At 69.1% G+C, this 50,111-nt stretch carries 39 protein-coding genes and 1 pseudogene (1 of these 40 only partly in view); 25 read left to right on the top strand and 15 right to left on the bottom strand.

The genetic code is table 11. The features are described 5' to 3' along the window. Positions 1 to 1,465, bottom strand: a 1,465-nt coding sequence (locus tag AUL32_RS06565; protein WP_156421346.1) for a sensor histidine kinase, incomplete at its 3' end; no start/stop codon positions are given. After that, positions 1,462 to 2,136, bottom strand: coding sequence for a response regulator transcription factor (locus AUL32_RS06560; RefSeq protein WP_062112867.1), 675 nt, complete (start codon positions 2,134 to 2,136; stop codon positions 1,462 to 1,464). The genes AUL32_RS06560 and AUL32_RS06565, both read right to left, overlap by 4 nt. Positions 2,137 to 2,292: 156 nt before the next feature. Here AUL32_RS06560 and AUL32_RS25065 point away from each other — a divergent pair, with 156 nt between their 5' ends. From AUL32_RS25065 to AUL32_RS06545, 3 genes are all read left to right on the top strand, one after another. Continuing rightward, complete coding sequence (locus tag AUL32_RS25065) at positions 2,293 to 3,195, top strand: hypothetical protein (RefSeq protein ID WP_062112864.1); 903 nt, start codon at positions 2,293 to 2,295, stop codon at positions 3,193 to 3,195. Between the two features lie 314 nt (positions 3,196 to 3,509). Continuing rightward, complete coding sequence (locus AUL32_RS06550; RefSeq protein ID WP_061977279.1) at positions 3,510 to 3,905, top strand: diacylglycerol kinase; 396 nt, start codon at positions 3,510 to 3,512, stop codon at positions 3,903 to 3,905. A gap of 169 nt (positions 3,906 to 4,074) precedes the next feature. Further along, a complete protein-coding gene (locus tag AUL32_RS06545) occupies positions 4,075 to 4,833 on the top strand; it encodes a hypothetical protein (RefSeq protein ID WP_062112862.1) in 759 nt (252 codons plus the stop codon). A 197-nt stretch (positions 4,834 to 5,030) separates the two neighbouring features. Here the strand turns inward: AUL32_RS06545 and AUL32_RS06540 are convergent, their stop codons facing one another. Together AUL32_RS06540 and AUL32_RS06535 are read right to left on the bottom strand one after the other, a co-directional pair. Further along, a complete protein-coding gene (locus AUL32_RS06540; protein ID WP_062112860.1) occupies positions 5,031 to 6,275 on the bottom strand; it encodes an ATP-binding protein in 1,245 nt (414 codons plus the stop codon). A gap of 4 nt (positions 6,276 to 6,279) precedes the next feature. Next, positions 6,280 to 7,008, bottom strand: coding sequence for a response regulator (locus tag AUL32_RS06535; RefSeq protein WP_062112857.1), 729 nt, complete (start codon positions 7,006 to 7,008; stop codon positions 6,280 to 6,282). A gap of 365 nt (positions 7,009 to 7,373) precedes the next feature. Between AUL32_RS06535 and AUL32_RS06530 the strand changes: the two genes are divergently transcribed. Then, positions 7,374 to 7,973 carry a Spy/CpxP family protein refolding chaperone gene (locus AUL32_RS06530; protein ID WP_062112854.1) on the top strand — a complete coding sequence of 200 codons (600 nt, stop codon included), beginning with the start codon at positions 7,374 to 7,376 and terminating at the stop codon, positions 7,971 to 7,973. Between the two features lie 169 nt (positions 7,974 to 8,142). Beyond that, positions 8,143 to 9,294: a glycosyltransferase gene (locus AUL32_RS06525; RefSeq protein WP_062112851.1), complete on the top strand. Its 1,152-nt coding sequence runs from the start codon at positions 8,143 to 8,145 to the stop codon at positions 9,292 to 9,294. Between the two features lie 45 nt (positions 9,295 to 9,339). Here AUL32_RS06525 and AUL32_RS06520 read toward each other — a convergent pair whose 3' ends face one another. Both AUL32_RS06520 and AUL32_RS06515 read right to left on the bottom strand, forming a co-directional pair. After that, positions 9,340 to 10,203, bottom strand: coding sequence for a glycosyltransferase family 2 protein (locus AUL32_RS06520; RefSeq protein WP_062112848.1), 864 nt, complete (start codon positions 10,201 to 10,203; stop codon positions 9,340 to 9,342). After that, positions 10,185 to 12,263 (bottom strand): HAD-IIB family hydrolase, encoded by a 2,079-nt coding sequence (locus AUL32_RS06515; protein WP_062112846.1) that lies wholly within the window; start codon positions 12,261 to 12,263, stop codon positions 10,185 to 10,187. The genes AUL32_RS06520 and AUL32_RS06515 overlap by 19 nt, the downstream gene beginning before the upstream one ends. Before the next feature lie 69 nt (positions 12,264 to 12,332). Here AUL32_RS06515 and AUL32_RS06510 point away from each other — a divergent pair, with 69 nt between their 5' ends. Both AUL32_RS06510 and AUL32_RS06505 read left to right on the top strand, forming a co-directional pair. After that, positions 12,333 to 13,373, top strand: a complete 1,041-nt coding sequence (locus tag AUL32_RS06510; protein WP_062112843.1) for a glycosyltransferase family 4 protein — start codon at positions 12,333 to 12,335, stop codon at positions 13,371 to 13,373. Further along, on the top strand, positions 13,373 to 14,557 hold the full coding sequence (locus AUL32_RS06505) for a glycosyltransferase family 4 protein (RefSeq protein ID WP_062112841.1): 1,185 nt from the start codon (positions 13,373 to 13,375) through the stop codon (positions 14,555 to 14,557). The genes AUL32_RS06510 and AUL32_RS06505 overlap by 1 nt, the downstream gene beginning before the upstream one ends. Before the next feature lie 122 nt (positions 14,558 to 14,679). Here AUL32_RS06505 and AUL32_RS06500 read toward each other — a convergent pair whose 3' ends face one another. Beyond that, a complete protein-coding gene (locus AUL32_RS06500) occupies positions 14,680 to 15,597 on the bottom strand; it encodes a hypothetical protein (RefSeq protein WP_156421345.1) in 918 nt (305 codons plus the stop codon). A 225-nt stretch (positions 15,598 to 15,822) separates the two neighbouring features. On the opposite strand from AUL32_RS06500, the gene AUL32_RS06495 reads away from it, so the two are divergent. Next, entirely contained in the window at positions 15,823 to 16,914 is a 1,092-nt protein-coding gene (locus tag AUL32_RS06495; protein ID WP_062112835.1) for an acyl-CoA dehydrogenase family protein, read from the top strand. Further along, positions 16,911 to 18,236, top strand: coding sequence for a PIG-L family deacetylase (locus tag AUL32_RS06490; RefSeq protein WP_062112832.1), 1,326 nt, complete (start codon positions 16,911 to 16,913; stop codon positions 18,234 to 18,236). Before AUL32_RS06495 ends, AUL32_RS06490 begins: the two co-directional genes overlap by 4 nt. Here AUL32_RS06490 and AUL32_RS06485 read toward each other — a convergent pair. Further along, entirely contained in the window at positions 18,157 to 19,341 is a 1,185-nt protein-coding gene (locus AUL32_RS06485; protein WP_062112830.1) for a glycosyltransferase, read from the bottom strand. The two genes, AUL32_RS06490 and AUL32_RS06485, sit on opposite strands and share 80 nt — an antisense overlap. Before the next feature lie 5 nt (positions 19,342 to 19,346). Then, positions 19,347 to 20,930: an aldehyde dehydrogenase (NADP(+)) gene (locus AUL32_RS06480; RefSeq protein WP_062112827.1), complete on the bottom strand. Its 1,584-nt coding sequence runs from the start codon at positions 20,928 to 20,930 to the stop codon at positions 19,347 to 19,349. A gap of 215 nt (positions 20,931 to 21,145) precedes the next feature. On the opposite strand from AUL32_RS06480, the gene AUL32_RS06475 reads away from it, so the two are divergent. The 10 genes from AUL32_RS06475 to uvsE all read left to right on the top strand — a co-directional run bounded on the left by AUL32_RS06475 (position 21,146) and on the right by uvsE (position 30,753). Next, positions 21,146 to 22,618, top strand: a complete 1,473-nt coding sequence (locus AUL32_RS06475; protein ID WP_202814381.1) for a sensor histidine kinase — start codon at positions 21,146 to 21,148, stop codon at positions 22,616 to 22,618. Positions 22,619 to 22,644: 26 nt separating this feature from the next. Next, positions 22,645 to 23,070: a response regulator gene (locus AUL32_RS06470; protein ID WP_061977908.1), complete on the top strand. Its 426-nt coding sequence runs from the start codon at positions 22,645 to 22,647 to the stop codon at positions 23,068 to 23,070. Between the two features lie 4 nt (positions 23,071 to 23,074). Continuing rightward, positions 23,075 to 24,196, top strand: coding sequence for a sensor histidine kinase (locus AUL32_RS06465; protein WP_062112824.1), 1,122 nt, complete (start codon positions 23,075 to 23,077; stop codon positions 24,194 to 24,196). A 130-nt stretch (positions 24,197 to 24,326) separates the two neighbouring features. After that, a complete protein-coding gene (locus tag AUL32_RS06460) occupies positions 24,327 to 24,770 on the top strand; it encodes a MarR family winged helix-turn-helix transcriptional regulator (protein ID WP_061977311.1) in 444 nt (147 codons plus the stop codon). A gap of 184 nt (positions 24,771 to 24,954) precedes the next feature. Then, positions 24,955 to 26,427: a mannitol dehydrogenase family protein gene (locus AUL32_RS06455; protein ID WP_062112821.1), complete on the top strand. Its 1,473-nt coding sequence runs from the start codon at positions 24,955 to 24,957 to the stop codon at positions 26,425 to 26,427. 376 nt (positions 26,428 to 26,803) lie between these two features. Next, a complete protein-coding gene (locus AUL32_RS06450) occupies positions 26,804 to 27,130 on the top strand; it encodes a BLUF domain-containing protein (RefSeq protein WP_061977315.1) in 327 nt (108 codons plus the stop codon). 99 nt (positions 27,131 to 27,229) lie between these two features. After that, positions 27,230 to 28,198, top strand: a complete 969-nt coding sequence (locus AUL32_RS06445; RefSeq protein ID WP_062112819.1) for an ROK family protein — start codon at positions 27,230 to 27,232, stop codon at positions 28,196 to 28,198. Positions 28,199 to 28,396: 198 nt separating this feature from the next. Beyond that, complete coding sequence (locus tag AUL32_RS25060) at positions 28,397 to 28,552, top strand: hypothetical protein (protein WP_156421126.1); 156 nt, start codon at positions 28,397 to 28,399, stop codon at positions 28,550 to 28,552. Between the two features lie 81 nt (positions 28,553 to 28,633). Next, positions 28,634 to 29,704 carry a DHH family phosphoesterase gene (locus AUL32_RS06440; protein WP_062112816.1) on the top strand — a complete coding sequence of 357 codons (1,071 nt, stop codon included), beginning with the start codon at positions 28,634 to 28,636 and terminating at the stop codon, positions 29,702 to 29,704. Then, the gene (gene uvsE, locus AUL32_RS06435) at positions 29,701 to 30,753 is read left to right on the top strand and encodes a UV DNA damage repair endonuclease UvsE (protein WP_062112814.1); all 1,053 of its coding nucleotides are present in this window, start codon (positions 29,701 to 29,703) and stop codon (positions 30,751 to 30,753) included. The genes AUL32_RS06440 and uvsE overlap by 4 nt, the downstream gene beginning before the upstream one ends. 4 nt (positions 30,754 to 30,757) lie before the next feature. On the opposite strand, the gene AUL32_RS06430 is transcribed toward uvsE, so the two are convergent. Next, positions 30,758 to 32,395 carry an alpha-amylase family protein gene (locus AUL32_RS06430; protein ID WP_062112811.1) on the bottom strand — a complete coding sequence of 546 codons (1,638 nt, stop codon included), beginning with the start codon at positions 32,393 to 32,395 and terminating at the stop codon, positions 30,758 to 30,760. A 258-nt stretch (positions 32,396 to 32,653) separates the two neighbouring features. Between AUL32_RS06430 and ytfQ the strand changes: the two genes are divergently transcribed. The 4 genes from ytfQ to yjfF all read left to right on the top strand — a co-directional run bounded on the left by ytfQ (position 32,654) and on the right by yjfF (position 37,371). Next, positions 32,654 to 33,619 (top strand): galactofuranose ABC transporter, galactofuranose-binding protein YtfQ, encoded by a 966-nt coding sequence (ytfQ, locus tag AUL32_RS06425; RefSeq protein ID WP_062112808.1) that lies wholly within the window; start codon positions 32,654 to 32,656, stop codon positions 33,617 to 33,619. 244 nt (positions 33,620 to 33,863) lie between these two features. Further along, complete coding sequence (locus tag AUL32_RS06420; protein WP_061977330.1) at positions 33,864 to 35,369, top strand: sugar ABC transporter ATP-binding protein; 1,506 nt, start codon at positions 33,864 to 33,866, stop codon at positions 35,367 to 35,369. After that, a complete protein-coding gene (locus AUL32_RS06415; RefSeq protein ID WP_062112805.1) occupies positions 35,366 to 36,412 on the top strand; it encodes an ABC transporter permease in 1,047 nt (348 codons plus the stop codon). The genes AUL32_RS06420 and AUL32_RS06415 overlap by 4 nt, the downstream gene beginning before the upstream one ends. Next, complete coding sequence (gene yjfF / locus AUL32_RS06410) at positions 36,409 to 37,371, top strand: galactofuranose ABC transporter, permease protein YjfF (RefSeq protein WP_062112802.1); 963 nt, start codon at positions 36,409 to 36,411, stop codon at positions 37,369 to 37,371. The genes AUL32_RS06415 and yjfF overlap by 4 nt, the downstream gene beginning before the upstream one ends. 199 nt (positions 37,372 to 37,570) lie before the next feature. Here yjfF and AUL32_RS06405 read toward each other — a convergent pair whose 3' ends face one another. The 3 genes from AUL32_RS06405 to AUL32_RS06395 all read right to left on the bottom strand — a co-directional run bounded on the left by AUL32_RS06405 (position 37,571) and on the right by AUL32_RS06395 (position 44,369). Next, positions 37,571 to 39,850 carry an NADP-dependent malic enzyme gene (locus tag AUL32_RS06405; RefSeq protein ID WP_062112799.1) on the bottom strand — a complete coding sequence of 760 codons (2,280 nt, stop codon included), beginning with the start codon at positions 39,848 to 39,850 and terminating at the stop codon, positions 37,571 to 37,573. Between the two features lie 86 nt (positions 39,851 to 39,936). Further along, positions 39,937 to 43,047, bottom strand: coding sequence for an efflux RND transporter permease subunit (locus tag AUL32_RS06400; RefSeq protein ID WP_062112795.1), 3,111 nt, complete (start codon positions 43,045 to 43,047; stop codon positions 39,937 to 39,939). Positions 43,048 to 43,049: 2 nt separating this feature from the next. Next, the gene (locus AUL32_RS06395; protein WP_062112792.1) at positions 43,050 to 44,369 is read right to left on the bottom strand and encodes an efflux RND transporter periplasmic adaptor subunit; all 1,320 of its coding nucleotides are present in this window, start codon (positions 44,367 to 44,369) and stop codon (positions 43,050 to 43,052) included. A 269-nt stretch (positions 44,370 to 44,638) separates the two neighbouring features. Between AUL32_RS06395 and AUL32_RS06390 the strand changes: the two genes are divergently transcribed. Then, on the top strand, positions 44,639 to 46,261 hold the full coding sequence (locus AUL32_RS06390) for a methyl-accepting chemotaxis protein (protein WP_062112789.1): 1,623 nt from the start codon (positions 44,639 to 44,641) through the stop codon (positions 46,259 to 46,261). A gap of 92 nt (positions 46,262 to 46,353) precedes the next feature. Next, positions 46,354 to 46,563 (top strand): annotated as a pseudogene (locus AUL32_RS26415) (NUDIX domain-containing protein); the annotation flags it as partial. A 263-nt stretch (positions 46,564 to 46,826) separates the two neighbouring features. On the opposite strand, the gene AUL32_RS06385 reads toward AUL32_RS26415, so the two are convergent. Together AUL32_RS06385 and metH are read right to left on the bottom strand one after the other, a co-directional pair. Next, the gene (locus tag AUL32_RS06385; RefSeq protein WP_062112786.1) at positions 46,827 to 47,465 is read right to left on the bottom strand and encodes a LysE family translocator; all 639 of its coding nucleotides are present in this window, start codon (positions 47,463 to 47,465) and stop codon (positions 46,827 to 46,829) included. 64 nt (positions 47,466 to 47,529) lie between these two features. Continuing rightward, on the bottom strand, positions 47,530 to 50,111 hold the 3' portion of the coding sequence (gene metH, locus AUL32_RS06380) for a methionine synthase (RefSeq protein ID WP_062112784.1). It continues 1,192 nt past the right edge of the window; 2,582 of the gene's 3,774 nt are visible here — the last part of the coding sequence; its start codon lies off the right edge, out of view; the stop codon is at positions 47,530 to 47,532.

The following is a 50,111-nucleotide window of genomic DNA, read 5'->3' as shown; positions in this document are numbered from 1 at the left end:
CTTCCAGACCGCCTTCTCCGGCCCGGCCGAGATCGAGTCGCCCGCCGTAAAGCTCGGCGATTTCGGCGGTGATCGGGATGCCGAACCCATGGCCCGGCTGGCTCTCATCCAGTCTCCGGCCGGGCTGGCGCACCGTGGCGATCTCGTCCGTCGACAGGCCGCGTCCATCATCGCAGATCCGAATCAGCACCTCCCGATCCGCAAGCGCGCCTTCCAGAACCACCAGCGAGCGGGCGTGGCGCAGCGCGTTGTCGAGGAGATTGCCGAGCATCTCGTCGAGATCCTCGCCATCCACGGCCGCGACCAGCCCCGCAGGCAGACGGGCCTCGATCCGCAGCCCGTCGCGATCGCGGAACTTTTCCAGCATGGCGGCGAGATCGCCGGCATGGCGCGTCACGTCCGCGTGCCGCCGGGCGCCCCCCAGCGCCGCCGTGCGAGCACGGCGCAGATGGTGGCGGATGCGCCGGTCCATCAGCTCCATCAGGCCCTGCATCTCGTCGCGCCGCTCGGGCGGCGAGATGCGCTCGGCCGCCGCGCTGAGCGTCGCCAGCGGCGTCTTCAGCCCGTGGGCGAGATTGGCGACATGCAGCCGCGCCTGGCGCAGATGCGCCGCGTCCTGCGCGATCAGGGCGTTGAGCTCGCCGACCAGCGCGCGAAGCTCGGCCGGCTGCGGCCCCTCGATCCGCTCGCGCCGCCCTTCGCGCACCGCTGCGAGCGAGGCCCGCAACCGCTCCAGCGGGTGCAGGCCGAAGCGGACCTGAACCAGGATCGCCGCGATCAGCAGAACGCCCAGAAGCGCCAGCGTGCCGGCGACCGCCAGCACGGCGTCGCGCAGCGGCGCGGTCAACGCGGCATGGGGGGCAGTGACGTCGATCCGCACCTCGCGCCCGTCCCGCTCGAAGCGGATCGAACGCACCAGAAGCGCCTCGCCCTCGCCCGTCTGCGCGCTGGCGAGGCGATGCGGCGGGCCGGGTTCTTCGTCGTCCGGCTCCGGCAGGTCGAGCGCCTCGCGCCGGAGCGAGCGGGACGCGGCCGCCTCGCGCCCGTCCACGGTGACGCGCCAGTACCAGCCGGTGTCCGGCCGGTCGAAGGGCGGGCGCTCCGGCCCCAGCCAGTCCAGGCGAAGCCCCGCTCGTCGGCCACCCGGCGCCCGGCCACCCGGCCCCTCCTCGCCGCGAGGCCCGACGTCCTCGCGTGGACCGTTCTCCTCGCGCGGGCCGTTCTCATCACCCAGGCCGGGCGGGCGCAGCGGCGGCCCATCATCCAGCGCGGAGCGCAAGGCCGAGAGCTGCAGGTCGAGCCGGCCGGCCACCTCGGCGCGCACCACGCCCTCCATCACATGGGCGAGCACGAGGCCGGTGAGCGGAATGGCCACCAGCACGAACAGCGCCGCCGAGGCGACGAGGCGCGCGCGCAGCGAGCCGCCGACCAGCGCCGCCATTCGATGGCGAAGCGGCGCCCTCACGCGCCGCCCGCCCCCTCGGCGGTCAGGCGATAGCCAAGGCCCCGCGAGGTTTCGATCATGCCATGGCCGATCTTGCGCCGAAGCCTCGCGATGATGACCTCGACCGAATTGCTGTCCACCTCCGCGTCACCCTCGTAGACGCGCTCGATCAGGTCGGCGCGCGGCACGACGATCTCCTTGCGTAGCATAAGGCAGGACAGGACGCGCCATTCCAGCGCGGTGAGCTTCAAGGGCAGCCCGTCCTTCTCGAACGTGCCGACCTGCGCGTCGAAGCCGATCGGCCCGCAGGTGATGCGCGCGTCGGCATGGCCGCGCGAGCGGCGAACCAGGGCGCGCAGCCGCATCACCAGTTCCTCGACACGAAAGGGTTTGACGAGATAGTCGTCGGCGCCCGCCTTGAAGCCCTGCACCTTGTCGCTCCATCCGTCGCGCGCGGTGAGAATGAGGACGGGCAGCGAGCGGTTGGCGTCGCGCCAGCCGCGCAGAACCTCGATGCCGCCGATATCGGGCAGGCCGAGATCGAGAACCGCCGCGTCGTAAAGCTCGGTGTCGCCGAGATGCAGCCCGTCCTCGCCATTGGCGGCCCGGTCCACGGCGAAATTCTCCGCCCGCAGCGCGCTGGCGATCTCGCCGGCCAGGGCCGCATCGTCCTCGACCAGAAGAACGCGCATGGGATCAGTCCTTTCGTGAGGGGCCTTATGGGCGAGCCCGACGCAGACCGCGCCTAGCCCCGCCGGCTGAACGGAAACTGAACCGCCCGGTTCAGCAGCGGTTTCACGCCCTCCTCTAGAAAGCCTCCATCCGCAACACGGAAAGAGGATTTTCCGATGCCAGCCCCCAAGCTTTCCCTCAAGCGCCGTCTCGCCCTCGCCGCCCTCGCCGCGCCGGTCCTGGCCGGCTCGGGCCTTGCCTTCGCCCAGGCGCCCGCCGCGCCCGCACCCGCCACTGCCACCGCCGCTCCCGTGAAGGTCAACGAATTGCGCGACATGAATGCCATCCGTCTCGAAGGCCGCGTCGCGGAACTCTTCGGCAACCGCTTTGTGCTGGAGGACGCCACCGGTCGCACGCTGGTCGAGACCGGCCCGCGCGGTGACCGCGGCGATCTGGTCAAGGTCGGCGACACGGTGAGCGTCGAAGGCGCCTTCCGGGGCGGCGAGGTCCATGCCGAAGGGATCAGCGTCGGCGGGGGCGAACGCATCGCCCTGGAGCGCCCGCGCCCCGATCGTGGCCCCGGTCGTGATGGTCCTGGCCGCGAAGGTCCGGGGCGTGATGGCCCCGGTCGCGAAGGACCGGGCGGCCCGGGCCGCGACGGCCCCCGCCCGCCGCACGAGGAGCGCGCCGGCCGCGAGGATCGCGGCGGCTGGTGGGATTCCTCGTCCGTGGACAAGGACGCCGCCGCCAAGGCTCTGACCGACGCCGGCTACAAGGACGTGACGCTTCAGGACGCCAAGCGCCACCATGCCGAGTTCACCGCGACCGACGCGAGCGGCCAGCGTTGGAGCGTGAAGGTGGACGAGGACAACGCGATCGCCGAGCGCGAGCCCTATGTGGCGACGCTGGACGAGGCCGGCGCCAAATCCGCCGTCGAACGGCTGGGCTACACCTATGTCGGCGGCTACGAGGCCCATCCGCGCCATGTCGAGACCGAGGCCAAGGACAAGAGCGGCCGCGACGTGACCGTGGAGTTGAACTTCGACGGCACGCTGCGCAAGGAACGCTTCGCCAGCTAAGCGGCCCCGCCCGCCTGATGAAAGATGCCGGCTCCCCTGGGGCCGGCATTGCTGTTTCCAAACGAAGGGCCGGGGCTCGCCCCTCCCAGCGGCAAGACTTGAACCCTTCCGCAACCCTGCGCTCGCTCTTTTCCGCAAGACGCGTCACATGGTCCGAAGTCGGACAAACAACCGCTTGGGCAACCCATTCGCCGCCTCACGTAAATTTTTAGGCTTGATGACGGATTCCGCTCCGGTCTACAGCCTTGGTTTCGCGCCTTCTCGGCCCCTCACGGGTCAGGGCGGTTTCCCTCAGCTTCGATCGGACTTCGCGCATGAGCCTCGATCTTTCGCTCAACCGACCGGCCGCGCACGAGAAGAAGCGTGGCGCGGGCCATCTCTTCGCCGCCGCGCGTTATTCTTTCGCCGGCTTTCGGCGCATTCTGAGCGAGACCGCGTTCCGTCACGAGCTGATGGCGGGCGGCGCGCTGCTCGCGCTCTTCGCCCTGGTCGGCGCCAGCCCGCTCGATTTCCTCGTGCAGATCGTCCTCATGCTGGTGCTGCTCGCCGGCGAAGCGCTGAACACGGCGATCGAGGTGATCGTGGACCGGGTGTCGCCGGAGATTTCCGACTTCGCCAAACAGGCCAAGGATCTCGGCTCCTTTGCCGTTTTCTGCCTTATTCTGGCCAATTGCGGCTATGCCGCCTCGGTCCTGCTGAGCGCGATCTGAGACATGTCGCACGTGTAAGGCGAGCGCGATCAGGCGCTTGCCTGCCTGCGGCAGGCCGGTGAACGGCCCGCAATCTTTCGGAAGTTTGGGCTACAAAACGTAACGAAGCGGCCTCACTGGTGTCGCCCAAACAGCGCACCTTGCCATCCGATCCACAGGGACATCGGACATGGCGACACAGGCCTCCCCCACCACCCCGTTTCTGCGCGCCCTGGCCCGGCGCTTCGCCGGCCAGATACTCCTGTCCGGCGCGGTGATGCTGACCCTCAACGCGGCGAGCCGTATCGATCTCGGCCTTGGCGACGTCGCCTGGCCGGGCATGGCCGACGAGGCCGGCATCGACGCGGCGCGGCGCGAGGCCGTGGTGCTACCCTCGTTCGATCTGGCGGGAACGATGGGAGAGGCGCGCGGAGCCGTGGCCGTAGCCGCAGTGGTTGAACCGCCCGCACCCGTGCCCGCCGCCGCGCCCGCGCCGGTTCGCGAAGCGCGCCTGCCGGTTCCCGCGCGGCTCTTCGCGGACAGTCAGCGCCAAAGCGTGGTGGCGGAGAACCTGCGCCTGCCCGTGTCGCTCGCGGCCCCGGCCAAGCGCGCCGAGCCGATCCGGACCGCCGCCTTCGAGCCGGCGCGGGCCGAGGGCGTTCTCCTGTTCGACCAATGCCGCCCGATCTGCGAGACGCAGGACCCGCTGGTGCGGCGCCGGCAGGCCGATCATAGCTCCGCCCCCGTCGTCTCCGGCCGCGCCCGCCTCGCGGCGTTGCAGCCGGCCCCGGCAGAGATCGTCGGCGAAGCGGAAATAGAAGGCCCCGTCGCCCAGGCGCTGCACCCGCCGCAAACGCCGGCCGCCGGACTCCTGTCGCGCTCGCTCTCCACCGCCCACGACACGACGCTCGCCGCCGCCGGCAGTCTGGCCCGCCTGGTCAGCTGGTAGAGGCCTTCAGGACATTCGGCTCATGGCCGCCGACGAAGGCGCCAGAAGGAAATGCGATGGAGCCGCAACCGGCCGTGGCGGCGGTCAGGGGACGAGTTCGCTTGGCGCGAACACGATCCGATCCGTGCCGTAGGCTGCGCGCTGGAAACCGCAGACCCCTCCGGCCAAACCCGAACACCGCGATCTCAAAAATCCGTTCAAGCCCCAGGTAGGTCCACCGTCTGGCGCAGTCCGCCACCGGCCCGGTTCTCGATGCGGATCGTGCCGCCGTGCCGCTCCAGGATCTCGCGGGCGATGGCAAGGCCGAGTCCGGCGCCGCCATGCGTCTTGCGCCGGCCGGCATCGACCCGGAAAAACGGCTCGAACACCTGCCCCAGCATGTCCTGCGGAATGCCGGGTCCATGATCCTCCACCAAGACGCGCAGCCCTTGGCCCTGCTCCTCCGCTTCGAGGCGCAGCGTCGCGCCGCCGCCATGGGTCGCGGCGTTTTCGGCCAGATTGCGCAGGGCGCGCTTCAGCGCCAGACGCTGGCCTGGCACCTCCCCTTCCACGCCCGGCTCCAGCCGGACGCGCCGTCCGATGGCCCCGAGCTCTTCCGCGATCTCGGCCAGAAGCGGGCGCAGGGCGACGGGCTCGCGCCCTTCCTCGGCCACCTCCTCGCGCACGAGGCGGATGGCGCTGTCGGCGATCTCGTCGAGCTCCGACAGATCCTTCAGCCAGCCCTGCCGCTCCTCCTCGGGCAGAAACTCGGCGCGAAGGCGCATCCGGGTCATCGGCGTGCGCAGGTCGTGGCCGGCGGCGGCCACAAGGCGCATCCGGCTTTCCGTGGCAAGGCGCAGGCGCTCCGACAAGCGGTTGAGCGCGCTCGCCGTCGCGCGGATTTCGGCCGGGCCGCCGGGCTCCAGCCGAGGCAGCGTGCCATCGGCGCGCACCGAGGCCGCCGCCTCCTCCAGAACGCGCAAGGGGCCGGTGATGCGGCGCGCGGCAAACAGCGCCACCGCCAGCGCGCCGAGCGTCACCAGCGAGAGATAGGCGACCAGCGGCCCCAGCGGAGAAGGCGGGCGGCCGAGCGTGCGAAGGCGCATCCACTGCCCGTCCGCCAGCGGCACGGCGATGTCGAACCGACCTTCGCCATGCGTGCCGATCACCACCTCTTCGCTCACGCCGTCCTCGCGAAGACGCAGGTTCAGCGCCTCGGTCTGCGGCCGCGCGATCTCGGTGAAATCGGGCTTCGGCCCCACCTCGATCCCGGCGGCGCGGGCGCGCTCGCCCGAGCCTTGCGCAAGGCGAAGCGCCAGTTCCACGCCTTGGGCGAAGACATCCTCGAAATCGGCCCGGCGCGGCCGCTCCACGATCTGGAAGGTCACCACCGTCGCCAGAACGACGACGCCGACGATGGCGGCGCCGAGGAGCAGCGCCAACCGGTTGCGCAGCGAAATCATGCCGTTACGCCTTGTCGACGCGGGCGGCGAACTGGTAGCCGCCATTGCGCACCGTCTTGAACAGGCGGAACACGCCGTTGTCGCCGATCTTCTTGCGCAGCCGGCTCATGGTCACGTCGATCGTCCGGTCGAACGGATCGCTCGTGGTGCGCCCGTGCAGAAGCTCCAGCAGCATGTCGCGCGACAGAACGCGGCCGGGCCGCTCCACGAAAATGAGAAGCAGGTCGAACTCGGCGCCCGTCAGCTCGATGTCCTGCCCACTCGCCTCGTCGCTCAGGCGGCGCGAGGACGGGTCGAGGCGGAAGCTCTCGAACCGGTAGCTCGGCGGCTCGGGCTCCGGGATCGCCTGCGCGGGCGCCGCACCGCCTCGGCGCAGCACGGCGCGAATGCGGGCCACCAATTCGCGCGGGTTGAAGGGCTTCACGAGATAGTCGTCGGCGCCCAGTTCCAGGCCGATGATGCGGTCCACATCCTCCTTCAGGGCGGTGAGAAGGATGATGGCGAGTTCGGGCGTCCGGTCCTTCACCTCACGGCAGATGTCGAGGCCCGAGCCGTCCGGCAGCATGACGTCGAGCACCATCAGGTCGAAGGTCTCGGCGGCAAGCTGCGCCTCGCAGTCCCGCCGATCGGCGGCGAGGCGGACGTCGAAGCCCTGTTCCTCCAGATAGCGGCCGAGCAGGCGCCGGATCTCGGCGTCGTCGTCCACCACCAGAATCCTGATCCCCAAGCTCATCGGCTCTTGCCTCGCGTCCGGCCCGCCCTGTCGCGGAAAACTTCGTCCTCGGAGCCTGTCTGGAAACTCGATTCGAGCGGTCCGACCATGTGGTTTTCGCAGGTTGGCGAGCCAAGATGTGCCGCGGGAGCATATCGAGACCTGCAAAGGCGCCGCAGCTGTCTCGCTCGCTCTTCGCCGACAAATTCCTAAAAACAGGCTTTCGCCTGTCGATAGCGCGGATCGCGCGGGGCGGAAGCCGTCTTTTTGTTGCGAAACTTTGCGGCGCCTTCGCCAAGATTCGCAACGCTTCGAAACCGCGCCGCCACGTTTCGTTCCGATCCAGGCGTTAGATCAGGCGCATCGACACTGAAGGAGGACAGACGATGCGACGCCGAATCGCCGCGCTCACCATGGGATCGCTCATGTCCCTCGCGCTTCTCCCCGCAGCGCGCGCTCAGGAGGCGAGCCCGCCCCCGCCGCCCAACCCCATGGCCGAAGCAGCCCCCGCGCCGGGCGAACGGCTCCCTCCCCCGCCCCGGGCCGGCGGCGGCGCGCTCTGGTTCGTGGCCGAGAAGCTCGCGGCCGCCGAGATCGCGCTCAGCATCACGCCGGAACAGCAGGCGCCCTGGCGCAGCTTCGCGCAGGCCGCGATCGCGCTGGCCGAGGCCGGCGGGCCCGGCCCGCGCGCCGGAGACGAGACGGGTGGTGTGGAGCGCTTCAAGCACATGCTGGAGGCGCAGACCCGGCGCGGCGAAGCGGCGGCCGAGTTGTCGCGCGCGATGGACACGCTCGGCGCCGCGCTGACGCCGGCCCAGCGGGCAACGGCCGATCGCCTGCTCTCTGATCTGCCGTCTCCCTTCGTTGGCCCCGGCGGCCCGCGCGGGGCCGGGGCGCCTCCCCCGCCGCCGCCCATGGGCCCGCCGGGAGACCGGGACGCCGCGTCCGCGCCGCGCTTCGACAAGCCCTCGCTGTTCACCCGCTGAGCGCCGGGAGCGGGCCCTCCCCGGCGCGGTCCGCTCCCTTCCGCCGCGACGATTGCGCGCGGCGGATCGTTTCCCCGCCACGTTTCCTCGGACTCGCCATTTCGCCGGGCGGGCCGATATGCGGACTCCCTTGCAGCTTTCCCCGCTGTTTCCTGGAGCCCGGCGCCTCTTGAAGAAACCCATCTCCTTCTTCGTCCACCATCAGGGGCGCGGCCATGCCAACCGCACCATGGCGCTCGCCTCGGAATTCTCCAAGGACCGCCCCGTTTCGGTGCTGACGGCGGGGCCGCATCTCTTCGACGGTTTCTCGCGCGACATCGAGATCGTGACCCTGCCCAACATGATCGGCGCGGGCGTCCCGACGCCGCGCCTCTTCGCCGAGCCGACGCCCAGCGTCATGCATTGCGTGCCGCTCGGCGTTTCCGAGATGCGCCGCACCATGCGCACGATCCTCGACCATCTCGACGATCGCGGCACCGGCCTTTTCGTGGTGGACGTTTCCTCCGAGATCGGTCTCCTGTCGCGCGTCGCCAGCATTCCCTCGATCCAGATCCGCATGCATGGCGACCGGTCCGACATCGGCCATATCGGCGCCTACGAGGCGGCGGTCGGCATGCTCGCCCCCTTCGACGAGCGCATGGAGCAGGACGACTATCCCGCCGCGCTGCGCGCCAAGACCTTCTATTCCGGCGGGCTCTGCACCACCGAGGACGACGTGCCGGACAAGGCCGAGGCCCGCGCCCGCCTGGGGCTCGACCCGGCCCGCGAGATCATCGTGGTGCTGACCGGCGGCGGGGGAAGCGGCACGCCCTATGCGCCGCTCACGGTGGCCGCGCGCGCCGCGCCGGACGCGCTCTGGCTGGTGCTCGGCCCCACGCACCGCGAAGGGCACGAGACCGATTTCAGCAACCTGCGCGAGCTCGGCTGGGTCCGAGGCGTCACCGACTATCTCGCCGCCGCCGACATCGTCATCGCCTCGGCCGGCGACAACACGGTGCACGAGATCGCCCGCGTCGGACGCCCCTTGGTGGTTATGCCGGAATGGCGCTATTTCGGCGAGCAGGCCCGCAAGAGCGAGGCCCTGGTGCGGCTCGGCGCGGCCGTGAGCGAGCCCGTCTGGCCGGGCGACCTCGCCGGCTGGCGCGCCCTCCTCGACCGCGCCCGCGCCTTAGACCCGCACGCCATCCGCACCCTCTACGATTCCGACGCCGCCAGAAAGGCCGCCGGCTGGCTGGAAGGCCTCTGCGACGAGTTGTGGAACGGCGCGGCGGAGGGGGAGGCCGAGGACGAGAACGGCCCGGCGCTGAGCGTGGTCGCGTAAGAAGCGTTTCAAACGGAAAGGGCGCCTCGCGGGCGCCCTTTCCGGTTAGCTGAATAGGCGCTCGCCGGGCTGCAAGGCCCGCTTGATCTCGTCCGGGTCCGGCCGGCGGCGGAGTTCGATGCGCTCTTCGCGCTCGTTCCAGCCGATCAGGCCCTGGTCGCGGAACTGGCCGAGCCAGTAGTCCATGCACCAGCGGCCGTGCTTCTCGTGGAAGCGCTGGGCGTTGCGAAGGATGTGGTCGAACTGGTGCAGCGGGGGGACGTGGACGGGGTGGTGCTGGTGATAGGCCCGCGCGCCGGCCGTCCAGTAGAAGCCGAGGCCGGACGCGTCGGCCCGGGCGGCGAAGTCGGTTTCCTCGCCGCCATAGCCGTGGAAGCTTTCGTCCATGCCACCGAGCGCGAGATAGCGCTCGCGCGCGAGGGCGAAGGAGAGACCCCAAAGCTCGCCGGAATTGGGCTCCTCGCGCACGCCCTCCGCAGGCATCTCGGGCTTGGACGGGTGCGGCTGGCCGATCCGGTCGAGCGCGGCGTAGTCGATCCGCTCGCCCACGGCGGCTTCCGGCAGGTAGAGGACTTCGCCCAAGAACAGCCCGTCGCGCTCGGCCGCCGCCTTGCCGTAGGCGCCGACGAGATCGGGGCCGGCGATGCAGTCGACATCGAGAAAGACCAGCGTTTCGCCGCGCGCGGCTTCGGCCGCCCGGTTGCGCGCGCCGGCAAGCGGCATCGGGTCGCCCGGCACGAGAACATGGCGCACGGGGATGCCGATCTCCGGCAGATTGGCGTGCGGCGCGTCCTGCATCCAGGCGATCACCAGCTCGTCCGGCCGGGTGGTCTGCAGCGCGAGGCTCTTTATCAAATTGGAAAGATGGGCCTCGCGCCCGCGAACAAGCGTCAGCGCGCTGATTGCCATGCCAGCCGTGCCTTGCTGCGGAAGTGGAGGACGCCCTCGATGACGCCGCGCGCATGGGTCGCCTGCGCGACATAGGAATGCGAGAGCGCCGGCAAGCTGGCGAGATCGTCGGAGAAGTTGGCGACGATGATGGCCTGGGGAATGGTGCGCAGCATCTCGATATCGTTGCCGCTGTCACCGGCCACGAAGACAGCGTTTTCCGGCAGGCCATAGCGCTGGCGCACGAATTCCACCGCCGTGCCCTTGGAGGCGCGAACGGGGAGGATATCGAGATAGCGCCCATGGCTGTGGATCACCGAGCAGCGCAGGCCCGCCGCCTCCAGCCGCGCCCGCACGCGGCTCGTGACCTCGCGGTCGCCGTCACTAAAATAGGAGAGCTTGAAGGCGCGCTGCTCCAGCGCCGCCTGCGGCACCAGTCCGGGAAGGCCCTTCAGCGCGCGCAGCACGGCGCCCCGGTTCCAGCCGCGCTGGACGATGGCGCGCCAGTCGGGGTCGGCGGTGTAGGTCGTGCCGTTGGCGTCGAGGTGATAGACCTCCGAGCCGACCGAGGTGATCATCACCTGCGGGCGCGGCGCGTCGCGTTGCTCCAGGATCGACATGGCGCTGTGGAAGGAGCGGCCCGTGGCCACGCCGAACACCATGCCCTCCTGCTCGCTGCGCCATTCCGTGAACCGACGCACGCCGACATCGCAGCCGACCAGCGTGTTGTCGATGTCGCAGATCAGGATCTGGTCGACCGGCGGCGGTGTCGCCTGCTCCCGGCGGGCGAGAAGCGAGGCCAGAAGCTCGTGATAGCGCGCGGCATGACGGCTCCAGTCATAGGAAGCAACGGCCTTGGCGCCGGCAGCGGAATAGCGATCCCACAGGGCAGTGTCGCGCAGGATGCGCAACGCCGCGTCCGCGATGGCGAAGGTGGAATTGGGGTCCACCAGCTCGCCGTTGCCGCACATCTCGATAATGTCGTTGGGGCCGCCGCTGTCGGTAGCGACCAGCGGCAGGCCGACGGCCGAAGCCTCCAGAAGCGTCAGGCCGAAAGGCTCGTTCAGCGCCGGGTTGACGAAGATTCCGCGCCGGTCCCGCGCATAGGCGTAGATAGCGGCGACATCGTCCGGCCGATGCGTCTTGGGATAGGCGACATGGCCGTAGAGATCGTAACGGTCGATCAGGCAGAGAATGTCGCGGATTTCCCCGGCCATCTCGGCATCCAGCGCCGCGAGATCCTGCCGGTTGCCGGCCATGATGACGAGATTGGCGCGCTCGCGCAGCTCGGGGCTTTCGCCATAGGCCCGCACCAGAGCGCAGAGGTTCTTCTTGGCGACGGGGCGGGCGAGCGCCAAGAGCACCGGCTTGCCGGGATCGGCGAGGAAGCGGCCGATCGAGGCCTCGACCTCGGGGCAGGCCCGCGCCGCGCCGAAGCGGCTGAGATCGCTGCCGGGCGGCAGGATGCGGATGCGGCCGGGATCGTAGGCCTCGTAGCCGGCATATTGCACTTCGGCCTCGTCGCGCGAGGAGGCGATCACCAGCGAGGCGCGGGCGATGGCCGCTTCCTCGATCGCGATGCGGCGACCGAGATGCGGCACCTTCGCGGCCTTCTCGCCCATGACATCGGCCTTCACGCGGCCGAGCGAATGGGCGGTGAAAACGAAGGGAATGCCGAGGCGATCCTCCACGATGGCGGCGACGCTGGCGGCGTCGGCGTAATGGGCATGGAGAAGGTCGGGGCGCTCGTCCTGCGCCTCGATCCAGGCGACGAGCCGGTCGGCAAAGGACTCCACCTCGCGCCAAAGCTCTTCCTTGGCAAGATAGAACGGCGTCTCCGTTCCGATCCGCAGGATCTCGAACCCGGCCTCGACGCGAAGCGGAGCCGGCGCGTATTCGGCGCCGAGCTCGCTTTCGAAACCGCGCGTCGCGATCACCGAGCGCCGCACAGGACCGTCCGCCGTCGAAGCCTTCACCAGATCCAGGAGATAGCGAATGTGCCCTCCTGTGTCGGCGGTGAGGCCGTATTCGACATTGTCGGCGCGCAGGCAGCCCTGCAGGGCGACATGAAGCAAGAACATGGCCGTCTCCCTTTCCAACCCCTCAATCCGCCCATAATGAGCGAGGAAGAGTTTTGTTCAGGTCCCCAAATGCTTCGCATCGCCCAAGTCGCACCTAACATTTTCCCCGTGCCGCCCGTAAATCACGGCGGTACGGAAAGAATCGTCCAAGAATTGAGCGCAGCACTGCGAAGACTTGGACATGAAGTAACGCTCTTCGCTCCGACCGACAGTGCGACGAATGGGCCGATCGTCGGCTCGTTGCCCAGTCTTCACGCGCTGGAGACTCAATACGGCAAGGTTCCGCCTTCCATTCCGGCGGTCTTGGAAGCCGTGCAGATGGAGCATCTGCGCCGGCGGCTGGGGGAGTTCGACATCGTCCATTGCCACGGCGAATTCTTCCACGCCGCGCTTCTGGGCGAGCGGCGGCGCCACAGCCTGACGACGATCCACTGGCGGGTGGACGAACTCGACCGGCAGCTCTTCTTCGCGGCCTTTCCCGACCTTCCCGTCGCCGCCATCTCGGCCGCGCAGGAAAGCGGCATCCCGGAGGCCAACCGCGCCGGCATCGTGCACCACGGCATCGATGCCGAGCGCTACCAGCTGGAGACGGCCCCGGGCGCCTATCTCGCCTTTATCGGCCGCATGACCGACCAGAAGCGGCCCGACGCGGCGATCCGCGTCGCCAAGGCGGCCGGGCGCTCCATCCGTCTCGCCGGCACGGTGGATGTCGGCAACCCCACCTATTTCGAACGCGAGGTGCGCCCGCTCCTGTCGGACGGGGCGGAGTATGTCGGGCCGGTGGACGACACGCAGAAGAACGCGCTGTTGCGCGGCGCCGAGGCGCTGCTCTTCCCGATCGACTGGCCCGAGCCCTTCGGCCTCGTCATGATCGAGGCCATGGCCTGCGGCACGCCGGTGATCGCCTGGCGGCGCGGCAGCGTGCCGGAAATCGTGGAGGACGGCGTCACCGGCTTCGTGGTGGAGAGCGAGGCGGAGGCGGTGGACGCGCTCTCGCGGATCGGCACAATCGATCGGGCCGGCGTGCGCCGGCGCTTCGAGGAGCGCTTTACCAGCCGGCACATGGCCGAGCGCTATGTCCAAATCTATGAAAGGCTTCTGGCCGTCTGATGCGCACCGCCCTGATCGCCTGGGACTACCCGCCCTCCCCCAGCGGCCTTTCCACCGCCGCGCGCGAGATCGCCGAGAGTCTGGTTCTCGCCGGCTGCGAGGTCACCGTCTTCACGCTCGACCGCGAGGGGCGCGAGACAGCGGGCGGCGTCACGATCGTCGGCTGCCCGCTGGCGAAGGACAGCGGTCTCGGCCGCCTGCGCCTTTACGGCGGCGCGGGGCATCTCGCCGCCCCGCTCGCCTTTCGCCGCGCGGTCCTCGCCGAACACGCCAGCCGGCCCTTCCAAATCGTGGAAGCCACCAACTGGTACGCCCCCGCCGCGCTGCTCACCGGCCGGCACGGCTTCCGGCTGGTAACCCGCAACTCCACGCCGGCCGCCTTCTCGCGCGACCCCGCCAAGACCGCGCGAGACAGGCTGGACGGCTGGGCGGCGGACCGGCTGGAGCGGCGGCAGGCGCGGGGCAGCGCCGCGCTGATCTCCAACACGGGCGACCACGCCCGGCGCATCACGGCCGAATACGGCCTGAGCGGCCGGCAACCCCATGCCGTGGTCGGCCTCAGCCTGCCGCCCGCGACGATCGCGCGCGGGCAGGCCGCGACCTATCCCGAAGCCGGCGGAACCCAGGTGCTGCGGCTTCTCTTCGTCGGCCGCGCGGAGCATCGCAAGGGCTTCGACATGATCGTGGAGGCCGCCGCCATTCTGGGCACGGAAGCGGACCAAGGCCGCGTTCCGTCCTTCGAAATCCGCCTCGTCGGCGTGCCGGAGAGCGACATGCCGGGCGATCTGCCCGCCCCGGCCCGCGCCCGTATCCGCGCGCTCGGCCGGATGCGGGAGGAGGCGCTGGCGGTGGAATACGAAGGCGCGCACGCCGTTCTCGCCCCCTCGCGCTACGAGAGCTTCGGCCTCGTCTATCAGGAGGGCATCGCCTATGGCCGGCCCATGGTGGCGAACGCGCTGGACGCCAGCGGACGCGAATTCGTGGGCGACACCGGCGCCGGGCGCATGGCGTCGCGCGACACGGGCGCGGCGCTCGCCGACGCCATCCGTCCGATCCTGACGGACGCGGCCGTGCGCGACGATCTGCGCGCCCATGCCCTGAAAGCCGCCGGTCGCTTCAACCGCGACACGCTGGGCCGGGAAACGAAAGCGCTCTACGAACGGGCGCTCCAGGCGCCTGCCTGACGGCCGGCTCGGGCTGGCGGCGGCGCTTGCCCGCCGTCTCCAGAGTTGCGCGAGCAAGACAGAGCCTCGCCCGTCAAGCGATGAACAGGTCGAGCGTTCGATAGGCGGAAAAGGCCTCGCCCTTACGCCTGATAAGGGCGCAAGAGGTCGACCTCCTCGAACAAGCGGCCGCCGCCCGGCGCCATGCTTTCGTAGCGCTGCGAGCGCGCCTCGACATGGGCGCGGGCGAGGTGGTGCCGGAGGCCGCCGCCGAGGAACAGAAGGCTGCGTTGCCAAGGCCGCACGGGCCGCTCGTGGACGCATCCCTCGAAGCGCAGCGAACGGCGGTTCAGCCGATACTGCGTGTCGGGGAAGAGATCGGCCCGAACCCCGTCCACGAGATTGACGCGGCGAAGACCAATCGACACCGTTTCCTCCCCAAGCCGGGCAAGAAGGCCCGGCAGGGCCGCGATCGCCGCCTCGTCCAGCGTCTCGTCGAGATCGAGTTGCAGCACCCATTCGTGGCGCGCCAGAGCCTGCGCGGCGTTGCGCTGGGCGCTGAAATCGGCCGCAAGGGGGCGGCGATGGAGCCGAAGGCCGGGCCGCTCTTCCCCCGGCCCTTCGCCATCGATCAGGATCACGCAGTCGTCGCACCAGACGCGGATGGTCCCGGCCAGCGCCAGGGCCTCATCCAATTCCCGCTCCCGGCAGAGGATCGCGACGCTCATCGGCTCTGTCGGTCCGCCGGTGAGAGGCTGGAGCGTGGCGCGCCCGGCAAGCGGCGAATGGGGCTCTCGCAGCGCATCGGCCTGCGCCGCGCCCAACGGCTCGGCCCAGAACCCATGAAGCGTCGCGGCGGAGCGCAGCGTATAGGCGTCGAAGCCGTAAGGCTCCTCCGGCGACGGCTCGACCCGGCCGCCGCGCGCCCGCTCCGCCCATTGGCGCTCGGCCGCTTCGCCATCCCGGCCGTCCCACAGCGCGCCGCAGGAGCCGCAGGCGAAAGCGAAGGCGCGCTCAAAGGCTGGGCCGTAGCGAAGGCGCCGCTCCGTCCCGTCCAGCATGCGCGCGCCGCAGAGAGAGCATCGCGGCCGCAAGGTCTGATCGTCCAACATTATTTCGATGGTCACCCACGCCGGCCCTGTCCCCGGCGGGCGCGGCTTCTAGCTGCGATGTAGAGCCCGCGCCCGCTCGCGGCAGGTCTTGCGGTCGCTTTGCCGCTGCTTCGCCGCACCTCAGCGCGGTTGCCCTCGTTTTTCAGGAAAAGAGATCCCGTTTTGAGAGATTGCGTGGACGGTTCGGAGCTGATGTGGACCGGAGCGATCGAGGAAATCGCGCGCCTTGCCGAGGCGCGGGAGGATGGGCCGGACGCCGACGCCGACGCCGAACTCGACGTGCTGCGCCGCCTCGGCCTTCTCGCCGCGCCCATCGCGCCGGAAGGGCGGGGCTATCGCTACGCCTTCCCGGCCGAGCGCTCCCTGCCCGCGCTGGCAGGGCTGGGCGGCGCCGATCTCAGCGTCGGCCGCCTGTTCGAGGGCCATATCAACGTGCTCCAGCTCGTCGCCCTGTTCGGCACCGAGGCGCAGCAGGCGCGGGTGCGCGGTGCCGTGGAGGGTGGCGCGTTGCTCGGCGTCTGGGGCGCGGACGGGTCGCCGCCCTTCACGGTGGAAAGCGTGGGCAACGATCGCCTGCGGCTCGGCGGCGCCAAGCGCTTCGCCTCTGGCCTCGGCGCCGTGTCGCTGGCGCTCGTGCCCTATTCCGACGCGGAAAACCGGCTCTGCCTCCTGCTTCTGGGCGTCGACGACATCGCCCGGATGGAGCCGGAAAGCTGGCGGATGCGCGGCATGCGCGCCTCGCGCTCGGGCACGTTTCGCTTCGAGGGCATCGAAGTTTCCACTGACTGCATTGTCGGCCAGCCCAACGACTATCGCCGCGAGCCCTTCTTCATGGGCGGCATCTGGCGCTGCGCGGCCGTGCAGCTCGGTGCGATCGAGCGGCTCGTCTCCGGCTTCGTGAAGGAGCTGCACGCCTTGAACCGGCTCGACCACCCCTTGCAGAGTGCCCGCGTCGGCGAGGCGATCCTAGCCGCGCGCGACGCGCGGCTGCAGGTGGAGGCCGCCGTTCAGGCCGTGGAAGGCGGCGCGGATGCCGATCTCGCCGCCTCGCTCGCCGTCTTCTCCCGCCTGCGGGTGGAATCGGCCGGGCTCACGGTGATCCAGCTGGTGGAGCGAGGCCTCGGGCTTGCCGCCTTCGCCGAGGCGCATCCCTTGGCGCGCCCGATCCGCGACCTATCAACCTATCTGCGGCAGGCCAACCCGGACGCCGTGCTTCTCGAACACGCGCGCCGGCTCGCCGCGCGTCTGCCGGAGATTTTTCGATGAGCCGCTATGGCGACTGGTGCGCACGCCACGACGCGGCGCCGGTGGTAGACCCGCTGCTTCTGACCGGCCCGGGCGGGCTGGTGGTGATCGCCCCGCATCCCGACGACGAGGCGCTTGGCGCCTCCGGCCTGCTCGTCGCAATGGCCCATGCCGGCCGTCCGGTCGGCCTCGTCGCGCTGACCGATGGCGAGGGCTCGCATCGCCAGTCCGCCGAGTGGCCGGCCGAGCGCCTTGCCGCGCGACGGCGCGAGGAACAGGCCATGGCCATGGCGGAGCTCGGCTGCGAGGACGCGCCGATCCTGCATCTTTCCCTGCCGGACGGCGCCTCGCGCTGGCACGACGATTTCGCCGGGACGGCCAAGCGCGTCGCCGCCTTCTGCGACGAGATCGGCGCCACTGCGCTGGCCTCCACCGTCCCCTTCGACCCGCATCCCGATCACGAGGCGGCGGCGATCCTTGCCGAGAACGTGCATCGCCTTCGACCGCGCCTGCGACGACTGTCCTATCCCGTCTGGTCGATGCGCCACCCCGCCGAGCTGGACGTGGACGTGGACGGGCTGACCCCGTTTCGGGTGGAAACGCCGATCGTGGAAAAGGCCCGCGCCATCGCGCGCCACGAAACGCAGATGGGCAGCGTGGTGGGGGATGACCCTTCCGGCTTCGCCCTGCCGGACTGGTTCCTGCGCCACCACCAGGGCCCGTTCGAATGCGTGTTCTGGCACAGGATGCCGGGCTCGCCGCCCGGCCCCGAGCACTTCGCCGCCCTTTACGACGGGGACCGCGACCCGTGGGGCGCACGCGATTCCGCCTACGAGCTGGAGAAGCGCGAGGCGCTCTTGCGCTTCCTTGGGGAGGAAGGCGGCGACAGCGCCATCGAGTTCGGCTGCGGTGAAGGCCATGTGGCGGGTGCGCTCGCCAGCCGGTTCCGAACCGTCGCGGGCTTCGACTTGGACCCCGGCATCGTCGCGCGGGCGACAGCGCATCACGGCGCGCCAGGCCGGGTGACGTTCCAGGTCGGGCGAATGCCGGAGGCGTTTCCCGATCTTCGCTTCGATCTTCTGGTTCTCTCGGAGATGCTCTATTTTCTGACAGAAGCCGAGATCGAGGCGTTGATGGCCCGGGCCTGCCACCATGCCCGGCCGGGGGCGCGGCTGGTGCTGGTCAACTATCTCGGCCCCACCGACACGCCGCTTTCGGGCGACGACGCGGCCGACTTCCTCCTGATGATCGCCTCGGAAAAGCTCACGCTGGAGCGTGCGGAGCGGACCGAGCGCTATCGGATGGATCTCCTGCGCTTTCGCGCACCCGATTCAGAAGCCTGAGAAGAGCGGGCAGTTCGGCCGCGAGTTGCGAGCGCCTGAGGCGCGTGAGCGACAATTCCGGGCTCTGTGCTTCCACCAGCAGCCAGGCCTCGCCGGGCGAACCCGCCTGGAAGGCCGCTTCCACCGCATCGGGCTCGACGCCGAGCCCGGCCACCACGAGAGCGCGTGCGCCGACATCGCCTGACTTGAGATAGGCGAGGCGCGCGCGGATGCGGCGCTCCAGAGCGGGTGCCGGCTCCAGCGCCTCGTCCACCAGCGGGTCGCTCTCGCTGCGCGAGCGCTTCAACTCGTCCGACAAGCCGCCCCGCGCCCGCCCGTCGAACCGGCAGGAGGTCCAGACGACAGGCCCTTCGCTGAACCGCACCGGAAGCCCCAGCGCGCGGGCGCGGCGCAGGAGCGCGCGGTCCTCGCCGAAGGGCGTCACCGGCAAGCCGCCGAGAGCGGCATAGACACCGGCGCGCAGGCCGAAGTTCGCCCCGCCGATATTGCCGTGATGCGGCCAGGGATTGATCGGGTCGGGGTCGAGCCGGGCGTCGATCTCGCGCGCGGCGGCGCGGTATTCGCGCAGCACCGTCTCGGCCGCTTCGTCGGTCGGGGGCAGCAGCGCGGCCTCGGCCGGGTCGAAGCCGATCGCACCGCAGACGAGGGCCGCACCGCCCGCGAACTCCGCCTCGTAGGCCGCGCGCCAGCCGGGGCGGGTCTCGGTGTCCGCGTCGAGCGAGAAGAGATGCGCGCCGGGCGCAAGCTGATCGGCGCAGTCGAGCGCGAGGCGCCGGGCGAGCGGCGCCGAGCCGTGGCCCGCGCGCCAGTCGATGTCGAGCAGCAGAAAGGGCGCGGCGCCGGCCTGCAGCACGCGGAGCGCCTGCGCGGCCGTGTCGTCGGCCGAGCCGTTGACCACCAGCACCACGCCCTCGCCGATCCCAAGCTCGGCCAGAAGCGCGCGCAGCGTCGCCTCGATGCGCTCCGCCTCGTCGCGCGCTGGCAGGCAGGCGACGGCGCCGGCCATGGAAAACGCGCCGCCCCGGTGAAGGGCGACGCGGGAGATCGTCTCGTGATCTTCGAGCACGTCCAGCCGGAAGGGCTCCACCTGCTGGATCTCGTGCATCGCGATCAGGCGTCCGGGGCGACCAGCTTGCCGTCGCGGCGGCGCCAGAGCTTCAGCGGATTGGCGTCCTTCAGCGCGGCCGGCAGCAGCGCGTCCGGCAGGTCCTGATAGCTGACCGGGCGCAGGAAGCGCTCGATCGCCTTGGAGCCGACCGAGGTGGAGCGCCCGTCCGAGGTGGAGGGGTACGGGCCGCCATGCACCATGGCATGGCCGACCTCGACGCCCGTGCCGAAGCCGTTGACGAGGATGCGCCCGGCCCGCTTCTCCAGAAGCGGTAGGAGCCGACGGGCGGCCTCGTGGTCGCTTTCGGTGATGTGGATCGCGGCGGTGAGCTGGCCTTCGAGCTTGCGCACGACCTCGGTCAGCTCCGCCTCGTCGCGGCAGCGCACAACCAGCGAGGAGGCGCCGAACACCTCTTCCTGGAGATGCGGATCGGACAGGAACTCGGAGGCCGACACGGCGAAGAGCGCGGACTGGCCGCGCAGCGCGCCGCCTTCCTGGCCCCGGGCCAGCGTCTCGACGCGAGCATGGCCGGCGAGCTTCGACACGCCCGACGAATAGGCCTCATGGATGCCCGGCGTCAGCATGACGGAGGCGGCGGTGCCGGCCAGCGCTTCGGCGGCAGCGGCGGCAAATGCGTCCAGCCCTTCGCCCTCGACCGCCAGCACGAGGCCGGGATTGGTGCAGAACTGGCCGGCGCCGAGCGTCAGCGAGCCGACGAAGCCCTTGGCGATGGCCTCCGCACGCTCCTTGAGCGCGCCGGGGAAGAGGATCACCGGGTTGATCGAGCTCATCTCGGCATAGACCGGGATCGGCTCGGGCCGCGTGGCCGCGATCTTCATCAGCGCCGTGCCGCCGCCGCGCGAGCCGGTGAAGCCGACGGCCTTGATGCGCCGGTCGGCGACCAGGCCCTGGCCGATCTCGCGGCCGGAATCGAACAGAAGCGAGAATACGCCCTCGGGCATGCCACAGCGCTTGGCCGCCGCCAGAACGGCGCGGCCGATCAGCTCCGACGTTCCGGGATGGGCCGAGTGCGCCTTGGCCACGACCGGGCAGCCGGCGGCCAGCGCCGAGGCCGTGTCGCCGCCGGCGACCGAGAAGGCGAGCGGGAAGTTGGAGGCGCCGAACACCGCGACCGGGCCGAGCGCCACGTTGCGCAGTCGAAGGTCCGGGCGCGGCAGGGGCTGGCGGTCGGGCATGGCGGGATCGACCCGCGCGTCGAGGAAGCCGCCGTCGCGCAACACGCCGGCGAACATGCGAAGCTGGCCCATGGTGCGGCCGCGCTCGCCCTCGATGCGGCCGCGCGGCAGGCCGCTTTCCTGGCAGCAGCGCTCGATCAGGGCGTCGCCGAGATTTTGGATCTCCTCGGCGATCGCCTCCAGAAAGCGCGCGCGCTCCTCCAGCCCGGTTTCGCGATAGGTGTCGAAGGCTTCGTCGGCCAGACGGCAGGCCTTTTCGAGGTCGTCCTTCGTGGCGCCCCCGAAGGCCGGATCGAGGCGCTGGCCGGTGGCCGCTTCGATCCCGAAAATCTCACCCTTCGCGCCCTTGGCCAGCGTGTGGCCGACGATCATCTCGCCCTGAATGGTCATGGGGGTTCCTCTTCACTATGACGGGAAGCGAAAGCTTCCGGAAGACTGGCGCTTTCCTACAGAGCTTCCATGTCGGTTGGAACCGTCCTTTTCGCCAGTGCGGGCAAAATGTCTGAGAAATTAACATCTCCCCTTTCCCCGCCTCGCCTCGTCGGCCTCCCGCGCACGGCGGCGCGCTTCGCGGGGGCTCTCGCGCCTGGGGAAAGGGCCGTTGCGTGAAACGGATTTCCCGACTCACCACCGGCGCCGTCGCCGCCGGGTTCGCGCTTCTGGTGGTCGCCGGCGGCACGACGGCCTGGCTCGTCTCGCGCGTGGCCGACAACACGGCGCGCGTCACCCACTCCATGGAAGTGGAGCTGGCGCTCGCCAATTTCCGCGCGCTGTCGGAACAGTCCGAAACGGCGCGGCGCGGCTTCCTGCTCGATCCCGACCCGCGCTTCGCCAAGTCCGTGGAAGACAGCGCGCGCGACGCCGGCCCGCAGCTGGCGCGGCTGGGCGCCCTGGTCAACGACAACCCGCAGCAGAAGGACATCGTGAGCCGGCTGGCTAGGGCTAGCCACGATCACATGACGCTGATCCGCCAGTCCATGGCGCTGCGACGGCGGGCGGCACCCGGCACCGATGTCCCCTTCAGCTGGGACCGCTCGACCCAACTCATCCAAGTGGTGCGCGAACTGGCGAGCGAACTCTCCCGCAACGAGCGCGCTCTGATGCATGTCAGGCTGGAGCGCCAGGAAGCCAGCCAGCGCGTCGCGTCCGGGCTCATCGCCCTGGCCGCCGTGCTTCTGGCGCTGGTGGCCGCCGGCACCATCTGGGTCACGCGCCGCACGCTTCTGGCGCTGCATGCGGCCAGCGGGCAGTTGGCCCGGCTGAACGACGACCTGGAAGGCGCGGTGACGGAGCGCACCATCGACCTGCAGCGCGCCAACGACGAGATCCAACGCTTCGCTTATATCGTTAGCCACGACCTACGCTCGCCGCTGGTCAACGTCATGGGGTTCACCAGCGAGATGGAGGCCGCGATCCGACCGCTGGACGAGCTGGTGACCCAGGCCGAGGCGGCGGGCGCCTTCCCCGTTTCGGAGGAGGCGCGGCTCGCCGTGCGCGAGGACCTGCCCGAGGCGGTCGGCTTCATTCGCGCCTCCACGCAGAAGATGGACCGGCTCATCAACGCCATCCTGCGCCTGTCGCGCGAGGGGCGGCGCGTCCTCTCGCCCGAGCCGATCGACATGAACGCCTTGATCTCCGGCATCGAGGGAAGCCTGCAACACAAGCTTCAGGAGGTCGGTGGCGAGGTTCGCGTCTCCTCCCTGCCCTCGCTGGTCAGCGACCGCGTGGGTCTGGAGCAGATCTTCTCCAACCTGATCGAGAACGCCGTGAAGTACCGCTCGCCCCACCGCCCGCCGGTGATCGAAGTGACGGGCCGGCGCGAAGGCGAGCGCGCCGTGTTCGAGATTACCGACAACGGGCGCGGCATCGATCCGAAGGACCACGACCGCGTGTTCGACCTGTTCCGGCGCTCCGGGACGCAGAACGAGCCGGGCGAAGGCATTGGCCTCGCTCATGTTCGAGCCATGGTCTATCGTCTTGGCGGCGTCATATCCTGCCGGTCGGCCCTTGACGCGGGTGCGACATTTAGCCTTTCCATGCGGGCCGATCTTTCGGACGAAGGAGCCAGAGCGCTTTGAACGCACCTCGTAATGTGACGATCGTGATGATCGAGGACGACGAGGGCCATGCGCGCCTCATCGAGAAGAACATCCGCCGCGCGGGCGTCAACAATCCGATCCGGCATTTCACCGACGGGACCTCGGCTCTGCGCTTCCTGATCGAGGACGAGGACGGGCCGGGACACGGCATGCCCTCGCTGGTGCTGCTCGACCTCAACCTGCCCGACATGAGCGGCACCGACATCCTGATGCGGATGAAGGAGGAGGGCTCCGGCCCGCTTCGCCGCACGCCCGTCGTGGTGCTGACCACGACCGACGACAAGGTCGAGATCCAACGCTGCTACGACCTTGGCGCCAATGTCTACATCACCAAGCCGGTGAACTACGAAAGCTTCGCCCAGGCCATTCGCCAGCTCGGCCTGTTCCTGTCCGTGATCCAGATCCCGGAAGCACCGAGCGAAGGCGCCTGAGGCCGTGGCGAGAGTGCTGTATATCGACGACGACGAAGGCTTGTGCCGGCTGATCAGCCGCGCCATGGCGCGGCGCGGCCATGCGGTGGAAACCGCCTCGGGCGGCGCGGAAGGCGTCGCGCGCCTGCGGGCCGAGAGTTTCGAACTGGTCGCCGTCGATCATTACATGCCGGGCATGGACGGGCTGGAAACGCTGGCCGCCATCGCCGCCCTGCCCGACCCGCCGCCGGTCGTCTATGTCACCGGCTCGGAGGAAGGGCGCGTCGCCGTCGCCGCGCTCAAGGCGGGCGCGGCCGACTATGTCGTGAAGAGCGTCGGCGAGGAGTTCTTCGATCTTCTCCAGTCCACCTTCCGGCAGGTGCTGGACCGCAGGCGTCTGCTCGCCGAAAAGGCCGAGGCCGAGGCCAAGCTGCGCATCTCCTACGAGCGACTCGAGGCGCTTCTGAAAGAAGCCAATCACCGCGTCGCCAATTCGCTGCAGATCGTCTCGGCCTTCGTGCGGCTTCAGGCCTCCGCCGCCACCAGCGACGAGGCGCGCTCCGCGCTGCGCGACACGCAGCAGCGCATCACCGCGATCGCGCAGGTGCATCGGCGCCTCTACAATTCCGACGATCTCGATCTCGTGGAAATGTCGGACTATCTCGCAACGCTCCTGTCCGAAGTAGAGGCGACCTGGTCGACGCCCCTCGCGCCCCACCGCTTGCATCTGTCGGCCGAGCCGATTCGGCTGGAAACCGATAGCGCCGTTTCCATGGGCGTGCTCGTGGCCGAGCTTGTCAGCAACGGCTTCAAATACGCCTATCCGCCAGGCGTGGTGGGCGAGATCCGCGTGGAGCTCCGCGCCGAAGGCTCCGGCTTCGTGCTTCGCGTGGAGGACGACGGGCAAGGCTTCGACCCCGCAGCGGCGCCCAAGGGCACGGGCACCGGCTCCAAGCTGGTCAAGGCGATGGCGTCGAGTCTCGGCGCCGAGATCACGCAGGAAAACACGCCCCGGGGCTTTCGCGTCGTGGTCCGAGCGACGCGGGGCCTCGGCCGTGCCGCGCGCGCTCCTGCCACCGCCGAGTCCTCGCCCGGCCCGCTGGAGATCGCGGCGCAACGCGGCCCGGCACCGCTTGCGCCGGCCTGAAAAGGTATATCGCGAGAAATGTTTGATTGTTATAATGGCATCGTGCGATAGATCGCGCAGGTTCAATTTAGAGTCATAATGCTGGCCAGCGACAAGTCGGCCGACCGGCCATGACGGGAGCGGCCCCTTGATGACCGACAAGCACCTTCAACTCGACGAACAGCTCTGCTTCGCCGTGTATTCGACGGCGCATGCCTTCAACCGCCTCTACAAGCCCCGCCTCGACGCGCTGGGCATAACCTATCCCCAATATCTCGTGATGATGGTGCTCTGGCAGGACGAGCCGCAGACCGTGGGCAGCCTGGGCGAGCGGCTTCTGCTCGACTCCTCGACCCTCACCCCGCTCCTGAAACGGCTGGAAGCCAGCGGCTTCGTGACGCGCACCCGCTCGACCCGCGACGAGCGCGTGGTGGACATCGCGCTGACCGAGAAGGGCCGCACCATGGCCGAGGAAGCGCGCTCCGTGCCGGCCGAAATCCGCGAGGCGACCGGCGAGACCGACGGCGAGCTGGAGCGCCTGCGCCGCTCCATTCTGCGCGTGCGCGACGCGCTTCAGGCCTCCAACGTCGCTTAAGCCAAAAGCGCCTGACCGCCGGCCAGCCGGCGGCAGCCCTGCCTGCGACATTCCTTTCCCTCCCTTCGACCTCCCCCGCCTGCGCGCCAGGGCGGGTGCATGGCGGCCAGAGATGCGCTAGAGCCTTTTGAGTGACGGAGGACGGCGCCCGGCGCGGCGGCTCGTCCAGGGGAGGAGGCCCAGCATGACTCGCATTTCCAACAACACCCTGCCTGAGCTCGGCGAGCGCATCGCCGTTCCCGCCTACGACCGGGCGGGTCTCAAGCCCGGCATCGCGCATTTCGGCGTCGGCAATTTTCACCGGGCCCATCAGTGCGTCTATCTCGACGATCTCTTCGCAACCGGGCGGGACCACGACTGGGCCGTGGTCGGCCTCAGCGTGCGCGTCGAGGACAAGCCCGCCTTCGCCGATATGGCGGCACAGGACGGCCTCTTCACCGTGACCGAGGTGGACGAGGGCGTGTTCCGCCCCCGCGCCGTCGGCTCCATCACCAAGCTGGTCGAGCCGGGGGATCGCGACGCCATTCTCGCCACGCTGAATGCGCCCGAGATCCGCATCGTGACGCTCACGGTCACCGAGGGCGGCTACTACATCGCCGGCGACAAGCCGGACCTCAACCATCCCGATCTCGTCGCCGACACGGACGATCTGGAGTCCGCCCGCAGCGTCTTCGGACTGATTCTCTCGGCCATCCGCTCGCGCCGGGCGGCGGGCGCTCCCGCCTTCACCGTCCTCTCCTGCGACAACCTCCCCCACAATGGTGATCTGACGCGTGGCATCGTCACGGGCCTCGCAGCGCGCGTGGACCCTGAGCTCGCCAATTTCGTCTCGACCGAGATCGCCTTCCCCAATTCCATGGTGGACCGCATCACCCCGGCCACCAACCAGACGCAGATCGACACGTTGGCGCGCGAGAAGGGCGTCGAGGACAAGCGGCCGGTCTTCTGCGAGCCCTTCATCCAATGGGTGATCGAGGACCGCTTCTCGGCCGGGCGGCCGCATCTGGAGGATGTCGGCGTCACCTTCGTGGAGGACGTCACCGCCTACGAGCTGATGAAGCTGCGCATTCTCAATGCCGGCCACGCGACAATCGCCTATCCCGCCGCGCTGCTCGGCCTCACCTATGCCCATGACGCGATGCGCGACGATCTCGTCTCGCGCTTCTTCGAGGACGTGGAGCGCAACTATCTCCTGCCCGCCTCGCCGGAGATCGAGGGCGTCAGCCGCGAGAGCTATCTGGCGACGGTGACGGGGCGCTTCGCCAACCCGGCCATCGCCGACACGATCCGCCGCCTCTGCCTCGACGGCTCGAACCGCCAGCCGAAATTCGTCATTCCGGCGCTGCGCGAGTTCCTGGCCGCCGGCCGCGACGTGTCGGGCCTCGCCATGGTCCAGGCGCTCTGGTGCCGCTACTGCTACGGCGAACTGGAGGACGGGACGGTGGTGGAGCCGAACGATCCGAACTGGGCCTCGCTGGTCGAGGCCGCGCGCGCCGCCAAGACCGAGCCGCGCCGGTTCTTGGAGCAGCGCGGCATTTTCGGCGACGTCGCCGACAACGCCGCCTATGCCGACATCTTCTCCCGCCACCTCTCGGCCATTTGGGAAAAGGGCACGCGGCAGGCGATCGAGGACTATCTCTCCGGCGCCCGTCGCTGAGCGCTCGCGGCGCGGGGCGGAGCCTGCCGTCCCGCGCCGCGCAAATTCCGGCGCGGCACATTTCCTTCGGGTCTGGTCACCGCGCCTTGCCCCTCCATCTACGCTGGTCTGACAAGGCCTGCGGGTTTGGAAGAGGCGAGGCTCTCTCTTCGGGACTGAGATGCAATGAGGGGGCGAGGCTTCGGCCCTCCCTCTCGCCGCACCCCAAGGAGAGGCCAGGCGCCCCGTTCCGATCCCGGCCGGTCTTGGCGGATGCCTGCGGCGCCTAAGGCGCCGATCAGTCTCGCTTCAGCGATGAAGCGGGCGGATTTTCCGCAGGCATGTCGAGCAATCGCCCCGCATCCCGGGGCTTCGGTCGGAACGCTGACACCCCACGATGGCCCTTCTGCATCTCAGCTATGTCAGCACGCTTGCCGAAGGCCAATCGCTGGGCGAACTCGTGCGCGATCTCGAATCGTTTCGGGACCGCAACCTGTCGCTCGGCATCACCGGCTGCATCGCCTTCGAGGGACGGCGCATCATGCAGGTGCTGGAAGGCCCGTTCGAGAGCGTCGAAACCCTGTTCGAGACGATCGCGCGTGACCCTCGCCATTGCGACGTGATCCAGATCGAGCGCAAGACGATCGACCGCGTCAGCTTCGGCCATTGGGGCATGGTGCGACGGCCGATCGCCGACGTGCTCTTCCTCAGCCAACTCTCCTGACGCCGGCCGCTGCCGAACAGCTTCGCCGCCCGCTCTCTCTGGCCAGCGCGGCACGAAGGCTCTAGAGCCTTTGGCACATCAGCTCTGGGGCCGCCTGGCATGTCCGATCCGCTTCTTCCGCTTCACACCCTCGCCGGCACCGGGCGCGCCCGGGTCCTGGCGGCCGATATCGGGGGCAGCTTCATCAAGCTCGCGGGCGCGGGCGAGGACGCCATGCCCCTGGCGCGCGCCTCGCTGCCCAACCCTGCCCAGTCCTGGCCCGACTTCGTGGAAACGCTGCGCAGCCTTGCCGACGCGGCCGACCCGGCGCGGCGGCTGACGCTGGCGCTGTCCGTCGCCGGCACGATCGACCCCGACACGGGCGCCTCGCTGGCGGCCAACATTTCCTGCATTACCGGGCGCTCGCTGAAGGGCGAGCTGACCTCGGCGCTCGGGCGCCGGGTGGAAGCGGCCAACGACGCCGACTGCTTCGCCCTGGCCGAGGCGCTGCGCGGCGCTGGGCGTGGCCATCGTACCGTGTTCGGCGTGATTCTCGGCACCGGCGTCGGCGGTGGCCTGATCTGGAACGGGCATATTCTAGAAGGCGCGGGCGGCGTTTCTGGCGAATGGGGCCACGGGCCGGTGCTGAAGGACCGGATCGTCGCCGGCCGCATCGTGCCGGCCTTCGCCTGCGGCTGTGGCCAGGTCGGCTGCGTCGATGCCAGCGGCAGCGCGCGCGGCATGGAGCGCATCGACGCAGCGCTCCACCCCGCCGGCACGGCGCGCGACAGCCGCGCCATCGTGGACGCCTGGCGCGCCGGCGAGGCGGAGGCGGACCTCACCATCGACACGTGGCTCGACACGCTGGCCGGCCCGCTCTCGCTGGTGCTGAACGCCACGGGCGCGAGCGTCGTGCCGGTCGGTGGCGGCCTGTCCAACGCGCCGGACCTTCTCGCCGCGCTGGACGCAAGGCTGCGCGCCGGCATCCTGCGGCGCACCGAGGCCCCGGTCATCAAGCCGGCGGAGCTCGGCCCGGAAGCGGGCCTCGTCGGCGCCGCCCTTCTCGGCCTCGGGGTCGGCAAGGACTAAAAGCACCGAAGGAATATTCGTGGGGTCCGCTGGCCGGCTCGCCCGCGCCGCGTGGCGCGCGGTCCGTTCTGCCAAGGGCGGGTGCCGCGCTCTTCCGCCGCATCTCCCCGGAGGGTAAGCCGGCGAAACCGAGCCGCATGGGGCGAACCGATGCGGGCCTTCCGCGTTGCTTTCGAGACACAAGAAGGACGAAGCGTCATGAGCCGCATTCCCACGGACCGCTACGACAACCAGCAAGATCAGGCCGACAACCAGGATCGCGACGCCGATCAGGCCTCGCAGCAGTCGCAACAGGACGAACTGAACGAGGCGCTGGCCAAGATCCCGCCGCAGGACACGCCCGAGCCGCGCTGAGCGCAGCGGCCTTTCCGACTTCCTGCCTTCGCGGCGGTGCACGGCGCACCGCCGCCCTCCCCTGCGAATGGGTTGCCTCCCTTGCCTCTCCCCGCTTCCTTCCCGACCGGCCTTCAGCCGCCGTCGGCCTTTCCCTTGGCGCTGGAAGCCTTGGGGCCAAGGCCCCTCGTCGTCTGCCACAACGACGCCGACGGTCTCAGCGCCGGGGCGATCCTTCTCCACGCGCTGCGCCGAACGGGGCGGGAGCCGGAGGTGCGCATCGTCGGCAAGGCAGAGAATGCCTATTCCGATGCATTCCGCCGCGAGATGGCGGACAGTGCGGCGACGGGTCTCGTCATCACCGATCTCGGCGTCGCGCCTCATGTGCCGCGCCCCGATCTACCAACCGTGCTGATCGACCATCACGTGCCGAGCGGCCTGCCGGAGGGGGTCGCCATCATCACCGGCGTTCACGACACGCCGATCCCCACCTCCTCGCTTCTGGCCTATCGCTGCGCCGATGCGCTCGGCGCCGCCGACGGGCTGCTCTGGCTGGCGGCTATCGGCCTGATCGGGGACATGGCGGACGGCGACGGCTTTCCCGAGATGGAGGCCGCCCGCGCGCTCGGCATCACGGCGCTGCGCAAGGCCGTTTCGCTCGTCAACGCGCCGCGCCGCACGGCCTCGGGCGATGCTTCGGCGGCGCTCGCTCTGCTTCTGAAATCGGACGGACCGAAGGCGGTGCTGTCGGGCGAACATGCCGAGACTGAGGCCCTGCTGGAGGCCAAGGCGGAGGTGAAGCGCGAGCTCGACGCCGCGCGCAAGATCGGGCCGAAGGTCGCCGGTGAGGTCGCCCTCGTTCTCTTTTCCTCGCCCACGCAGATCCATCCGCTGGTGGCCCAGGCCTGGCGCGGGCGGATCAAGGACCGGATCGTGATCGCAGCCAATCGCGGCTACCGCGAAGGCTATGTCCATTTCGCCGCGCGCACGGCGGACGACCGCGATCTCCTCGCCTTTCTCGCCGGGCACCGGCCGCCCGGCGCCGATGAGCAATATGGCAACGGCCACCGCGCCGCGTCGGGCGGCGCCCTGCGGATCGCGGACTGGAACCTCTTCACCCGCTCCCTCGGCTTCGGGCCGGAGACGGAAATCCATCAGGAACAGGCCGCATGACCCAGCAACGCGTTTCCCGCCTCGGCTTCCCCGTCAAGGTCATGGCTCGGGACGACCTGAAGAGCAACGACGCACGCCGGGCCGCCAGCGACCCGCATCTCAAGGTCTCGCTCACCTATATCGACGCCATTCTCGACCATTTGGACAAGCACGACATCCGCATGTATCGCATGTCGTCGGATCTGGCGCCCTACGCCACGCATCCCGACATGCCGCAGTTCCACTCTATGGTGGCGGAGAGCCGGCCGGAGCTGGAGGCGATCGGCCGCAAGGCCATGGATCTCGGCATCCGCCTGTCCTTCCACCCCTCGCAGTTCATCGTCCTGAACAGCCCGGACCCGGCGCTCGTGAAGAAGAGCGTCGCCGATCTCGTCTCTCAGGCCGAGATGCTGGACCTCATGGGCCTGCCGCCGGAGGCCGTGCTGGTGATCCATGTCGGCGGGACCTATGGCGACATTCCCGCCGCGCGCCAGCGCTGGGTCGACACCTGGGCTACGCTGCCCGAGCCGGTGCAGCGCCGCCTCGTGCTGGAGCATGACGACCTGCGCTTTTCCGCCGCCGACGTGCTCTGGATTCACGAGCGCACCGGGGTTCGGTTGATCTTCGACTACCAGCATTTCTGGTGCCTCAACCCGGAGCGCGCCGACCTGCGCGACACGGTGGTGCGCATCCTGGCGTCATGGCCGGCGGGGCAGCAGCCCAAGATGCACTTTTCCTCGCCGCGCACCGAACTGCGCGAGCAGGTGCGCGTCGACAAGAAGACGAAGAAGAAGACCGTGGTCCACGTCGCGCCGGTCTTCACGGGCCATGCCGATTTCGTCAATCCGTTCGAATTCGCCACCCTCATGCGCGTGCTCGACGGTCTCGACTTCGACGTGATGCTGGAGGCCAAGGCCAAAGACCTCGCCCTCCTGCGCCTTCGCCCCGATCTCCTGCGCTATGCGCCGGACGTCGCCGCGCGCTTCGGCCTGGAGCCCTCCGAGGCCCCCGCCCTGGAAGCGGAGGAGGACGAGGTCTTGGAAGAGGAAGAGGTCGCGGGCGGCGCTTGAGCGCTCACTCGTCCTTCCCGTCGTCCGTCGCGGCGTCGAAGTGGAACCACTCGAACCCGTAGGCGTCGAGCCGCAGTGTCCTGTCCTCGGGCAAGATATGCACGCCCTGGCGCAGGAGCGGGCTCATCGCCTCGAACGGTAGGCCCTCAGGCAGACGCGCCAGGGCCGGCCGGTCGGCGAGATTGTGCAGGGTCAGGACCCCGCCGCCGCGCCAGCGCGACACGAGCGCCAGCACCGCCGCGTCCCCGGCGTCCAGAACCTGCGGTCGCGCCCAGCCGATCTCGCGCGCCTCGCGCCGGGCGCGGATGAGCCGGCGCACCTGGGAGAGAAGCGACAGCGGGTCGAGTTTCTGCCGCGCGACGTTCACATGCGGATAGGCGAAGGGCCCGTCCGACACCGAGGGGCGCACGCAGTCCTTGGGCTTGGCCGTGGAAAAGGCGCCGTTCTCGGCCGCGCTCCACTGCATGGGCGTGCGCACGGAATGGCGCTCCGGCAGATCCAGATCCTCCCCCATGCCGATCTCGTCGCCATACCAGAGCACCGGCGTGCCCGGCAGCGCCAGCATCACCGAGAAGGCCATGGCGAGCCGCCGCTCGTCGCCGCCCAGCATGGGCGCGAGGCGCCGGCGCAGACCCCGATCGTAGAGCTGCATGTCCTCCTCAGGGCCGAAGGCGGCGAAGACCTCCTCGCGCTCTTCCGTCTCCAGCCGGCCGAGATCGATCTCGTCGTGATTGCGCAGGAAGGTCGCCCATTGCGCCGGGCCGGGAATCTCCGGCAGCGCCTTCAGGAAATCCGACACAGGACCGGCCTCGCCGCGCGCGAAGGCCAGGAACATCTGCTGGTTGAGCGGGAAGTTGAAGATGACGTGCAGCCGGTCGCCCGTGCCGAAATAGTCCGGCGCCTCGTCCATCGGAATGTTGGCCTCGGCGAGCAGGATCGCCTCGGACCTGCGCCACGAGAGGAACGTCTGAAGCTGTGACAGGTAGCGATAGGGCTCCCAGCCCGAATGGGCGGCGGACAGGTCCTCCAGCATGAAGGGCACCGCGTCCATGCGGAAGCCCGACACGCCGAGCGCCAGCCAGAAGCCCATGATGCGCTCGATCTCCTCGCGCACCCGGGGGTTGGCGATGTTGAGATCGGCTTGATGCTCGTAGAACCGGTGGAAGTAGTATTCCCGGCGCTTGGTGTCGCGCGTCCAGGTCGTCTTCTGCACGCCGGGAAAGATCACGCCCTTCTCGGCATCCGCCGGCTTGTCCTTGCGCCAGACATACCAGTCCCGATATTTCGGATCGCCCATTCGGCTGGCCTGGAACCAGGGGTGGTCGATCGAGGAATGGTTGACCACGAGGTCGACGAGAACGCGCAAGCCCCGCTCGTGCGCGGCATGGGTGAACTCCACGAAGTCGCCGAGCGTGCCGTAGCGCGGATCGACGTTGTAGTAATCCGCGACGTCGTAGCCATTGTCGCGATTGGGGCTGGGGTAGAAGGGCAGCAGCCAGATGCAGGTCGCGCCCAGCGCCTCGATATGGTCGAGCCGGCTCGTCAGGCCCTTGAAGTCGCCGATCCCGTCGCCGTCCGTGTCCTGAAACGTCTCGACGTCGACGCAGTAGATGACCGCGTTCTTATACCAGAGATTGAACATTCCACCTCCCTTCGCCTCCACCCAAGCTAGTGCGGAGCCTCCCTACGCCTATCGAAACGCCGCTCCGCGTCATGCGGCAGCGCACAATGTCGAACCCCAAGAATCGGATTGACAGACGAGGCCTGCTCCGTTTTGTATGAGTTATTCGCAGGATCAGGCTGCGAGACGGACGCGAGGTCACGGGGCCTGCCGCGTCCGGCCGGTTGGGAGCCCGGTTTGGTTTCGGCGGCACGGCCGCCCCAAGGGAGGAATTTGACTATGACGATCAGACGTAGCCTTGCGGCCGCTTTCGCCTTGGCGACGGTGCTGGCGAGCCCGGTGCTCGCGGCGGACATGGTGGTCGGCTTCTCGCAGGTCGGCTCGGAATCGGGCTGGCGCGCGGCCGAGACCTCGGTCACCAAGCAGGAAGCGCAGAAGCGCGGCATCGACCTGAAATTCGCCGATGCGCAGCAGAAGCAGGAAAACCAGATCAAGGCCATCCGCTCCTTCGTGGCGCAGGGCGTGGACGCGATCCTTCTCGCCCCCGTGGTCGCCACCGGCTGGGACGAAGTGCTGGGCGAAGCCAAGGAAGCCAAGATCCCGGTCGTGCTGCTCGACCGCAACATCGACACCAAGGACCCGTCGCTCTACCTGACCGCCGTCACCTCCGACCAGGTGCACGAGGGCAAGGTCGCCGGCGAGTATCTCGCCAAGCAGGTCGGCGCCAAGCCCTGCAAGGTCGTGGAGCTTCAGGGCACCACCGGCTCCTCGCCCGCCATCGCCCGCAAGAAGGGCTTCGAGGAAGCCATCGCCGGCAAGAGCAACATCACCCTCGCCCGGTCGCAGACCGGCGACTTCACCCGCACCAAGGGTAAGGAAGTGATGGAAAGCTTCATCAAGGCCGAGAACGGCGGCAAGGACATCTGCGCGGTCTACGCCCACAACGACGACATGGCCGTCGGCGCCATCCAGGCCATCAAGGAAGCCGGGCTGAAGCCGGGCAAGGACATCATGGTCGTCTCGATCGACGCCGTGCCGGACATCTTCCAGGCCATGGCGAACGGCGAGGCCAACGCCACGGTGGAGCTGACCCCCAACATGGCCGGCCCGGCCTTCGACGCGCTGGAAGCCTACAAGAAGGACGGCAAGGAGCCGCCGAAGTGGATCCAGACCGAGTCCAAGCTCTACACGCAGAACGACGACCCGAAGAAGGTTCTGGAATCCAAGAAGGGCCTCGGCTACTGAGCCGCCCCCGCATCTGACCCGACCGAAAACCAACGCGCGGCGCCCCTTCGGCGCCGCGTCGCTTCCTGCCCGACATCTGTTCGGCATCGCGCCGGCCCAGAACCCATCGCGAAGACCCCATCGCAAAGGTCCCGTCGCGAAGGTCTCGAGCCGTTTCCGCCGTGCCGCGCCCGGTCGATGCGAGCCGCCTCGGCCGAACCGGACGCGGTGCCGAGCAGGCTCCCGGAACCAGCGGATCGCCTCCATGACCAGACTTCTGATTCAGGGCCTCACCAAGAGCTTTGCCGGCATGACGGCGCTCGACGGCGTGGACCTTCACCTGCGCGCGGGCGAGATCCACGCGCTTCTCGGCGAGAACGGGGCCGGCAAGTCCACCCTCATCAAGACGCTGACCGGCATCTACCGGCGCGACGGCGGGCGCATCGCGCTCGACGGCGCCGAGATCGAGCCCGCCGACAGCGGCGAGGCGCAGCGGCTGGGTATCGGCACGGTCTACCAGGAGGTGAACCTCCTGCCGAACCTCACCGTCGCGGAGAATCTGTTTCTCGGCCGCCAGCCGACCCGGTTCGGCTTCACCGACGGGCGCGCCATGCGCCGCCGCTCGGCAGAGCTCTTGGAAGCCTACGGTCTGGCCGTGAACCCCAATGCCACGCTCGGCAGCCTCTCCGTCGCCGTGCAGCAGCTCGTCGCCATCATCCGCGCGGTGGACCTTTCCGGCAAGGTGCTGATCCTCGACGAGCCCACCGCCAGTCTCGACGCGGCGGAGGTGGAGTCGCTCTTCGTCGCCATGCGAGCCCTGCGCGACAGGGGCCTTGCCATTCTCTTCGTTACCCATTTCCTGGATCAGGTCTTCGCGGTCTGCGACCGCGCCACGGTGCTGCGCAACGGCCGTCTGGTGGGCGAGAAGGCCATCGCCGAGACCTCCCGCATGGACATCGTCTCCATGATGCTGGGGCGCGAGCTGGACGAGGCGGTGTCGCACGCGGCCCCCGCGCCGCTCGCCTCGGGCGAACCGCGCGTGTCCTTCCGCAACTACGGCCGCAAGCGCATGGTCGAACCCTTCGATCTCGACATCCGGCCGGGCGAGGCCGTGGGCGTCGCCGGCCTGCTTGGCTCGGGCCGCACGGAAACCGCCCGCCTCGTCTTCGGCGCCGACCGCGCCGACACGGGCGAGGCGCGCGTGGACGGGCGCGCGACGCGCATCCTCTCGCCGCGCGCCGCCATCCGCCTCGGCTTCGGCTACTGCCCGGAGGAGCGCAAGGTGGAGGGCATCGTCGGCGATCTTTCGGTGCGCGAGAACATCATCCTAGCGCTGCAGGCCCGGCGAGGCTGGGCCAAGCCCTTGTCGATCCGCGAGCAGGCGCGCATCGCCGAGCATTTCGTCAAGGCGCTGGACATTCGCACCACCGACATCGAGAAGCCGATCCGCCTCCTGTCGGGCGGCAACCAGCAGAAGGCGATCCTCGCCCGCTGGCTCGCCACCGAACCCTCCTTCCTGATCCTCGACGAGCCGACGCGCGGCATCGACGTCGGCGCCCATGCCGAGATCGTGCGTCTGATCGAGGAGCTCTGTGCCAAGGGCATGGCCATGCTCGTCATCTCCTCCGAGCTCGAAGAGCTCACCGCCTATTCCCGGCGCATCCGCGTGTTGCGCGACAGGCGGCATCTGGGCGATCTCGAAGGCGGCGACATCTCGCCCGCCTCCATCATGCGAACCATTGCCGGCACCCAAGGGGACGCGCGCTCATGAACCGTCTCACCCGCGCCGCGCCGCAGATCGGCGCGCTCGCTCTCGTGCTCTTCGCCAACTGGCTGGCCTTTCCCGCCTTCTTCGATCTCGCCCTTCAGAACGGGCGCGCCTACGGCCCGCTGATCGACGTGCTCAATCGGGGCGCGCCGGTCATGCTGCTCGCCGTCGGCATGACCCTCGTCATCGCCACCAAGGGCGTCGACCTTTCCGTCGGTGCCACCATGGCGATCTCCGGGGCAGTCGCCGCGACGCTCACCGTCCAGGGCTATCCCGTGCCGCTGGTGATCCTCGCAGCCCTCGGCGTCGGGCTCATATGCGGCCTGTGGAATGGGTTTCTCGTCGCGGTTCTCGACATCCAGCCCATCATCGCGACGCTGATCCTCATGGTGGCCGGGCGCGGCGTCGCCCAACTCATCACCTCCGGCACCATCGTCACCTTCAACGATCCCGTGCTCTTCTTCATCGGCGGCGGCTCGTTTCTCGGCCTGCCCATGCCGGTGGTCATCGCCGCCGTGGTCGCGCTCATCGCCGTGCTTCTCGTGCGGCGCACCGCGCTCGGTCTCCTGATCGAGGCGACCGGCATCAACCGCCGCGCCTCGGCGCTGGCCGGCGTCGACGCCCGGGCCGTGATTCTGGCCGCCTACATGACCTCGGGCCTCTGCGCCTCGGTGGCCGGCATCGTCGCTGCCGCCGACATTCGCGGCGCAGACGCCAACAATGCCGGTCTCTGGCTGGAGCTGGACGCCATCCTCGCCGTCGTCATCGGCGGCACCTCCCTCATGGGCGGGCGCTTCTCCATCCTCCTGTCGCTGGTCGGCGCGCTCATCATCCAGGCGATGAACACCGGCATCCTCCTCTCGGGCTTCCCGCCGGAGATGAACCTGATCCTCAAGGCCGCGCTGATCGTCCTGATCCTGGTGATCCAGTCGCCCGCCATGGGCCGGGTCGCCGCCTTCTCCCGCCACCGTCCGCCGCCGCCCTCGGCCAACGCCGCGAAGGCGAAAGGCTCGCTTCCTTCCGTGCGCGAGGTTCCCGGTCGATGAACGCCCGTTTCCTTCCCCTTCTCGTCACCATCATCGTGTTTCTCGCCGCCTTCGCCCTGTCGGCCGCGCAGTATCCGACGATCCTGTCCACCCGCGTCGCGGCCAATCTCCTGACCGACAATGCCTTTCTCGGCATCGTCGCCGTCGGCATGACCTTCGTCATCCTGTCGGGCGGCATCGATCTCTCGGTCGGCTCGGTGATCGCCTTCACCGGCGTCTTCCTTGCCGTCACCATCCAGGCCGGCTGGCATCCCTACGCCATGATCCCCGCCATCCTCCTCATCGCCGCCGTCTTCGGCGCGGCCATGGGCGCGATGATCCATTATCTCCAGACGCCGCCCTTCATCGTCACGCTCGCCGGCATGTTCCTGGCGCGCGGCGGCTGCTACCTGCTGACCACCGAGTCCATCCCTATCAACCACCCCGCCTTCGACGCGCTGAAGCAGCTCTACTGGGTCATCCCCTCCGGTGGCCGCCTGTCCTTCGTCGCCATGGTGATGCTGGCCGTCTTCGCGATCGGCATGCTCATCGCCCACAAGACGCGCTTCGGCACCTATGTCTATGCGCTGGGCGGTGACCGGACCTCGGCCGAGCTCATGGGCGTGCCCGTCGGCCGTGTGACGATCGGCATCTACGCGCTCTCCAGCCTGCTGGCCGGCGTCGCGGGCGTCGTCTTCGCCCTCTACACGTCCTCGGGCTATTCGCTCGCGACCGTCGGTGTCGAGCTCGACGCCATCGCCGCCGTGGTGATCGGCGGGACGCTGCTCACCGGCGGCGTCGGCTTCGTCGCCGGCACCCTCGTCGGCGTCCTCATCTCAGGGCTGATCCAGACCTATATCGTCTTCGACGGAACACTCTCGTCCTGGTGGACCAAGATCGCCATCGGCATCCTCCTCTTCGCCTTCATCACGCTCCAACGCGTCCTCACGCGCCGCACCAGCCTCGCTGCGGCGGCGTGAGCGGATAGGGCGGGGCTGCCGCCCCGAACCCCGCCCGGGAACGAGTTCCCGGACCCTTCCTGTCTTTTGGGACATTTCCAAACAAAGAGAGGGCCGCTGGCCCTCTTTTTGTTTGGACACATCTCAACCGACGAGGGGTCCAGGGGAAATCATTTCCCCTGGCAGGGGTGCAGGGGACGGCTGTCCCCTGCCCTCCCGCTCAGCCCTCCGCCGAGAAGGCGGCGAAGGCGGCCATGTTGACGATGTCGGTGTCCTTGGCGCCGAGGGTGACGATCTGCACCGGCTTTTCCAGGCCGACGAGGACGGGGCCGAGAACGTTGGTGCCGCCGAGTTCCTGCACCATGCGGGTGGAGATCGAAGCGGAGTGGAAGGCCGGCATGACGAGAACGTTGGCCGGGCCGGTGAGACGGCAGAACGGGTAGAGGGCCATGAGCTCGGGATTGAGGGCGACATCGGCGCCCATCTCGCCGTCGAACTCGAAGTCGACGCTGTTCTGGCTGAGGAGGCCGACGGCCTCGCGCACCCGCTCGGAGCGCTCAGACGGCGGGTGGCCGAAGGTGGAATGGGCGAGGAAGGCGACGCGCGGCGTGTGGCCGAGCTTGCGGGCGAAGCGCGCGGCTTCCGTTGCGATGCGGGCGAGCTGCGCGGCGCTGGGCATGTCGTGGACGGCGGTGTCGGCGACGAAGGTCGTGCGGCCCTTGGCGATGACGATGGAAATACCGATCACGGCGCGGCCGGGCTTGGGGTCGATGACGTGGCGCACGTCGTCGAGCACCACGGAGTAATTGCGGGTGAGGCCGGAGACCATCGCGTCCGCGTCGCCCAGCGCCACCATGGCGGCGGCGAAATGGTTGCGGTCCGTGTTGATGAGACGGTGGCAGTCGCGCTGGAGATAGCCCTCGCGCTGCAAGCGGCCGTAGAGATGCGCGGAATAGGCGTCGGTGCGGGTGGAAAGCTTGGCGTTCTGGATCTCGAGGCCGCTTTTCAGCTCGACGCCGACGAAGCGCGCGGTCTCCACGATCCGGTCCTCGCGGCCGACCAGCACGGCCTGCCCGAGGCCCTGGTTGACATAGGATGCGGCGGCGCGGATCACCTGCTCCTCCTCGCCTTCGGCGAAGACGACCTTGCGCGGGCGCTGGCGCAGCGTGGCGAAGATGTTCTGGAACGTGCCGGCGGTCGGGTCGCGTCGCGAGGCGAGCTGGTTGCGATAGGCCTCCCAGTCCGCGATGTCGCGGCGCGCGACGCCGCTGTCCATGGCGGCGCGGGCGACGGCCTCGGGAACGATGGTGATGAGGCGCGGGTCGAAGGGCGCGGGGATGATGTAGTCGCGGCCGAACTTGGGGCGCCCGGCGCCCTTGTAGGCGGAGGCGACGGCGTCGGGTACGTCCTCGCGGGCGAGCGAGGCGAGGGCCTGCGCGGCGGCGATCTTCATGGCGTCGTTGATCTGCGTGGCGCGCACGTCCAGCGCGCCGCGGAAGATGTAGGGAAAGCCGAGAACGTTGTTGACCTGATTGGGATAGTCCGAGCGGCCGGTGGCGACGATGGCGTCGTCGCGGATCGCGTGCGCCTCTTCGGGCGTGATCTCCGGGTCGGGATTGGCCATGGCGAAGATGATGGGGTTCTCGGCCATGGACTTCACCATCTCGGGCGTCAGCGCGCCCTTGGCCGAGACACCGAAGAACACGTCGGCGCCGCGCATCGCGTCCTCCAGCGTGCGGGCGTCCGTGTGGGCGGCATGGGCCGACTTCCACTGGTTCATGCCCTCGGTGCGGCCCTGGAAGATGACGCCCTTCGTGTCGCAGAGAATGACGTTGTCATGGGCGACGCCCATGGCCTTGACCAGCTCGACACAGGCGATGCCCGCCGCGCCCGCGCCGCTGCAGACGAGCTTGATGTCCTTCATCTCGCGGCCCGTCAGGTGCAGGGCGTTGATGATGCCGGCGGCGGCGATGATGGCGGTGCCGTGCTGGTCGTCGTGGAAAACGGGAATGTCCATCAACTCGCGCAGGCGCTGCTCGATGATGAAGCATTCCGGGGCCTTGATGTCCTCCAGGTTGATGCCGCCGAAGGAGGGGCCGAGATAGCGCACGGCGTCGATGAACTTGTCGGGGTCCTCGGTGTCGATCTCGAGATCGATCGAGTCGACGTCGGCGAAGCGCTTGAAGAGGACGGACTTGCCCTCCATCACGGGCTTGGAGGCGAGCGCGCCGAGATTGCCAAGGCCCAGAATCGCCGTGCCGTTGGAGATCACGGCGACCATGTTGCCGCGCGTCGTGTAGTCGAAGGCGCGGGCGGGATCTTCGGCGATCGCCTTCACGGGAACGGCGACACCGGGCGAATAGGCAAGGCTCAGGTCGCGCTGCGTCGCCATGGGCTTGGTCGGCGTGATCTCGAGCTTGCCGGGCCGCCCTTCCGCGTGGAAGGCCAGCGCCTCCGCGTCCGTGGTGCGGATGCCGCTGCGTCGGGTTGTGTCGGCCATGTTCGCTTCCTTCGCCGCCAGACCTACCTGGGATGTGCGGAAATCCGCACATCCGCTTCTGTCTTGCGCGAGGGAAAGGCGCGTCGTCAACCGTGCGCGGCGGGGCTTTCATGGTGCGGCGCGGCAGTGCGGCGCGCAAAAAGCCGCCCCACGAAGCCGCGCAGCCGCTCGATCTCCACGAAGATGACGGGCGTGATGAACAGCGTCAGCACCTGGCTGACCATCAGACCGCCGACCACGGCGATGCCGAGCGGCTGGCGCAGCTCCGACGAGGCGCCGGTGCCGAGCGCGATGGGCATGGCGCCGAGCAGCGCGCAGAAGGTCGTCATCATGATGGGGCGGAAGCGGCGCACGCAGGCTTCGTGGATGGCGGAAGCCGCCGAATGGCCGCCCTCGCGCTCCAGCTCCAGCGCCACGTCGATCATCATGATGGCGTTCTTCTTGACGATGCCGATCAGCATGAGAAGGCCGATCACGGCGATGATCGAGAGATCGAGCCCGAACCATTGCAGCGCAGCCAGCGCGCCGAAGGCCGCCGACGGCAGGCCGGAGAGAATGGTCAGCGGGTGGATGAAGCTCTCGTAGAGAACGCCGAGCACGATGTAGATGACGAGCACCGCCGCGCCGATCAGGAGGCCGAGATTGCCGGTCGCCTGCTGGAAGACCTGCGCCGTGCCGGCATAGGAGGTGGTGACGTTGGTGGGGAGGCCGATCTGGCTCTTGATGCCCTCCACCGCGTCCGTCGCGGTGCCGAGCGACAGGCCGGCGGGCAGGTTGAACGAGAGCGTGACGGCGGTGAGCTGGCCGGTCTGGTTCACCGTGACCGGGCCCGCTTCGCGCGTCAGCCGGGCGAAGGCCGAGAGCGGCACCAGCGTCCCGTCCGAGGCCGGCACGCGGATCGAGGCGAGGCGCTGGTCGGTCCAGGGCAGGTTCGGGTCGTATTCGAGGATCACGTCGTAGCTGTTGCCGGTGGCCTGGATCTGCGTGGCGTTGAGCGTGCCGAAGCCCGCCTCCATCGCCGTGCGCAGATTGCTGGAGGAGATGCCCAGCGCATCGGCGCGGTCCTGATCGACGCTGACGCGCTCCTGCAGGCCATTGTCCTGCAGGTCCGTCGCCGCGTCCACGAAATGCCGGGGGTCGGCGCGCATGGCGTCGAGCAGCTTGGCCGACCATTGCCGCGCGGCGTCGGCGTCGAGTGACTGCACCACGAGCTGATACTGGCTCTGCGTCGAGCGTCCGCCGAAGCGAAGGCTCTGCACCGGCGTCGCGAAGCTTTTCAGGCCCGCCACCGCGCCGAGCCGGCGGCGCAGCGAGCTCAGCGTTTGCTCCAGCGGGGGCCGCTGGTCCTTGGCCTTCAGCTGCACGAACATGGAGCCGGAATTGAAGGTCGCCCCGCCAGGACCGCCGCCGAGCGTCGAGGTGACGAAGGCGACGGCGGGGTCGGACTTCACCGCCTCGGCGGCCTTGGCCTGCAGCGCGCTCATGGCGGGGTAGGAAATGTCCTGCCGCGCCTGGGTCGAGATGGTGAGAAGGCCGTTGTCCTCCTGCGGAAAGAAGGAGCGCGGCAGCGTTGCCATCATATAGGCCGAGGCTGCGAAGGAGAGCACGAACACGGCCATGATGAAGCCGTTGCGGCGCAGGCACCAGTTCACCATCCGCCCGTAGACCAGCGTGGCGTGGTCGAAGCCGCGTCCGAACAGGGCGGCGATGCCGCGCACCGGCGCGTGCGACACCGGCAGACGCGCCGCCAGCATGGGCGTCAGCGTCAGCGAGACGACGGCCGAGGCAAGAATCGAAAGCGCCACCACGACGCCGAACTCGTTGAGCACGCGCCCCACCACGCCGCCCATCAGGAGGATCGGCAGGAACACGGCGACGAGCGACAGCGACATGGAGATGATCGTGCCGGACACCTCGCCGCTGCCCTTCAGGGCCGCTTCCATCGGCGCCATGCCCTCTTCGACATGGCGCACGATGTTTTCCAGCATGACGATGGCGTCGTCCACCACGAGGCCGACCGAGAGCGTCAGCGCCAGCAGCGAGAGATTGTCGATGGAATAGCCCAGCGCATACATAGCGCCGAAGGTCGCCACCAGCGACAGCGGCACGGCGAGCGCGGGAACCATGGTCGCCGAAACGCGGCCGAGGAAAAGGTAGATGACGAGGATGACGAGGCCGATCGTCAGGCCCAAAGTCTCCTGCACGTCGGAGATCGCGGCGCTGATCGAGGTCGAGGCGTCGTTGACCACTTGAATGTGGACCGAGGCCGGCAGCGAGGCCTGAAGCTCCGGCAGCTTGGCTTTGATGGCCTCCACCACCTCCACCGTATTGGCGCCGGGCTGGCGCTGCACGGCGAGCACGATGGCGGGCTTGCCGTCGAGCCAGCTGCCCTGGTTCACGTTGGACACGCTGTCCACCACGCCGGCCACGTCGCCCAGCCGGACGGGCACCCCGTTCGGCCGGGCGATCACCAGCGTACGGAACGCCTCGGCGCTGGTGCGCTGGGTCGGCGTGTCCACGGTCAGCGCCTGGCCGCCGGTCTGCACCGTGCCGACCGGGGTCTGGCTGTTGGCGGCCGAAAGGGCGGTGGCGACCTGCGACATGGCGAGCGAGCGGGAGGCGAGCTTGTCGGGATCGACCTGCACCCGGACGGCATAGGTCTTGCCGCCATAGACCTGCGCCTGCGCCACGCCCTGGATGGTGGAAAGCGCGGGCGAGATGATGTTCTCGGCGAGATCGTCGACCTCGGTCAGCGGCGCGCCGTCCGACACGAGATCGAGAAGGAGCACCGGCGCATCGGCGGGATTCGCCTTTCGGTAGCTCGGCGGCGAGGTCATGTTGTCGGGCAGCTGCCGCGCGCTGCGGGCGATCGCGGCCTGGATGTCGGCGGCGGCGGCGTCGATGTCGCGCGAGAGCACGAACTGAACGGTGATCTGCGTGTTGCCGAGCGAGGAGCGCGCGGTGATCGTGTCGACGCCGTCGATCGTCTGGAACTGCTTGATGAGCGGGGTGGCCACCGCGCTCGCCATCGTGTCCGGCGAGGCGCCGGCGAACTGGGCCGAAACGCTGATCGTGGGATAGTCGGCCTGCGGCAGAGCGGCCACCGGCAGGAGCCTATAGGCGGCGATGCCCGCCAGAAGCACGGCGAGCGAGAGAAGCAGCGTGGCGACCGGGCGCCGGATGAAGAGCGTGGACATGGCTAGCGCGCCGCCTCGCCGGCCCCGGCGGTGGTGGCGGTTCCCGTGCCAGCTTCGGCGACGGGCGTGCCGGCGTCCTTACGGTGGCCGCCGTTCTTGCCGGAGCCGTCCTTGCCAGAACCATCCTTCCCGGAGCCATCCTTGGCCGCCTCGCCCGGCAGCGTCACCTTGCTGCCTTCCGACAGGGCGCCCTGACCTTCCGTCACGACGCGCTCGCCCGGCTCCAGGCCTTGGGTGAGGCCCGCCGTCTCGCCGACGCGAAAGGCGACGTCCACCTTGCGGATCGTCACCGTGTCGTCGTCCTTGACGACATAGACCACGCTGCCGTCCTGGCGCGGCTGCACGGCGACGGTCGGCACGAGAACCAGATCGTCGCGCTCGCCCGCCTTGACGGTCGCCGAGATGGACTGGCCCGACACGAGCTTGCCTTGCGGATTGTCGATCACCGCCCGCAGCGCCACCGAGCCCGAGGCCGCCACCACCGCATTGTCGATAAAGGCGACCTTGCCTTCCATCGTCTCGCCCCTCGCCCCGGCCGGGCGCAGCGACACGCCGAGCGAGCCGGCGGACAGGCTTTCCTGCAGGAGCGACAGGTCCTCCTGCGGTAGGGTGAAGGCGGCGTAGACCGGCGAGCTCTGGGTCAGCAGCACCATGGCGGTGCCGGGCGTCACCAGCGCGCCGGTGGAAACGGAGAACGCGCCGAGACGTCCGTCGAAGGGCGCGGTGATCTGGAGCTTGGCGAGCGCCACCTCGTCGGCGGCGAGCGCCGCGCGGTCGACGTTCAGCACCGCCTGTGCGGAATAGGTGGCGCTCTGGGCATCCTCGCCCTGCTGGGTGTTGTAGGCGCCGGACTTCACCAGCGACTGAGCGCGCGAAAGGTTACGGTTGGCCTGGTCTAGCGTCACCTGGTCCCTGTCGATGGCGGCCTGGTCCTTGGCGATCTGCGCCTTGGCCGTGCGATCGTCCAGCGACACGAGAAGATCGCCGCGCTTGACCGCAGCCCCGTCCGGCACGGCGATGGCGGCGACCGTGCCCGTGGTCTCGCTCGTCATTACCGTGGAGGCGACGGGCAGGATCGTGCCGATCGTCTCGCGCAGGACCGGCAGCGCGCCCTTGGTCGCCACCGCGACATCCACCGCCACGGGCGCGCCGTTGCCCCGCCCGCCGCGCTTGCCGCTCGCGCCGTCGCCTTTGGCCGCCCCGGTGTCGGAGCCCTTCATGAGCGCCGCCAGCGCAGGCGGCGCGTAGGGTGCCAGCCGGTCCCGCTCCATGTAGGAGACGGCGCCGACCGCCACCAAGAGAAGAAACAACCAACGCAACATCCGCCTGAACCCCCGCCTCGGACTCACGGCCTCGTGAGCCGATCGTGATCGTGCATTGGAAGTCAAGCAGACTGTTGCGCAAGTGAATTTTCCGCAATGCCAGAGGCCGGCCGGGTACAGCAAGCGCTCGCGCCCGCGCTCTCGCCGGTGTTCCACGGCATGCGCGGCCGGAGTTTCAGCGTTTCGAAACCGCTCTCGGCTAAGACGGATCGTACCGCTGACTGACGGACCATCGTCATTCGAAATCCGTTGCCTCGTGGAGAACACCCATGCGCCTTAGCCTGAAGACCAAGATCGCGGCCTCGTTCGGCGCCGTTCTGTGCCTGTCCGCCGCCACGGGCGCCTTCGGCTACAAGAGCACGACGGACATCAATGCGCGGCTGGTGGACTTCGTGGCGGAGCCCTTCCAACAGACCAAGACGGTGGGCGAAATCCGCACCCGAATCGAGGAAATCCGCCGCATCCTCTGGATGACCTACGCCGCCGATCCCAAGCTTCGCCCGGTCCTGAAGGAGCAGTACACCAAGGCCTGGGCCGTGATCGGCGAGGGTCTCGGGCGACTGGGCGGCCTGTCGCTGGAGGGCGCGCCGATCCGCGAGGCGCAGACGCTGGCCGCCTCGTTCCGCACCGTGACCGACAAGGCGCTCGCGCTGGCCGAACAGGCCGATCTCGATTCGGCGGCGCCGGACACCGTCGCCCATTCGCACGAGGCCGGCGCCTATCTCAACAGCCAGTTGAAGCCCGCCGCCTTCGCGCTGGCCGAAAAGCTCGGCGTGTTGGACGCGGCGATCGATACGGCCGCCAAGGCCTCGATCACGGCGGCGGACGAAGCCTATCGGGACACCAAGCTTTCGCTTCTCACCGCGCTTCTGGCGAGCCTCGGCCTCGGGGCCGGCGCGGCGCTCTGGCTGTCGCTCTCCATCTCGCGCCGGCTCGGCCGCGCGGTGGAGCTGGCCGACAGCATCGGCGCGGGCGACATTTCGCGCCGAGAGCAGGTCCGGGGCTCCGACGAGATCGGCGATCTCCTGCGCTCCATGAACGGCATGAGCGCCAAGCTCAGCGAGATCGTCTCCAACGTTCTCACCTCGGCCGAGCAGGTGGCGACCGGCTCGCGCCAGTCGGCTGCCACGGCCGAGCAATTGTCGTCGGGCTCCACCGAGCAGGCGGCGGCCTCCGAGCAGACCTCGGCGGCGGTGGAGGAGATGACCGCCAACATTCGCCAGAACGCCGACAACGCCGTTCAGGCCGAGCGCATCGCCGCACAGTCCGCGCAAGGGGCGGAGAAAAGCCGCGTCGCCATCACCGGCTCGCTGGAAGCGATGCGCGAGATCAGCGAGAAGATCCAGATCGTGCAGGAGATCGCCCGGCAGACCGACCTTCTAGCGCTGAACGCCGCGATCGAAGCCGCCCGCGCCGGGCAGCACGGCAAGGGCTTTGCCGTGGTCGCATCGGAAGTGCGCAAGCTCGCCGAGCGCTCCCAGGCCGCCGCCGCCGACATCGGCACCCTCTCGGGCCAGACGCTCGCCGCCTCCGAGGAAGCCGGCAAGGTCTTCGACGGCCTCATGCCCGACATCCGGCGCACGGCCGACATCGTCAGCGAGATCGCCGCCGCGTGCCGCGAACAATCGATCGGCATCGAACAAATCAACCAGGCCATCGTGCAGCTCGACCAGGTGACGCAGGCCAATGCCGGCGCCGCGCTGCAGATGACCACCACGGCCGAGGCGCTGGCCGGCGAAGCCGTCAACCTCAACGACCGCGCCACCTTCTTCAAGCTGGAGCCCGGCGAGTTCGCGACCGTCGCCTCAGTCGATAGCGCGCCCGCGGCGGCCGAAGAAGCGCAGCCGTTGCCCGCGCGCGGCCGAGGGCAGGAGCGTGCGGAGGCGGCTTGAGCCCGTTCCTTGTCCGCCTCGGGGCGATCGTCGGCCGCTATCGCGCCGAGGTCGCCTCGCCGCGCGAGACTTTGGCTTTGCTGCGCTGGCAGATGGCCGAGGGCCATGCGCTGGACGATCGCGCGACCCTGCCGGGTCATGTGACGACGAGCGCCATCGTCGTCTCGCCCGATCACCGCCGCGTGCTCTTGATCGACCACATCGCCCTGGGTCGCTGGCTCCAGCCGGGCGGCCATTATGAGGCGGCCCCCTTCTTCCACGATTCGGCGGCGCGCGAAGCCGTGGAGGAAACCGGCGTCGCCGGACTCCGGCTTCATCCCTGGCACCAGGGAATGGACCTTCCCTTCGTGATCGACAGCCACGATGTTTCGGGAACCCCCGGCGCGGCGAGCCGGACCATGTCCATCACGATCTTCAATATCTCTTCCTGGCCGATCCCGATGCGCCGCTACGGGCTCAGACCGAGGAGGTGCACGCCGCCTTCTGGGAGGAGATCGCGCATCTCGGCGACGCCGCGCCGAAGGCCGCCGCCCGTCTCAAGTCCATCGGCTGAACCGCGCTGGTTTCAAGCGGCGGAGCGGCGCCAGCCGGCGGCGAGAAGGCCGGCGCCGATCATCAGCGAGCCGCCCGTCCAGTTGACCGCGCGCTGCACGCCGGGCTTGCGGATGGACTGGCGCGCCATCGAGGCCAGGAGCGCGTAGAGCGTGGCGTTCAGCGTTGCGAGTACGAGGAAGGTCGTCTCGAAGACCAGCATCTGCCCGAGCAGCGGCCGGGAGAGGTCGAGGAACTGCGGAAGAAAGGCTACGAAGAAGAGGATGCTCTTCGGGTTCAGCGCCGTCACGACATAGATGTGCAGGAAGACGCGCAAGGGGCGCTCGCTTGGGCCCTCGGTGCCGGCCGCCTCCCCCGCCCCGCCGGAGACCGGCGCGCGCCAAAGCTTGATGCCGAGATAGATGAGATAGGCGGCGCCGATCCATTTCAGGGCCGTGAACAGGGCGGCGGAGGCCGCCAGAAGCGCGCCGAGACCGAGCATCGAGGCGGTCATGGCGGTGAAGTCGCCGAGCGCGACTCCGGCCACCGTCGCCGCCGCGAGTTTGCGCCCATGGCTCAGCGCATAGGAGATGACGAGCAGGATCGTCGGGCCCGGGATCGCCAGAAGAACGGCGGACGCCGCGACGAATGCCAGCCAATGGTCCAGGGACATGCCACCCCCTCCGCTTCGGGAGAGGGTAGCAATCCACGGGCGCCGGGCTGATGCAAGCCGATTTTTAGCCGTCCACCTTTCGCGCCGGCACGTAGTTCAGCACCGGCCCGAGCCAGCGCTCCACCTCGGCCACCGCCATGCCCTTGCGGTTGGCATAGTCCTCGACCTGATCGCGCTCCACCTTGGCGACGCCGAAATAATAGCTGTCGGGATGGGCGAGGTAGAGGCCGGAGACCGAGGAGCCCGGCCACATGGCATAGCTCTCGGTCAGCACCACGCCGGTTTCGGCTTCGGCGTTCAGGAGCTTGAAAAGCGTGACCTTTTCCGTGTGGTCGGGCTGGGCGGGATAGCCCGGCGCCGGGCGGATGCCGGCATAGGGTTCGGTGACGAGATCGTCCGGCGCGAAGCGCTCGTCCGGCGCATAGGCCCAGAGTTCGCGGCGCACCATCTCGTGCATGCGCTCGGCGAAGGCTTCCGCGAAGCGATCGGCCAGCGCCTTCACCATGATGGCGGCGTAGTCGTCGTTGGCCTTGGCGAAGCGGTTGGAGATTTCCTCCTCCTCGATGCCGGCCGTCACCACGAAGCCGCCGACATAATCCGGCACGCCGGTTTCCAGCGGCGCGACGAAGTCGGCCAGCGCCACGTTGGGACGCTCGCCGCGCTTGGCGAGCTGCTGGCGCAGGGTGAAGAAGGTGGCGAGTTCCGCGTTGCGCGCCTCGTCGGTGAAGAGGCGGATGTCGTCGCCCACCGCATTGGCCGGCCAGAAGCCCACCACGGCGCGCGGGCGGAACCAGGTCTCGTCCACGATCTGGCGCAGCATGGCCTGCGCGTCCTCGAACAACTGCCGCGCCGCCGGCCCCTGCGCCTCGTCGTCGAGGATCGCGGGATAGCGGCCCTTCAGCTCCCAGGTCTGGAAGAAGGGCGTCCAGTCGATATAGCGGGCGAGATCGGCAAGGTCCCAGCTGTCATAAGTGCGCGTGCCGAGGAAGCTCGGCTTGGCGGGCCGGAAGTCCGACCAGTCGATCCGCTGCCGGTTTTCGCGCGCGCGGGCGAGCGGCAGGCGCTGCTTCTCGGCCTCGGCCTCGGCGTGCTTCTCCGCCACCTTCTCGTATTCGGCGCGGATGCCCGTGGCATAGGCCTCGCGCCCCTCGGGCGAGAGAAGGTTGGAGACGACGCCGACGGCGCGGCTGGCGTCGGTGACATAGACCGTCTGTCCCTTGCGATAGCGCGGGTCGATCTTCACCGCCGTGTGGACGCGGCTCGTCGTCGCCCCGCCGATGAGAAGCGGCACGTCGAAGCCCTCGCGCTCCATCTCGGCCGCTACATGCACCATCTCGTCCAGCGAGGGGGTGATGAGGCCGGACAGGCCGATCACGTCGACCTTCTCCGCCTTGGCGATTTCGAGGATCTTGGCGGCCGGCACCATGACGCCGAGATCGATCACCTCGTAATTGTTGCAGGCCAGAACGACGCCGACGATGTTCTTGCCGATGTCGTGGACATCGCCCTTCACCGTCGCCATCAGGATCTTGCCGGCGTTCTTGCGCTCCTCGCCGCCCGACAAGCGCTTCTCCTCCTCCATGAAGGGCAGGAGATGGGCCACGGCCTGCTTCATGACGCGGGCGGACTTCACCACCTGCGGCAGGAACATCTTGCCCGCGCCGAAGAGATCGCCGACCACGTTCATGCCGGCCATGAGCGGGCCTTCGATGACATGGAGCGGGCGCGCGGCCTGGAGGCGCGCTTCCTCCGTGTCGGCCTCGATGAACTCGGTGATGCCGTTGACGAGGGCATGGGCGAGCCGGTCCTCGACCGGCCGCTCGCGCCAGGCGAGGTCCTTGGCCTTGGCCTCCTTGCCGGCCGTGCCGCGATAGCGCTCGGCGAGATCGAGCAGCCGCTCGGTCGGGCTCTTGCCCTCGCGGCCCGGCCGGTTCAGCACCACGTCCTCGCAGGCCTCGCGCAGGTCCGCGTCGATCGTGTCGTAGACGGCGAGCTGGCCGGCATTGACGATGCCCATGTCCATGCCCGCCTGGATGGCATGGTACAGGAAGACCGCGTGCATGGCCTCGCGCACCGGCTCGTTGCCCCGGAACGAGAAGGAGAGGTTCGACACGCCGCCCGAAATATGGGCGTGCGGCAGGGTCTCACGGATCGTGCGTGTCGCCTCGATAAAGGCGACGCCGTAGCCGTCATGCTCCTCGATGCCGGTCGCGACCGCGAAGACATTGGGGTCGAAGACGATGTCCTCGGGCGGAAAGCCGTTCTCGGTCAAAAGCTTGTAGGCGCGCGAACAGATCGCGACCTTGCGCTCGAACGTGTCGGCCTGCCCGTCCTCGTCGAAGGCCATGACCACCACCGCCGCACCGTAGAGCCGGCAAAGGCGGGCGTGATGCAGGAAGGCCTCCTCGCCCTCCTTCATGGAGATGGAATTGACGATCGGCTTGCCCTGGACGCATTGCAGCCCGGCCTCGATCACTTCCCATTTGGAGCTGTCGATCATGACCGGCACGCGGGCGATGTCGGGCTCCGAGGCGACGAGATGGAGGAACTCCACCATGGCGCGCTTGGAGTCGATCAGGCCCTCGTCCATGTTGATGTCGATGACCTGCGCGCCGTTGGCCACCTGATCGCGCGCCACGTCCAGCG

The sequence above is a fragment of the Aureimonas sp. AU40 genome, assembly GCF_001463785.1.
GTDB lineage: Bacteria > Pseudomonadota > Alphaproteobacteria > Rhizobiales > Rhizobiaceae > Aureimonas.
Note: the sequence above shows the minus strand (reverse complement) of the source record. Positions and strands in the feature narration are given on the sequence as shown.

Coding starts and splice junctions, on each gene's coding strand:
- AUL32_RS06390 (WP_062112789.1), top strand. CDS start 44,639: ATGCGCCTTAGCCTGAAGACCAAGATCGCGGCCTCGTTCGGCGCCGTT.
- AUL32_RS06445 (WP_062112819.1), top strand. CDS start 27,230: ATGTCCGATCCGCTTCTTCCGCTTCACACCCTCGCCGGCACCGGGCGC.
- yjfF (WP_062112802.1), top strand. CDS start 36,409: ATGAACGCCCGTTTCCTTCCCCTTCTCGTCACCATCATCGTGTTTCTC.
- AUL32_RS06540 (WP_062112860.1), bottom strand. CDS start 6,275: ATGATTTCGCTGCGCAACCGGTTGGCGCTGCTCCTCGGCGCCGCCATC.
- ytfQ (WP_062112808.1), top strand. CDS start 32,654: ATGACGATCAGACGTAGCCTTGCGGCCGCTTTCGCCTTGGCGACGGTG.
- AUL32_RS06500 (WP_156421345.1), bottom strand. CDS start 15,597: ATGCTGGACGGGACGGAGCGGCGCCTTCGCTACGGCCCAGCCTTTGAG.
- AUL32_RS06480 (WP_062112827.1), bottom strand. CDS start 20,930: ATGACCATTCAGGGCGAGATGATCGTCGGCCACACGCTGGCCAAGGGC.
- AUL32_RS06430 (WP_062112811.1), bottom strand. CDS start 32,395: ATGTTCAATCTCTGGTATAAGAACGCGGTCATCTACTGCGTCGACGTC.
- AUL32_RS06515 (WP_062112846.1), bottom strand. CDS start 12,263: ATGTTCTTGCTTCATGTCGCCCTGCAGGGCTGCCTGCGCGCCGACAAT.
- AUL32_RS06550 (WP_061977279.1), top strand. CDS start 3,510: ATGAGCCTCGATCTTTCGCTCAACCGACCGGCCGCGCACGAGAAGAAG.
- uvsE (WP_062112814.1), top strand. CDS start 29,701: ATGACCCAGCAACGCGTTTCCCGCCTCGGCTTCCCCGTCAAGGTCATG.
- AUL32_RS06490 (WP_062112832.1), top strand. CDS start 16,911: ATGAGCCGCTATGGCGACTGGTGCGCACGCCACGACGCGGCGCCGGTG.
- AUL32_RS06400 (WP_062112795.1), bottom strand. CDS start 43,047: ATGTCCACGCTCTTCATCCGGCGCCCGGTCGCCACGCTGCTTCTCTCG.
- AUL32_RS06485 (WP_062112830.1), bottom strand. CDS start 19,341: ATGCACGAGATCCAGCAGGTGGAGCCCTTCCGGCTGGACGTGCTCGAA.
- AUL32_RS06460 (WP_061977311.1), top strand. CDS start 24,327: ATGACCGACAAGCACCTTCAACTCGACGAACAGCTCTGCTTCGCCGTG.
- AUL32_RS06415 (WP_062112805.1), top strand. CDS start 35,366: ATGAACCGTCTCACCCGCGCCGCGCCGCAGATCGGCGCGCTCGCTCTC.
- AUL32_RS06385 (WP_062112786.1), bottom strand. CDS start 47,465: ATGTCCCTGGACCATTGGCTGGCATTCGTCGCGGCGTCCGCCGTTCTT.
- AUL32_RS06450 (WP_061977315.1), top strand. CDS start 26,804: ATGGCCCTTCTGCATCTCAGCTATGTCAGCACGCTTGCCGAAGGCCAA.
- AUL32_RS06405 (WP_062112799.1), bottom strand. CDS start 39,850: ATGGCCGACACAACCCGACGCAGCGGCATCCGCACCACGGACGCGGAG.
- AUL32_RS25060 (WP_156421126.1), top strand. CDS start 28,397: ATGAGCCGCATTCCCACGGACCGCTACGACAACCAGCAAGATCAGGCC.
- AUL32_RS25065 (WP_062112864.1), top strand. CDS start 2,293: ATGCCAGCCCCCAAGCTTTCCCTCAAGCGCCGTCTCGCCCTCGCCGCC.
- AUL32_RS06560 (WP_062112867.1), bottom strand. CDS start 2,136: ATGCGCGTTCTTCTGGTCGAGGACGATGCGGCCCTGGCCGGCGAGATC.
- AUL32_RS06420 (WP_061977330.1), top strand. CDS start 33,864: ATGACCAGACTTCTGATTCAGGGCCTCACCAAGAGCTTTGCCGGCATG.
- AUL32_RS06545 (WP_062112862.1), top strand. CDS start 4,075: ATGGCGACACAGGCCTCCCCCACCACCCCGTTTCTGCGCGCCCTGGCC.
- AUL32_RS06455 (WP_062112821.1), top strand. CDS start 24,955: ATGACTCGCATTTCCAACAACACCCTGCCTGAGCTCGGCGAGCGCATC.
- AUL32_RS06510 (WP_062112843.1), top strand. CDS start 12,333: ATGCTTCGCATCGCCCAAGTCGCACCTAACATTTTCCCCGTGCCGCCC.
- AUL32_RS06470 (WP_061977908.1), top strand. CDS start 22,645: ATGATCGAGGACGACGAGGGCCATGCGCGCCTCATCGAGAAGAACATC.
- AUL32_RS06395 (WP_062112792.1), bottom strand. CDS start 44,369: ATGTTGCGTTGGTTGTTTCTTCTCTTGGTGGCGGTCGGCGCCGTCTCC.
- AUL32_RS06535 (WP_062112857.1), bottom strand. CDS start 7,008: ATGAGCTTGGGGATCAGGATTCTGGTGGTGGACGACGACGCCGAGATC.
- AUL32_RS06520 (WP_062112848.1), bottom strand. CDS start 10,203: ATGGCAATCAGCGCGCTGACGCTTGTTCGCGGGCGCGAGGCCCATCTT.
- AUL32_RS06505 (WP_062112841.1), top strand. CDS start 13,373: ATGCGCACCGCCCTGATCGCCTGGGACTACCCGCCCTCCCCCAGCGGC.
- AUL32_RS06530 (WP_062112854.1), top strand. CDS start 7,374: ATGCGACGCCGAATCGCCGCGCTCACCATGGGATCGCTCATGTCCCTC.